The organism is Gordonia zhenghanii (assembly GCF_021738965.1).
Taxonomy (GTDB): domain Bacteria; phylum Actinomycetota; class Actinomycetes; order Mycobacteriales; family Mycobacteriaceae; genus Gordonia; species Gordonia zhenghanii.
The window spans coordinates 1-56,770 of record NZ_JAKKOQ010000014.1; the positions used below are offsets into that span (position 1 = coordinate 1).

Consider the following 56,770-nt stretch of genomic DNA (forward strand, 5'->3'; position numbering starts at 1 on the left):
GAGACCCACCCGCTGGTCGAGCGAAGTCGAGACCCACCCGCTGGTCGAGCGAAGTCGAGACCCACCCGCTGGTCGAGCGAAGTCGAGACCCAAGGTCTCGACTCCGCTCGACCACTTGACTCCACCCCAGCGATAACGGCGGTCCGCTCGCCTCGCCCCTTCGCCTCGCCCCTTCGACTCGCCCCGCTCGTTCGGGACAGCGTTCCGCTCGACCAGCAGGAAGGACCAGCAGACCGGTCAGAACCAGCGTTCGAGAACCCGCGCGACGCCGTCGTCGGCGTTGGTCCCGGCGACTTCGTCTGCCGCAGCGATGGCGACCGGGTCGCCGTTGCCCATCGCGACGCCGTGCGTGGCCCACCGGAGCATCTCGGCGTCGTTCGGCATGTCGCCGAACGCGACGACGGACGATCCCGCGACGTCGGTGTTGGCGATCAGCCATTGCAGGCCGGAGGCCTTGTGCACGCCGGGCACGGAGAGCTCGACGAGCCCGGTGTCGATGGAGAACGTGACTTCGGCGAGGTCGGCGATGGGCGGGGTGAGCAACGCCGACATCTCGTGCGAGCTCATTCCCGGTTTACGGGCGAGCAGTTTCACGGCGGGCAGCTCGGTGAGATGGCTGTCGGTGACTTCGACGTGGTCGGGGTTCAGCCAGGCGTGCTCGTATCCGGCCGTCGCGACGAACGACGGGGTCGCCGCGTCGTGCGCCACGCTGCCTGCACGCTCGGCCGCCAGACCGCACCCCGGCACGAGTTCGGTGCACACGGTGCGCAGCGTCTCCAATACGTCGGGTGCGAGTTCGGCAGCGAACAGCACGGCGTCGTCGCGCACGTCGTAGACGATCGCTCCGTTCGCGCAGACCGCGTAGCGCACGGCGGCCGGCGTGCCGACGAGTTGATCTGCGATCTCGGGCACCCACCGTGGCGGACGCCCCGTCGACAGGATCAGCTCGACGCCCGCCTCTGCCGCCCGCACGAGAACCTCGCGGGTGGCCGGTGTGATCTGGTTGTGGTCGTCGATGAGGGTGCCGTCGACGTCAGAAGCGATCAGCGTGGGCGGGCCGAACCGGTCGCCGCTCACTCCCCCTGCCGTTTCGCTGCGCGACGCGCAGCCTTCTCGCGAGCTTCTGCGTCTTCGATGACGAGCGCCTCCTCTGGTGTCGGTGCGCTGCCGCCGAGCCGGGCGGGCAGCCAGTCAGCGCCTGCAGGCGCATCCGGATATTCATCTTGTACACGGTGCAGTTGGGCGACCATCGCATCGTGCAGGCGGTGAGTCGCTTCGACGGCGTCGTCGGTGGGATCGAACATCAACGGCGCACCGATCCTCGTGTGGATCGGTATGCGCGCACGGCCGATGTTCCGCTCAGTTCCCTTGCTGAGCTGACGCTGCGATCCCCATACGATGACCGGGATCACCGGGGCTCCGGACTCGACGGCCATCCGGGCGGCCCCGGTCTTGAACTCTTTCAGTTCGAAGCTTCGGCTGATGGTCGCTTCGGGGTAGACGGCGACGAGTTCGCCGTTCCGCAATGCGTCGACTGCGGCCCGGTAGGCGTCGGCTCCGGCTGACCGGTCGACGGGGAGGCTGCCGGTATGGGCGACGAGGAATCTCGTGATCGGCACGTCGGTCAGTTCGGACTTGACCATGAAACGCGCCCGTCTGCCGCGCTGCCGCAGGGCGAGTCCGACGGGGAGGAAGTCCACGTATCCGGTGTGGTTGATCGCCAGCACGCCGCCGCCCTCCGGAATGTTGTCGAGCCCTCCGACGTCCAGGCGGGTCCCCTGCAGCAGCCGGATGCCTGCGGTGATCGCCTCAAGGGTTCGATACACGGGCTCCATCGCCGGTGGCCTCCCCTTCGTCAGTCTTCGCGCGCTTCGCGCTTACGCGCTTTCGCCTCCGCGTCGGCGGCGTCCATGGCGTTCGCTTCCTCGAGTGTCGGAGCCCCGCCGCCGCGCGCTGCGGGAACCCAGTACTCGCCGGGCGGGTACGGGCCGTATGCGTCCTGCATTTCGGTCAGTTTGGCGCGCATCGACTCGTGCAGGCGCGCGGTCAGCTCCGCCGGAGTGCCCTCGGGCTGGATCGGTTCGGCCACGCCGACCATGATCTTCGCGCCGGACCGGCCCATGTTCCGCGGATGGCCTTTAGTCCAGATCCGCTGGGCTCCCCACACGATCGTCGGGACCAGCGGAGCACCTGACTCGAGAGCCATTCGCGCGGCTCCGCTCTTGAACGACTTGAGTTCGAAGCTGCGACTGATGGTCGCCTCGGGGTAGACGCCGACGAGCTCGCCCTGATTGAGATAGTCGACGGCGTCCTGGTAGCTCTGCGCACCGTTCGCGCGGTCCACCGGAATGTGCTTGAGAGCACGCATCAGCGGACCCCCGACTGCGTTGTCGAAGACTTCTTTCTTCGCCATGAAGCGGACGTACCGTCTGCCCTGCAGGTATGCGGGGATACCGGCGAAGGTGAAGTCGAGGTAGCCGGTGTGGTTGAACGCGACGACGCCTGGGCCGTCGGCCGGCACGTTCTCGACCCCTGAGATGTCGAAGTCAAGCCCCTGCGCGAGCCACAGCATGCGGGCGGTGGACACGACTGACGCGTACACGGGTTCCATAGAGGTGATGGTAGCCGGGACGCGCAGGCGGCGACGGTCGGACGTGACCCAGCCGACGCGACCGGCAGCAGCGGGCCGCCGACAGGAACCCCGTCGCCTGGCGACGATAAGCTTGTCCGAAAGCAGTCCCCATCGAAAGGCTCCAGCCCCGTGCAGATCACGAGCATCGGCCACGCAGGCTTCCACATCCAGACCGCCGCAGGCTCCATCGTCTGCGATCCCTGGGTGAATCCTGCCTACTTCGCTTCGTGGATCCCGTTCCCGGACAACACCGAGCTCGACTGGAAGACCATCGGCGACTGCGACTACCTGTACGTCTCGCATCTGCACCGCGACCATTTCGACGAGCGGAATCTCGTCGAGAACTTCAATAAGGACGCCACCGTCCTGCTCCCCGACTATCCGGTACCGGATCTCAAGCGCGAACTGGAACGTCTCGGGTTCACCAAGTTCGTCGAGACCGATGACTCGCACAAGCACCGTGTGTCGGGGCCGAAGGGCGACCTGGACATCATGATCGTCGCGTTGCGGGCTCCGGCCGACGGACCGATCGGCGACTCGGGACTGATCGTCGACGACGGCGAGACCGTCTGCTTCAACATGAACGACGCCCGCCCGGTGGACCTCGACGTGGTTCGCAACGAGTTCGGTCGCGTCGACGTCCACCTGCTCCAGTACTCGGGCGCCATCTGGTACCCGATGGTCTACGACATCCCACGCAAGTCGAAGGCGAACTTCGCGATGCAGAAGCGTCAGCGCGGGATGGACCGTGCGCGCTCGTACATCGAGCAGGTCGGCGCCACCTGGGTGGTCCCGTCGGCGGGTCCGCCGATGTTCTTGGACGACGACCTGTACTCGTTGAACGACTTCAACACCGGCAGCGACGCCGACAAGGCGAGCATCTTCCCCGACCAGGCCGACTTCCTGGAGCAGATGCGGATCCACGGCACCGACGACGGCGTCCGTCATCGCGGCCTGATGATGGTGTCGGGATCGAGCGTCGAGTTCCGCGGCGACGAGCTGCTCGAACTGTCGCACCCGTACCCGCCCGAGCAGATCTTCGGCGAGGGCAAGAAGGCGTACCTGGACTCCATGAAGGCGAAGTTCGCGCCGATCATCGCAGCCGAGAAGGCGACGTGGGCCGCCCCCGACGGCGAACAGCTGCTCCCCCAGTTGAAGTCGCTGTTCGAGCCGATCATGGCGGCATCGGATCTGATCTCCGACGGGATCGGCTACCCGGTCGGGCTGGTCGTGGGCGACGAGACGTTCGTGCTCGACTTCCCGCAGCGGACCGTCCGGATGCGCGCGGACGGCGACGGCAAGTACCGCTACGGCTTCCGGATCGCGCCCGAGCTGATCCGCACCGTGTTGCGCGACGACGAACCGGACTGGGTCAACACGATCTTCCTGTCGACGCGCTTCACGACATGGCGCATCGGCGGCTACAACGAGTATCTGTACACGTTCTTCAAGTGCCTGTCCGCCGAGCGGATTGCGTACGCGGACGGCTGGTTCAACGAGGCGCACGACGACGACGCGTCGATCGAGCTGGACGGCTGGAAGATTCAACGTCGCTGCCCACATCTGAAGGCCGATCTGAGCGCGTTCGGCGTCGTCGAAGGCGAGAAGCTGACGTGCAACCTGCACGGATGGCAGTGGGATCTGGCGAGCGGACGATGCCTGACGTCCAAGGGGCACGAGCTGCGCTCGGAGCGCCTCGACTCCTGAGCCCGACTCGAGGCCAGAACTGATGAAGCACCCGACATCGACGGAGCCGTGGTGACCGGTGACGCGCCCGGAGGTGCCGACCGTCGGTCTTACGGCGGCCGGTCGCTCGCGGACCGCCGCGCCGACCGCCGCGACAGGTTCCGTGCGGCAGGCCTCGAATTGTTCGGCACCGTCGGCTTCGCGCGGACGACGATCTCGGCCCTGTGCGCCGAGGCCGGTCTCTCGCGCCGCCAGTTCTATGAGGAGTACTCGGGCAGCGAAGAGCTGATGGTCGAGATCTACGACGAGATCCAGTCGACCACGCGTGACCGGGTCGCAGAAGCCGTCCGCGCCGCAGACCACTCGGACGTCGACGCCGTCGCACACGCAGCGATGACCGCGTACATCGACACCGTCGCCACCGATCCGCGGTCGGTCCGATGCCTGTTCGTGGAGGCAGGCGGCATCTCCGAGACGATGGAGAAGCATCGGATATCCGGGCGCGACGAATGGTCGGCGTATCTGGCCGAGGTGATCGGGATCTTGCCGACCGCGAGCAGTCGGCGGATCGACTACGGCGCGACTGCGTTCATCGGTTCACTGACCGCGGTGATCCATCGGTGGGCGACCTCGGACGATCGACCCGACCACGACGAGATCGTCGCACTGCTCGCACGTCAGTTGGTGCAGCTGGCGACCGAGGGCGCCTCCGCCTGAGCGTCGCCTGCGCCGGTTCGCGACCACTCCGCCCGTCCTGGCGATAGGGGTTACCGCGTGATACATTTACGCGCGTGTGAGACGAGGGCGTCTCACACGCGCAGGTCGTCGTGCTTCTCACCGACGACCCGACAGACTCGATCCGGGTGGAATCGGGGCTCTTGGGAGGGAGCCACTCGGATCGTCGAAGCGCGGCACGGATGGGGGTACGTCCCGCTCCGTGTCGCGCTTCCCCCTTCTTCGAGCCTCCCCTCACAGGCCGAGCCAGCCCAGATGATCCCTGAGCAGGGCGTACCCCGCGAACGCGATGATGTCGATGACTGCGTGCGCGACGATCAACGGCCACAGTCGGTTCGTCTTCTGATACCAGCGACCGAACACGAGCCCCATCACGACGTTGCCGAGCCCGCCGCCGATCCCTTGGTACAAGTGATAACCGCCGCGCAGAAGCGACGATGCGATCAGGCTCGTGCCGTCGCGCACCCCCAACTGCTTGAGCCGAACCATCAGATAGCCGACGACGATCACCTCTTCGGCCACCGCGTTGCCGACCGCGACGAGACACAGCAACACCAGCCGCCACCAGGTCGTGTCCCCCGAAGTCGGCGACAGTTGCGCGTTGACACCGAAGGCGGACGCTGCGGCGACGAGCGCGAGACCCGGCAGTCCGATGAGGGCGGCCAGGCCGAGTCCGGGCGGCACATCACGCGCGGCGAATCTACCCATGCCGATCGCCGACGGGCGGAAACCGCTGCGCCACAAAAGATAGACGCCCAGCGCACCGATCGCGAACAGTCTCACGATCCGCAGCGACTCACGGAGCACGTCGATCACGGCATTCGACGACGTCTCCGGATTGAGCGCGACCGTCGTCTCCGCGACACCCGCTCCGAGTTGCATCTCGATCAGCGACAAGATCGCGTACAGCGCAGAGAACCCGAAGGTGAAGATCCCGACGAGGACCATCTCCACGATGATCGCCCGTCGCTCGGAGCGATCGTCCACTCGAGTCACCTGCACCGTGTCAGAGTACGGGTCGCGGGTGGGATCTCGACTCCGCTCGATCAGCGGGCGGAGCTCGATCAACAGGTATCTCGACTCCGCTCGATCAGCGGGTGGGGCTCGATCAACGGGTATCTCGACTCCGCTCGATCGGCGGGTGGGGGCCGGCTCGATCAGCGTGGAGCGGTTGGATCAGCAGAAGGACTGGTGATCGAGTTCGGGGTGTAGGGCGAGGGCCTGGAGAGCAGCCGAGAGATCGGCGACGCGGCTGACGGGGCGGCTGAACGGGAGGCGGACGTCCGAGTCCGAATCGGCGGACTCGACGCGGAAGGTCAGCCCGAAGCGATCGAGACGGAGCGGACGGATGCGCCCGCAGCGCAACGCGGGCGGGATCCGACGTGCCAGTTGGTGGATGAGGTCGGCGTGATCGCTCTCGAGGTGACTGAGCCAGTCGGCCTCGTACGCCCAGAAGATATCGGGTTCCGCGCAGGCGAGTTCGTCGACGGCCACCGCACCCGCACCGGTCGCGGTGGCGATGACCGCCGTCGCCAATGCCATGCGGACCATCGAGTACCCGTGTCCGATGTCGAGCAGCCGCTCGTCGGGATGATCGCCCGCGATCTCGACCGCCAACTCGCGCTGCAGCTCGGTCGGGACCTCGTGCAACGATCCGGTCAACCACACCAGCGACCGCACGCGCTCACGCAGTTGCAGTGGGGCACAGTCGATCACCTCGACGACCGCCGACGACTCGTCGCCCTCGACCGCGACGGTGAGCGCGGGCGCCTCATCGGCGACGAGCAGGAAGGCGTCGCCCTCGAAGAGGTGGATCATCGCCACTGCGTCACAAGCGTCCGAGACGTTCGAACCGTCCACCGAGAGCGTTCCGCCCTGCGCCCGACGGCAGGCCGTCTGGATCATCTCGGCGTCGCATGGGGCAACGATCGTGGCCATAGGATCCTCCAGCATCTTCTTCGGACATCGAATGCCGCCGACATCGGCCGCCTCGACGTAGCCGACCTTGTTATGTAGGCAACCCTAACTTATGTATACCTAACCTAGTTCGTGATGGCCGCCACGTCAACGCTTGAACTCACGGCGAGCACCCTGAATTCACTGCGAGCACATCGAATCCAGTGCTCGACTACTGTGGAGTCGTGCCAGTCTTCGCTTACTTCGGCCCCGCGGGCACCTTCACCGAAATGGCTCTCGACGCGATCCTCGCGACGCGTTCCGACGCCGACTCCGCCGACAAGCGCGCGCTCTCGAGCCCGCTCGCGGTGATCGCCGCCGTCCGTGCAGGCGAGGCCGACTTCGGTTGCGTGCCGATCGAGAGCTCGCTGGAGGGCGCCGTCCCGGCAACCATGGACGCGCTCGTCCCCCAAGGCGGGCAGCCTCGCGTCCAGGCATACGCCGAGGTCGCCCTCGACATCGCGTTCACTGTCGCCGCGCGCGAACCGACGTCCGCCGATACGGTGACGACGATCGCGGCCTATCCGGTGGCATCCGCACAGGTCCGCCGCAGCGTCGCCGAGCAGTTCCCGAACGCCGAATTCGTGATCGCGACGTCGAACGCCGCCGCGGCGGCCGACGTCGCCGCCGGTAGCGCCGACGCTGCAGTGACCACGGCGGCCGCCGCGCGCCTGCACGGCCTCGTGTCGCTGGCCGACGGGGTCGCCGACTCCGACGACGCCGTGACCCGCTTCCTGCTTCTCGGTCCGCCCGGGCCGCCGACCCCCGCGACGGACGCGGACCGCACCAGCGTCATCCTCGATCTCCCGAACACCCCGGGAAGTCTGGTAGCGGCGATGAACGAGTTCGCCATGCGCGACATCGACCTCACTCGCATCGAATCGCGCCCCCGCGGCTCCGGAGCACCGGGGCAGTACCGCTTCTATCTCGACGCGCGGGGGCACGTGAACGACGCGGCCGTCGGCGAGGCACTGCGCGCGCTGCACCGAACCGCCGAGAACGTCGTCTACCTCGGGTCGTGGCCCATCGCCCGAGGCACAGCGTCTCTGCCGCCCGACCACCGCGAATCCCACGAATGGTTCGCCCGCCTACTGGAAGGGGACGACTGACATGGCGCGCCTTCACCTGGTTCGACACGGTGAGACCACGTCGAACGTCATGCGAATCCTCGACACCGCGCTCCCCGGGGCGTCCCTCACCGACTTCGGCGCCCGGCAGGGCGTCCGCTTCGGTCTGGAACACCCCGACGGAAAGCCCGCCGTCCTGGCCCACTCGGTCGCCTCCCGCGCCCGCCAGACTGCCGACATGATCGCCTCCGTCTGGGAGGCCGACACCGTTGAGCTGGACGGAGTCCACGAAGTCCAGGTCGGGGATCTCGAGGGGCTCAGCGACAAAGAGTCGCACGAGAAGTTCCACGACGTGGTCACCCGCTGGCACCACGGGGAACTCGCCGCCCGGATCCCGGGCGGCGAATCACTGGAGATGCTGCACGAGCGCTACCTGCCCGTGATCGACGAACTCACCAGGAAGTATGTGACCGGCGAGGGACGCGACGTGTATCTCGTCTCGCACGGCGCGGCGATCCGACTGATCGCCGCGCACCTGTCCGGGATCGACTCGGAGTTCGCGCTCAAGAACTACCTGCCGAACACGGGTTCCGTCGTCCTGGAACCCGGCGACACCCGGTGGACCGTCTCACGCTGGGGCGTCGCCGATCTGGCGGACGGTGACGGGAGCCCAGCAGACCCGATGGGTTGAGCAGACCCCATGGGTTGAGTGGACTAGCCCCACCCGTTCTCGTGCAGCCAGCGGTCGTCGATGCCGAAATGATGCCCGACCTCGTGCAGCACGGTGACGGCGACTTCGTGACGGACCTGGTCCGGTGTCGAGCACATCGCCAGGAGTGGCTCGCGGAAGATCTCGATGGTGTCGGGAAGGAACCCCGAGTACTCGTTGGTGCGCTCGGTGAGCGAGACGCCCGTGTACAGCCCGAGGACCGTCGGGTCTTCCGGGTGGTGATCGTTCACGAGGATCACCACGTTCGACATCGCATCGGTCAGTTCGTTCGGCAACAGGTCGAGCGCATCACCGACGAGTTCTTCGAACTGTCTCTTCGACATCGATACGGGCATGCCCGACATTATCCCGCAGCGGGGGCGGGAATCTCCCGACTGTCGGGGTTGTACCCGGGCGGCAACGGCACCGGTGTACCGACCGAGCGGCCCGGCGGGCCCTTCTCAGGCGGGTCCGGGAGGCGACCGTTGATCAACACCTGTTCGCGCGCGTCGCCCACGAGCGTCGCGAAGCCGCCACGATCGGGCAGCGCTGCGTAGCAGACCACCCGGCGACTGCCGGTGAGCCAACTGACCTCGGAGATCACCGACCACTGCACGTTGAGGGTCGTCTCTTCGAACTTCGACGCTCCGCCGAAGAACTTGTTGGTCTCATTCGGACAGATCTTCGTCAGGTATTCGTTCTGGTCGCGCGCGCTCGGCCACGCTTTGCCGGAGTTCCGGCCACCGAAGCGTTGCGAGAGGTCGACGCCGCCCGTCGTCTGGAAGGCGTGCGGCTCCGAACAGTCGACGACGGTGCTCGTCGCCTTCCTCGTGTCCTTGTCGATGCCGACGCAGGTACCCGTCGGCCACGTGAACGACTGGTCGATGTCTGCGACGAGTCCGGTGAATTGCTCCTGGACGCCCTTCGCGCCCGGCTGCTCGATGCCGCAACGCAGGACACGCGCACCCTTCTCCCACTGGACCTTCGACGGGAACATCAGGCCGGACGCGAATCGACCCTGCGGGTCGAGGCCGCCGCCGAGGTAGCGGTCGACGATCGCCGGACAGTTCTCGTCGCGGATGGCGCCGAAGCGTTCAGGACCTGGCCATGGCGCCGCCGCCGCGAACTCCGACGTCGGGAACGTCTCCGTGTCGAGTGCGCCCGCGACCTCGAACCGGTGTGGCTTTGCGCAGTCCGTGAGGCTCGGCTCGCCCGGCTGCGCGGCGTCCCACTGGAGGCAGTCGCCGGGCTCGGAACGCGTGAAGTCGTTCTCGACCAGCGCGCTGCCTTCGCCGATCACCGTTGTTCCGACGCTTCCGTGATCGGAGAAACCGCCTCGAGCCAGGAGTACGCCGCCCGCTGCGACGCCGCCGACGAGAATCGCAGTCAAGAGAATCAGGAGCCGTCCGCGGGACCGATGCGTGCCGGTGGTCGCGACGCGCGCCCCGTCGTCCGACTCCTCGTCGTCATCCCAGTCGTCGTCCCAGTCCCCATCGGTCGCCTCGTCAGCGTCCAGATCGTCAACGTCGAGACCGTCTGGGTCCAGATCGTCAGCGCTTAGGTCGCTGTCCGCCCAGTCGTCAGTGTCCAGCCGGTCGGTTTCCCGGCCGTCGGCGGCCGGAAGGTACTCGGTGTCGGCGGGCGAATACGCACTGGTCGGCGGGTACGCGCCGCCGTCTGAGGCCACGGTGTCATCGACCGCGGCGTCAGCGGCGTCGGACACCATGTCGGCATCAGCGTCCTGCGGCGACAGGTCGTCGCCGCCTCCTGGTCGGTGGCTGTCAGAAGTCATCTCCTCCATCATGCCTGGTCGCCCTCGACGATGTCGTCCCCCGGGCCAGGAACACGCCCAGGTAGGCTTCCAAGCGTGATCGACCTGAAGATCCTGCGTGAAGATCCCGACCTCGTCCGCGCCTCGCAGCGCACCCGTGGCGAAGACCCCGAACTCGTCGACCGGCTGCTCCAAGCAGACGCTGATCGACGTGCGGCGATCGCCGAAGCCGATTCGCTGCGCACCGAGCAGAAATCGCTCGGCAAGCAGGTCGGCAAGGCGTCCGGTGATGAGAAGGCCGAGCTCCTGACCCGCGGCAAAGAACTCGCCGACCAGGTCAAGGCCGCCGTCGCCCGCCAGAAGGAGGCCGAGGAGACGGCCACCACGTGCCAACGCGCCATCTCTAACCTCGTGGCCGAGCAGACCCCTTCGGGCGGCGAGGACGACTACATCGTTCTGGAGCACGTCGGTGAGCCGCGGACCATCGAGAACCCGAAGGACCACCTCGAGATCGGCGAGCATCTCGGTCTCATCGACATGGAGCGCGGCGCCAAGGTGTCCGGTTCTCGCTTCTACTTCCTGACCGGTCTCGGCGCGCAGCTGCAGCTCGCCTTGTTGAACATGGCTGCAGCCAAAGCCACCGCCAACGGCTTCACTCTGATGGTCCCGCCGGTTCTGGTGCGCCCGGAGATCATGCAGGGCACCGGATTCCTCGGCTCGCACGCCGACGAGGTGTACCGCCTCGAGGCCGACGACCTCTATCTGGTCGGCACGTCGGAAGTGCCGCTGGCCGGCTACCACTCGGACGAGATCCTCGACCTGTCCGACGGCCCGAAGCGGTACGCAGGCTGGTCGACGTGCTTCCGCCGCGAAGCGGGCTCGTACGGCAAGGACACGCGCGGCATCATCCGCGTCCACCAGTTCGACAAGGTGGAGGGCTTCATCTACTGCAAGCCCGAGGACGCCGAGGCCGAGCACCAGAAGATCCTCGGCTGGGAGAAGGACATGCTCGCCGCGATCGACGTCCCGTACCGCGTCATCGACGTGGCTGGCGGCGACCTCGGCAGCTCCGCAGCCCGCAAGTTCGACTGCGAGGCGTGGGTTCCGACCCAGAACACCTACCGCGAGCTGACGTCGACGTCGAACTGCACCACCTTCCAGGCGCGTCGCCTGCAGGTGCGGTACCGAGACGACAACGGCAAGGCGCAGACCGCCGCGACACTCAACGGCACGCTCGCGACGACCCGCTGGCTGGTGGCCATTCTGGAAAACCATCAGCAGCCCGACGGCACGGTGCGACTTCCCGAGGAGCTCGCCCGGTTCGTCGGCGTGGACGTACTCACGCCGCGCTGACTGACATCTCGCCGATCGGGACCTGATCGGGTCGTTCGAGGAGTCGACCGACGCGACCGACGCCCAGGCGGCTTTCAGGTGCCATCGGTAACGTGACGACGATGAACGACCAGCCCGAGCCGCCGAGGATGCGACGGCCACCTCCCGGCGGCCAGCCGAACAGGCAGCCCGGCGGCGAGCCGTATCGGCCACCGCAGGCATGGTCGGCCGAACCTGGACAGCAACAACGGCGCTACATGCCGACGCCCGGCCAGGAGCCATTGCGGGGACGTCCCGGATACGCACCGCGCCAGGAGCCGCAGCCGGTCCCGCCGCAAGATCGGCATCGTCGGCCCGCAGGAGCGCCACCCGGCCCACCGCCGCAGCGACCCCGCCCCCGGTCCGACTCCGGCGGCCCGCCGCGCCGCCCCGCAGCCGCGGCCCAGCCGACTCCGCGCCGCAAGCGCAAGCCGCGGCGTGTACTGCGCATCGTCCTGGTGATCGTGCTGGTGCTGCTGATCATGCCGGTCGCGCTGATGTTCTACTACGACGCCAAACTGCATCGCGTCGACGCCCTGTCGGACTACCCGGGCCGCGTCGGCGACACGCCCGGCACGACGTGGCTCATCGTCGGCACCGACTCACGCGCCGATCTCAGCCAGGAGGACAAGGACAAGCTCGCCACCGGAGACAGCGACGGCTCCCGAACCGACACGATCATGATGGCGCACATCCCGACCACGGGTAAGCCGATGCTGATCAGCGTGCCGCGCGACCTGTACGTCCCGATTCCCGGCCAAGGCAGCCACAAGATCAATTCGGCGTTCAACACCGGCGGCCCCAGACTCCTCGTCCAGACCGTCGAGCAGTTCTCCGGCGTCCACATCGACCACTACATCGAGATCGGGTTCGGCGGATTCGACAAGGTCGTCGACGGAGTCGGCGGCGTCGAGATGTGCCTGGACCAAGCCTTGCGGGACCCGAAGGCCGGACTGCGTCTACCGAAGGGCTGCCAGACGTTGGACGGCGCGCAGGCGCTCGGCCTGGTGCGGACCCGGGCGTTCGCGAACGCCGACCTCGAACGTGTCGTCAATCAGCGCAAGTTCTTCTCCGCCCTCATGTCGAAGGTCACGAGTCCGTCGGTGCTGTTGAATCCGTTCAAACTGATCCCGTTCGCCAACGGCGCGGTGAACGCGGTGACCGTCGACGAAGGCGACCACCTGTGGAACCTGGCGTGGCTCGCTCTGCGTCTGCGCAACCCCGTCACGACGACGGTTCCCGCGGCAGGCGACGAGATCACCGACGACGGCGACTCGTTGATGCCCGGCGACGACACGTCGAAGTTCTTCGAATACGTCAGCCGTGGCGTCGAAGTCCCCGAGGAGCTGTTGAGTGATTCGGGCGGTTCGACGATCGGTGGCTAGCGCGGCCGTACTTTAGGCTGGTCGTATGAGTGAGACGCCGACGCAATTCCAAGAACTACTCCACGACCAGATCAGCAACGAGTTCTCGGCGTCGCAGCAGTACATCGCACTCGGGGTCTGGTACGACGCGCACGACATGCCCCAGATGGCGCGCCATTTCTACGCGCAGGCCGTCGAAGAGCGCAATCACGCCATGATGATCATCCAGTACTTCTTGGACCGGGACATCGACGTGCGCGTCCCCTCGGCGGCCGCGCCGACCACCGAGTTCGACGACTACGAGGACCCGATCGCGTTGGCCCTCGCACAGGAGAAGGTCGTGACCGAGCAGATCGTCGCGCTGGCGAGCTCTGCGCGCGAGAGCGGCGACTACCTGGGCGAACAGTTCATGCAGTGGTTCCTCAAGGAGCAGGTCGAGGAGGTCGCCCGGATGACGACGCTGCAGACCATCGCCCACCGCGCCGCAGGCAATCTGTTCGACCTCGAGAACTTCGTCGAGCGCGAACTGAACACCGCCGGGGCGACCCCTGACGCGGCCGCTCCCGTCGCCGCAGGCGGCAACCTGCAGTAGTAGACCCTCCCGGCCGGTCGAGCCATTCCCCGCCGGTCGAGCGAAGTCGAGACCCCACCTCGCCGGTCGAGCGAAGTCGAGACCCCGCCCCGCCGGTCGAGCGAAGTCGAGACCCCTACCGGATCGTCACCTGGCGCGCGATGATGCCTGCTTTGGACGCGCGCTGCGCGGCAGTCAGGTCGGAGGTGTCGGCGAGGGCTTCGGTGAGCGCCTTGTCGAAGGCGTCGAGACCGTCGTTCCATTCGGAGTGGTGGGCTTCCACGTCGAGGTCGAAGACCGGGACGAGCAGGCCGTGGGTGCGGAACGATCCGGCGAAACGGGAGCCGTCGCCGAGCGTGAGCCCGCCGGCATCGTGGACGCGCGCCAACGCGTTCATCAGCGAGTCCTCGTCCTCGGGCCGCACCCAGCGAAGGTGCGCCTTCTCGCCCGCGTCCACCCACCACGGGGCGCCGACGCCGCTGGCGGGTGTCAGTCGCGCGGTCGGCAGGATGGTGTCGTTGGCGCGCTCGAGCATCGCCTTGATCTGCGGATCGAGATCGGTCTCGTCGGCAAACCACCAGGCGAAGTCGTCGTGGACGGTCACGTCGATCGACGCGGCCGGGTCGACGATGTCGGCCAGGTCGAGGTCGGTGGCCGAGCCGTCGTACTCGCTTCCGGTCGTCGCGGTGGCGGCCCAGGCGAGCGCGTTCGTCACGGACGTCCGGAGGTCGTCGGGGTCCGGATCGGTCTGGAGCGCCGCATACCCGTGCGCTTGCGCGTCACCGCTGACGTCGGCGAACACCGCGCCGGGGAGCACTGTCGCGAACTCGACGGACTGCTTCGCGTCGAAGTCGGCGGCGAACGGGACCGTTGCAGTCGCTGACGCGATGAACGTCCGCATGGCGACGAGGTCGCACTCTGCCGCCAGGCCCTTGAACGGACGGACCGGTCCGGCCAGCGATGCGGCCTGCCGTGCCTTTCGTGCGGCTACTCGTTCGGCGCGATTGCTTCCCGGGCGCGGACCGCTGCCGCGCTTGCTCTTCTTACCCATGCGTCCAATATCTCACGGACCGCGTCGGGGTCCGGTCAGTAGGCGGTGACCAGCCAGTCCCGCACCCGGGCCGGATGATTGGTCGCCACCCAGCGGACACCGAGGTCGGCGCACAGTTGGACGTCGGGCTGTTCGTCGACGGTCCAGCAGTAGGTGACGCGCCCCGACGCTGCAGCACGGTCCACCAGCTCCGGGTGCGTGCGGAGGGTGTCGATGGACGGGCCGACTCCGGTCGCGCCGACTGCGGTGGCCGCAGTTCCCCCGATGATGCGGGCGCTGTCGCCGAGCAGGACGGTCGGGAGCATCGGCGCGCTGCGGCGGATACGCCAGACCCCGGCAGACGAGAACGAGATGACGACGGCGCGGCTGTGGTCGGCCGACGGCGGTGTGGCGATGCCGAACTCGTGGAGCATCGCGAGTAACTCGGTCTCGACGAGCGACCCGTAGCGGACCGGGTGCTTGGTCTCGATGAACAGCCGGACCGGACGATGCCAGTCGAGTGTCAGGGTGAGGAGTTCGCGCAGCGTCAACACCTGTGCGGGACTGCCGCTGTGCCACGTGCCGAAATCGTGTTCCCGGAGTTGGTCCAGTGTCATCTCGCTGACCGCGCCGACACCGTCGGAGACTCGCTCGATGGTCCGGTCGTGGATGCAGACGAGTTGGTGGTCGGCAGTCAACCGGATGTCGCATTCGAGTCCGTCGGCTCCCTGCTCGAGCGCCAGTTCGTAGGCGCCGAGGGTGTGTTCGGCGACTTCGCCGGACGCTCCGCGGTGCGCGACGACGGCAGGTTTGCCCGACCGCGACACTCCTCGCCCGGTCATGCCGCGACCAGACGTCGTACTGGTCGTTCGACGGTCTCGAGTGTCCCCGCGATGATCTCCAGCCGGCGGACCGCCCAGTGCGCGAACACCGCAGACACCCCGAACACCAGGGTGACGAGAGCCAACGCGTCGGCGTCGAGTTGGAGTGACGTGGTACTCCAGGCCGCGATCCGGTAACCGGCTGCCAGCAGCGCGAGGGCGTTGACCAGCCCCCATGCGATCGCGAGACGCACCCGGACTCGATCGGCGCGCGGATCCGGCGGTCCGATCCGCGCCGCCTCGTGAAGCAGCCAGAGCGCACCGACCACGTTGACCAGCGGGACCATCGACAGCAGGTACACCACCACGGTGGGTCGCGGGTCGACGAAGCCGGCCGAGGCGTACCGTCTGCGCCGTATCTGACGCACCCACCGTCCGAACGCGACGGTGGCCATGACGACGGCCACGAGCGCCATCACCCCGAAGACGAGCACGGCGATGCTGCTGAGCCAGTCGATCCACATCGGGATCGGGTGGGTCCGGTTGACGACGGCCACGACATAGCGGATCGCGTGGACGACGCCCGCGCCGGCCAGGATCAACGCGGCGAGCCGCAACGCTCGAGTCAGCGCATCGGTCGTCGGCGGGACCGGATCGGCGGCGGCGTCGACGGACTCCGTGCGTGGAACGTCGACGAGTCCCCAGCGCGGTGTGCTCGCATAGGACGGAGTCGGTCGCCGCCTCGCGCTGCGCGGCCCACGAGGTGCGGGCATCGCTTCGCGCGGCCGGTGCGCAGTCCATCGAAGAGGTCGTCGAGCCGGCTGGAGTCTGGGCTGCTGGGGTGCGGGCTGCTGGGGTGCGGGACCGCCTCGAGAGACGACGGCCGCTCCTTGTGCGTCGGTCTGGACGAGCGGCCCTCCGCAGCGCGGGCAGACGGTGCGGCCGTCACGGTGCGGCGCCTGGATACGGCACGCGGGGCAGACGTCGAGGTTCACGCGTCGGCCGATCCGGTCTCGACGGGCTTGCCTGCGTTCTGCCACGCCACCATGCCGCCGCTGACGACTGCTCCGTCGATTCCGCGCATCAACAGGTACTCCATGATTCGGTACGAGCGCCCACTGGTGCGGCAGACGACGAGGAGTTCGCGGTCGAGGTCGATCTCATCGACGCGGGCCGGAACGTCGGCGAGCGGGATGTGCAGAGCGCCTCGCACGCGCGCTTGCTCCCATTCGTCGTCCTCACGGACGTCGAGCAGGATCTGGTCGCCGTCGTCGGTGAAGTCGTCAGGGAGGTCGGTCACCGCCACTGTCTCGATGTCGCCCATATCCACGCCGTCCAGTTTTCCACACGTGGGCGACGCGGGTGGACCGTCGAACCGACGAGGGTGCGGCAGGCGTGCGGGAGCGCCTGGATTCGGCGTCCCGCAGAACCGCCTGGATGCAACTATGCAGACCTACATATTTCTATCCACAACACCTGTCTTCACTGTCGTAAACCGATCCCTACCGATCGGTTCACAGGCTCCGAGAAGCTGTGCATAACCCTGTGGAAATGTGGATAGACCTAGGTAAAGGGGGGTATAAATGTGTTGCGGGTCTCCTTTTCTTGTCCAATTGGCCCGATTACCGTCGCGCAGACACCTTTTGGACACCCGGCTCTCATCTGAGTTATCCACATCCACAGGTGTGGATAACTTGGGGATAACACGCCGGGCGAAACTCTCAACAAGAGGTTTGGAGTTACGTGGACGACGCCTCGTCACAGAAGACCAGCGCCTAGAATCGGCGACGTGCATGTGGAATGGCTGACCGCCTATCTCGACTTCCCGGCCACCGAATTCGGCGCCGAGGTCACCTTCTGGCGCGCGATCTCAGGCAGTACCGTGTCGCCGCCACGCGGCGCCCATCAAGAGTTCGCGACTCTCGAGCCGTTCAACGGCGACGCCCACCTGCGCGTCCAACGGGTGGCCGAGGGCTCCGGTGGAACCCACCTGGACATTCACGTCGTCGATCCCCTGTCGGCGTCGTTGGAAGCCGCCGCGCTCGGGGCATCGTTGATCGCCGATTACGGCACCCATCGCGTGATGTCATCTCCCGGCGGAGGCGTGTTCTGTCTCGTCCCGCATCAGGGCGAGAGCGAACGCGCGCGTCCGATCCGTTGGCCGGGCGGCACCATCAGCATCGTCGACCAAGTGTGCTTCGACGTTCCGACCGACCGGTTCGACGCCGAGGTCGCGTTCTGGGAGGCGCTGACCGGCCACCCGACTCCAGGCAGGCACGACCCGGACCGCGTCGGCCTCACCCGGAATCCGAGACTCGCCCTCCAAGTACTCCTCGTCCGGTCCGACGTCGCCGAACCCGCGACCTACATCGAGGTGGCCGCGACCGACATCGACGACGAGGTCGAACGCCACGAAGGCTGGGGCGCATCCGTCGTGAAGCAGTGCACCGACCGTGTGATGATGGCCGACCCCGCCGGTCGGCGCTACTACATCTCAGTTCGGAACCCCAGAACAGGTTCATAACCGACAGGTTCATAACCGACAGGTTCATAACCGACAGGTTCATAACCGACAGGTTCGTGACCGACCTGATACTCAGGCGCGCATCTCCTGCACCGCGTCCGCTTCCCGTTCGACGTCGGCGCGTTCTGCCGAAGTCAGATCACGCAGTTCAACCAGATCGATTCCGTCGCGTGTCGGCGTCCACGTCGCGGCGAGTCTGCCGTCGACCAAGACGAATCCAGGGGAACGCCCGTTCGGGGTGGTGAGCGCGGCATACAGGTCCGGATCGGCTACCCGGATGCGGTCGGCGTTGGCGAGGAGGAGGTTGTCGTAGGGTGCGACGAGGCGGACCGGGGCTGGCTCGTCGCCGGATGCGATCGGCAGGCCTTCCAGGTCGTAGAGTGGCTGCCCGTCCGGCCCCTCGTGTTCGCGGAGTTCCCAGTCGGCTTCCATCGCCTTCATCATCGGTCCGAGACCGGTCAGACCCGACCAGGTCTGGACTGCGGCGACGGTTGCGGGCCCGAACCCGCGCAGGTACAGGCGGATCAGATCTTTCCGGGCCTCGTCGCCGGTCACTGCGGGTTCGCCTGGTCCGATCCAGTCGTCGAGATGTCGATATGCGGGAGCACCGGACGCCTGCCACAGCCCGCGAGGAGGCGCCTGGACCAGCGGGAGGCTCCACCGCGCGACGGCGGCGAGATCGGCGGGCGGTTCGTCGGGCCACCGTCGTGCGAGTTCGTCGCGCAGTGCAGCGCCGGGGACGGGATCATCTGCGGCGGCGAGTATTTCGGCGGCATGCTCGGCGACGTCGTCCACGGTCACACCCAGTCGTCTGCCGTGGTTGCGGGTGCCCGCCGCGGTGATCGACGGCTGCACGAGTTCCCTGATCCAGCGGGCGTCGAGTCCGTCCATCAAGAACACGGTGCCTCGCTGCAAGGTCATGCGCACGACGTCCCGCTCGGTGAGGAGGGTGTCGACGTCGGCGGGATCGAAGTCGTGCACGCGGCACGCCAGCCCGTAGAAGGCGGCCTGCGGATCCTGCGACTGGATCCCGACGAGTCGGTCGATGACTTCGACGACGTCGTCGTCGATCCGTTCGAGTAGATGCTGCCGCTCGAGCAGGGTGCGATTCCATTGCTCGAGCGTCAGTGCGCGCCCCATCAGGCGGGGAACGTCAGCCCGGTGCTCACATGGCAGCGATACCCGTTCGGGTTCGTGAACAGGTACTGCTGATGGACGTCTTCGGCGTAGTAGAAGTGACCGTCGCCCGCCTCGGCGAGCGAGAGGACCTCGGTCGTGATCGGTCCGTACCCGGCGGCGCCGAGGGTCGGCCCGTAGCGTTCTGCGGTCTCGACTGCGAGGCGGGTCGCCTCGTCGTCGAATCCGTATACGGCGGAACGGTATTGAGTGCCGACGTCGTTGCCCTGACGCATCTCCTGGGTGGGATCGTGCGAGGTGAAGAACACCTCGATCAGATGTTTGAGGGACGTCTGATCCGGGTCGAAGACGACGAGCACCGATTCGGTGTGCCCGGTCTGCGCGGTGCACACCTCCTCGTACGTCGGGTTCGGTGTGTAACCGCCCGCGTAGCCGACGGCGGTCGTGTAGACGCCGGGCTGCTGCCAGAAGATCTCTTCGACGCCCCAGAAGCACCCGCCCGCGAGGACCACGGACTCCAGGTCCGGACCCCAGTCGCCGGTTCCGGTCGGCCCGAACCCGCCTGCGGCGTCGGGTTCGCCACGCATCGACTGACCGGTGACGAGGTTCTTCTCCCGCAAGGGCATCAGCGTGTCGCGACCGGGCAGCGCATTCTCGCGCTCGACCATCGCGGTCTTGACTGCGGATGCGGCGAAGATTCGGTCGAAGATGCTCATGGGTCCAGGCTACGACGTACCGGTGAACTCCGGCCGTCGGGAACACAACCGTGCGCCGATCTGTTGCAATAAGTATCCGTGTGGGGAAATGTTGTTGACTGGACCCAGTACGGATCTCATTCAATTTGTAGAGAGGATCATCGTGGCTGAATACACTCTGCCCGAACTCGATTACGACTACGGCGCTCTCGAGCCGCACATCTCCGGCAAGATCATGGAGCTGCACCACAGCAAGCACCACGCGACCTACGTCAAGGGCGCGAACACCGCTCTCGAGAACCTGGCGGCCGCACGTGAGGACGGCAGCATCGCAGGCAAGGTGTACGGACTGTCGGCGAACCTGTCGTTCCACCTCGGCGGGCACACCAACCACTCGATCTTCTGGAAGAACCTGTCGCCCAACGGCGGCGGCGAGCCGACCGGCGATCTCGCCGAGCAGATCGGCGTCGACTTCGGCGACTTCGAGAAGTTCAAGGCTCACTTCACCGCGGCAGCCACCACCCTGCAGGGCAGCGGCTGGGCCATCTTGGGCTACGACACGATCGGCCAGCGCCTGGTGATCGAGCAGCTGACCGACCAGAGCGGCAACACCTCCGCCGCCCTCATCCCGGTCGTCATGCTCGACATGTGGGAGCACGCCTTCTACCTCGACTACCAGAACGTCAAGCCGGACTACGTCAAGGCCTGGTGGAACGTCGTGAACTGGGAGGATGCTTCCGAGCGTCTCGCCCGCGCGAAGACCCAGGGTTCGGGTCTGATCGTTCCCGCCTGATCTCGTACTGACGCCGACGGCGGTCGCCCCTCACCGGGGCGGCCGCCGTTCGTGTTTTCTCTGCTTGACGCGTTATGCATCTGCTCCCGCTTATTGTCCGGACTATAAGCGGGAGCGTACGCATGCTGCGCGACCTCAGGTACGCGGTCCGACGACGCGGTATCGGCCGATGAGGAACGCCTTGTTGCGGGCCGTCTCCAGTAACTCGAAGTCGAAGGGACGCGGGAACAGCGGCCGTCCGGCGCCCACTGTCGCAGGCGCATAGGAGACGGTCATCTCGTCGAGCATCGACGCCTCGGCGAACTGCGCGGCGAGGTCGCCGCCGCCGACCACCCACACGCTCTTCTCCCCCGCTGCGGCCTCCAGCGTCGCGCGATGCTCGGCGGGCCGACCGGAGAGCACCGTGACCGACGGGTCGACGACGTCGATGTCCCGGTGCGTGAACACGAACGTCGGATAGTCGCCGTACGGCCACGAGTCGCCGCTCGCCGCGATGTGGTCGACGACCCACTGGTAGGTGGTGGCCCCCATGACGATCGCCCCGGTCGCGGACATCAGGTCGTCGATGTTGAAGGGGCCGTCGTCGTCGATCGGTTGAGTGAGAAGCCATGCGAGCGAATCGTTCTCGTCGGCGAGGAAGCCGTCGAGTGTGGACGCAGTGTAGTAGACGTACATGCATCGAGTATCCGTCACGGACCATCGCTCCATGGGGCGATTACCGTCCGGTCGCAGGCCTCGGTATCACGATCGGCGCGCGGCTCGCGCCGCCTTCTTCGCCTCGACTTTGAGGATGTTCTTGAGATTCTTGGCAGGCATGTAGCGGAACGTCAGCCACATGAATCCGATCGGAAGGGCGACGCCGACGAACAGGACCACTGCGACGGCACCGCCGTTCGAGATCACGTCACCCGCCTCGTCGGGGTACATCGCGGTCGCCCCGATCACGATCGCCACCTGCAGGACGAGAAAGAATCCGACACAGGCGCCGAACAGCGTCCGTCTCTCCGACGGAGTCGGTATCCGACGGAAATCGGTGACGAACCGGCCGATTGGCGCGAACGACGCGACGACCGGAACGATCGCACCTGTCGAAGTCGAGCCTCCGATCACCGCCCCAACGACACCGATCACAATCACCGCGCCGAGATAGCCGAGCGCGTACCAACCGACGTATTTCCAGACGTTCACGTATTGCTCCCCTGCTGAACCTCGCGCCGCCTCGAGCGGCCCCCCGGGGCGTAACGGTAGCACCCTCACCACGGTCGACGCGGTTAGCTCGTTCCGGCGACATCGGTCAGGACTCTCCCCGATACGGGTGACGCGGAGACTCTCTCGCCGTCCATCCGCTTGCTCCCCCGGCCAAGACTGCACCGGTCGCCGAGTGCGGACAGACGCAGGAGGCAGGCGCGCCCTCGGTTACAGGTAGAGGACGCCGACGGTCGCTGCGGCAGCGGATACGAGGAAGAACACGACCAGGACCACGGCGTCGAGCCGTCCGGGCCGCGACGGGTACGCGGTGAGGCGTCCGGTGCCGCCGCGGGCGGTGATCGCCTCGGACATCTCGGCACTGCGCCGCATCGCCGACGACATGGCGGCGACGATGATGTCGAGGATCCCCAACTCGGCGGACGGATGCCCCGACGACGCCTTCGACTTCGGACGCAGCTTGTGCGCGGCCCACAGCAGGCGCATCTCGTCGATCAGCAACGGCAGCCCGCGCAACGACAGCGCGATCGTGACGGCCCACTCGTCGACCGGCAGCCGCAGCCAGCGCAGCGGGCGCATCAGCACGGCGATCGCGGGCGCGAGCTCCGCCACCGGCGTCGTCCACACGACGAGCACGGACATCGCGACCACGATCAGCCCGAGGAGCACCGCACGCAACGCGGTGAGTCCGCCTTCCGATCCGCGCGCCACCGACGACCACGCGACACCGACCGCCATCAACGCCCAGAACCACCACGGCGGACGCGGAAGCGCGCCCACCGGGATACCGGCGATCAGCGCGAACACGATCAGGCAGACGGCGACGAAGCCGAGCGCAGGCCACGACGGGAGGATCCACGTCATCAGTCCGAGGACCAGGATGACGATCAGTTTGGTTCCGGCCCACAGACGGTGGACCGGCGAGTCGCCCGGGATCTGGCGCAACATCGGGATCTGCATGTCAGACACCGCCTTCCAGGACGCCCGCGACGAGCTCGACGCGGCGGTTGCACACCCGGTCCAACGATTCGAGGTCGTGCGAGATGATGACGATCGTCGCCCCGCGCTCACGCAGTGCGGCCAACACGGTCAGTACCTCTTCACGGGCCTGCGGATCGAGGCCGGCGAGCGGCTCGTCGAGCACGAGGACGTCCGGTTCGGATGCGATCAGCGACGCGAGGACCACCCGTCGCATCTGCCCGCCGGACAGCGAGTCGACGCGTTTGGCCGCGAACTCGCGCGGCAGCGACACGAGGTCGAGCACCCGCCCCACCTCGGTGGTGCCGACCTTCTCACCGCCGACCGCCATGATCTCGTCGCCGACGCTCACCTTCTGCAGTTGCAGGCGGGCGTGCTGGAAGCCGAGACCGACACGGCCGACGTTCTCGCCGACCGACTCGCCGCCGATCAGTACCTGCCCGGACGTCGGCTCGGTCAGCCCGGCGAGGATCCACGCCAACGTCGACTTTCCCGAGCCGTTTCCGCCGACGATCAGCATGCCGTCGCCGCGATCGACGCGCAGGTTCACGCTGTGCAGTGCGACCACCTCCCAGGGGGACCCTTGCAGATACGTGTGGGCGACACCGTCGACGACGAGCAACGGCCGGCCGCCGACCGGGGCGGACGCCAGCTTGGGCGCTGCACTCTCCGGTCGCATCCACTCGGGGTGGTGGGTGACGATTCGGCCGTCGGCCAGGTGGATGATCCGATCGGCGGCGCGCGCCTCGGAGTCGCGGTGGGTGATGAGGACGACGGTGATGCCGTGGCGCCGGGGCAGCTCGGCGAGGATCGAGATGAGGTCGTGGCGGCCCTGCGGATCGACCATCGAGGTGACCTCGTCGGCGATCACCAGCCGTGGGCCGCGCGCGAGAGCCGCGGCCACCGCAAGCCGCTGTTGCTGGCCGCCAGACAGATCGGAGGTGTCCCGGTCGCCGAGGCCGGCCAGGCCGACCTCCGCGAGCAGACCGTCGATGTCGACGGCCGCGTCGTCGGGCAGGCCCCACACGAGGTCGTCGGCCACCCGCGAGCCGAGCATCTGCGCCTCCGGGCGCTGCAAGACCAGCGCGGTTCCGCCCGCACGCCCCAACCCCGGCGATCCGGGGCGGTCGACGACGCCGATCGTCGGGTCGACGCCGGAGAGGATCTTCGCGAGCGTGGACTTGCCCGATCCGTTTGCACCGACGACGGCGACGAACTCGCCCGGATGCAACTCCAGGTCGATGCCGGCCAGCACGTCGCGCGACGTGCCCGGATAGCGGTAGCCGACACCGACGGCGCGCATCGGCAGCGGGCCGGGCTGCCGGTCGGCGACGGGAGTGTGGGCGGCTTCGAGGGTGTCGTCGAGTCGCACGTCGGCGAGCCGGTCGAGGACCTTGCCGAGCATCCAGCCTGCGACGAGGATCGTCAGGAACGTGCCAACGGTGCCGGGAATCCAGATCCACAGCCACCAGTGGTCGACGACGTTGCCGGAGAAGCTCTCGACGGCGTCGCCCGCCCCGTCGAGCCCGACCAGTCGCACGGTCTTGGCCAGACCGGTCAGCACGTTGTCGAAGACTTCCAGCCCCAGGCGGCGCAGCGGGACGAGGATCCACATCATCAGGACGGTGAGACCAGCGATGAGCGGTGAGGTGATCAACGCGGCGAGGGTCAGGACGGCCGGTCCGCCGCCGCGGCGTCGGACTTCGCCGACGATTCCGCCGACCACCGCAGTCGCGGCGACTGCGAACGCGGTGCCGAGCCCGGCCACCGCGAATGTGACGGCGACCGTCGTCACGAAGGCCGCGATCACCGCGCGCAACCGGGTGCGGGCGGCGAGCAGCGCGATCGGGACCGGGGCGAGGAAACCGAGGGCGGCCGCCATCGGGACCACCGCGACGACGACGGCGGGCACGACGGTGAGACCGCTGAAGATCGCGATGGACGCGATCTCGATCGGTCGGAGCGGTCCAGTCGGGGCGCTCCGGACGTCGACTGCAGGGGAGATCACCGCACCATTGTGCCTGCCATGAGGTGGCGCGATGCTCGGCGAGGGCTGCCTCACCCGAGGTTCAGGTGCGCCGAACAGCCATATACGGGCTCCCGACCTGCGATTTCACGGTGTCACCGAGTGTTGAATGAGGGATACAGGTCACCCTAACCTGGCACTATGCTCGCTGCCCTGGCGTTGAGTTTCGCCGTCATCTTCGTCGCCGAGCTGGGAGACAAGTCCCAGCTGATGGCGATGACGTTCGCGCTCCGCTACCGCTGGTGGGTGGTCCTCACGGCGATCCTGACCGCGACGACTCTGGTGCACGCGGCGTCGGTGTTCTTCGGACACTTCCTCGGCCTGTCGATCCCCACCGCGCTCCTCTCGATCGTCGGCGGCCTGTCGATGCTGGTGTTCGGGTTCTGGACACTGCGCGGCGATGAACTCGACGACGACGAGGCCTCCCGCGCCGGACGCGTCGGCCGATCCGTGTTCCTCGCCGTCATGTCGTCGTTCCTGCTCGCCGAGCTCGGCGACAAGACGATGCTCGCGACCATCACCCTCGCAGCGGACCACGACTGGCTCGGCGTATGGATCGGTTCGACGATCGGCATGGTCGCCGCCGATGCGCTGGCGATCGCCGTCGGACGACTCCTGGGCCGCCATCTGCCCGAACGCTCCATCGCTCTCGGCGCCGCCGTCCTGTTCTTCGTGTTCGCGACGTGGCTCGTGGTGGACGGCCTGATCGGGGCGTCCGCCGTCGTCCTGGCGTCGGCGATCGCAGCGACCGTCGTGATCGTGGTCGGCGGCGTCTGGTGGATCCTCGCCACGCGCCGCCGCCGCGCAGCCGAGGCCGCAGCCGCAGATCCCGGCCTACCGATCGATCGCTCGGCTTCCGTGCGTTAGAGTCTCCTCGACCGGGCCATTCGTGGCCGTGGACCGAAGAAAAGGACTCTCACATGGACGTCACCGGCTCCGCCGTCATCGTCACCGGCGCCGCCTCCGGGCTCGGCGCCGCCACCGCCAAGCGTTTCGCCGCCGACGGCGCGACCGTCTTCGGCATCGATCTGCAGCCCTCCATCGACAAGGCCGAGAAGGTCGACGGCGTCCAGCTCGTCGCCGCCGACGTGACCAGCGAGACCGAGGTGCAGGCCGTCATCGACACGATCGTCGAAGCGGGCATCCCGCTGCGCGTGACGGTCAACTGCGCGGGCGTCGGCTGGGCCTCCCGCATCCTCGGCAAGGAGGGGCCGCACGATCTGGACCTGTTCCGCAAGGTCATCGAGATCAATCTGGTCGGCACGTTCAATGTGATGCGTCTGGCCGCCAACCGCATGCAGGCCGAGAGCGTCGTCAACGACGACAATGCCCGCGGCGTCATCATCAACACAGCGTCGGTCGCCGCCTTCGAGGGCCAGATCGGCCAGATCGCGTACACGGCGTCTAAGGGCGGCGTGCACGCCATGACGATCTCCGCGGCACGCGACCTCGCTCGCGCAGGCGTCCGCGTCTGTACGATCGCACCGGGCACCATCAACACCCCGATGCTCGCCGGCGTCACCCCGGAGATCAAGAAGACGCTCGAGTCAGGCATCCCGTTCCCGGCCCGACTCGGCGAGCCGTCCGAGTACGCCGACCTGGCCGCACTCATCGTGGGGCACGACTACCTCAACGGCGAGACCATCCGCATGGACGGTGCTCTACGCATGGCGCCGCGGTAGCGATCGGCTAGAAACACGCGCGAGAGTCCGTCAGCCTGTGGCTTCGTCGACCAGATGCAACGCCTGGTCGCCCCGGGCGGCGGGCTCTCGCCGTTTGTGCAGGACGTCGACGAGTTCGTCGACGACGGCCACCGTCTCCTTCGGGAGCCCCGCGAGTCGCTGCGCCACACGATGCACTTCCGGGTCGGCCATCGCCCGGAACTGCTCGATCTCCATCCGGCTGCGACGCTCGGTGTCGTCGGACAGGAAGTGGCGGATGTCGACGTCGAACGCCGCCGCAAGCCCCTCGACGGTCCGGAACGACGGCGATTTGGCCTTGCCCGACCGCAATTGACTCAGATACGACTCGCCGATCCGATATCCGCGGTCCGCGGCCCGCTGCGCAATGGTCTTCGCGCTGTACGGTCGCCCGTCCTGCCCCGGAAGACTCCGGAACAACTCGTCCAGTCGCAGGGCGAACACGCCCGCCTCCCCGTCCGACATACTCTCCTCGCCCCTTCTCACGCCCCCCGGCCACCAGCCGTCTCCGACTCAGTCGCAGACATTCAATACCCATGGCAAGCGGTTTGGCAATTCGCGGGCGAACATTTCAGTCCGGCAGGAGGTCCACGCTTCGCGGGAGGTCGAGGACCGCATCGGACGATATCCATTCGCGGAGGACCTTGGTGGCGCGAACATCGTCCTCGTTGTAGACCAGGAGTCGGTCGCGCTGCGACAGGTCCTGTGGCGCGCCGTCGAGGGCCACCGCCGCCGCATACCATTCCATCGACGCCTCACCGCTCGCCTCGTCGTCGCGCCAGTTGAATCCGGCGACCGGGGCGATCCGTTTGAGTCCCTTGCCTCGTGGGCAGACGAAGTTCCGTCCGACCGCCTCGAAGACGTCGACCCACTCCGAGGAGGCGATGAAGGCGTCGATCTCGGCCCGCGGGGGCACTCCGGGGACCACCCCGTGGAAACGGTCGGCGCTGCCCCGCAGCCATCGGTTCTCGGCCTGCTGCGAATAGCAGTAGGCGGCGAAGGTCTTGCCCGCGGCGTGCGCAGCGTCGCGCTCGGCGCACAGCCACGTCCAGAACTCGGCGAACGATCGGCCCTCGTCGAGCGTCGGCAGCGGATCCCAGGTCACGAAGGCGCGATACCGCACCTCGCGGCCGGGGTCGGTGGTGTCGGTCAGGAGGGTGCCCCACATGTAGGCGCCGCGCTCGGAGTAGCTCTCCATGTCCACGTCCACTTCGACGGCGGCCCGCCGAACGGACGGGCGGTCGCCGCGCCGCGCCAACGGAATTCCGTCCACCCAGCACCGCGCCGACACGACGGCGTCGGCGAACGAGACCGCGCCCGGCCAATCGGCCGGCGGATCGCCGCGATGGGTCGCCAGGTCGTCGACGGTCTCGATGCGCGCTTCCTGCAGGACCAGCGACTGGCTGCCGCCGACGACGAGGCTCACGTCACGCCGCTCGGTCAGTTCGGCCTCGCACCGGGGCCACCAGTGGCAGCTGCGGCATTCGGCGACGCGCCGCGGGCCGGTCCGGACCGCTCCGTCGACCACCGCGCGCCGCCGCTCGAACACGTCGGCGTACCCGTCCAACGCGGTGGTCAGCGGCACCACGACGATGCAGTCGGCGTCCAGTCCGATCAGTCCGCCCCAGCGCTCCCGGCCCCCCGAACCCGTTACCGCCGCGCTCCAGCCCAGGTCGTCGAGCATCGCCGTGAGGTGCGTCAGCCGCAGCACGTCGCGTCGTTGGGAACGGAACGACCGAGTCGCATCGGCCTCGGGCAACCAACCCCACAACGGGCTGGTCAGCAGGGTCGGCGGGGGCGCGTCGGCCGGCCGGTCCGAGCTGGTGGGCGTGGTGACCCGGTGATTGACGATGACCACTGGCAGATATCCGCCGTCGTGCCGGACGAGCGCTTCGGCGTGTCCGCGCCGACCACGCTCGACATCGGTCGGCAACGTCGCACGGAAGATCCACGTCGCCCCCGATTCGACGGCGCGGCGGGTCTGCTCGACCCGCTCACGGTGCGGGCCGTCGTCGACGGTCACGACGGTGCCCGCCGGTTGCGCACTCTGCAGTCCGTGCAGAGTCGCGATCACCGAGGCCCGGTGCGACTGGGCCGCGTCGATACGACGACGGGCCTCCGGAGACACATCAGAGGCCGCCGGATCACCGCGCTCGGCGAAGTCGAGAGCCAGCCGATGTTCACATCCGCTGAGGTTCCGTGCCCCCAGGACCGCAGGACTCACGTGCGGCTCCCCCACTTCATTTCGTCGACTCGAACGTCGGCCCACACCGGACCGCGTGATTCACTACCCCACGAGACTATGCAAAGCTGGAGACAGCCATTCGCAGGTGTCGATATTCCGACGGAGAGGTTGGAGCATGGGACTGCTCTCTTCGGTGCGCTCGAAGCGTACTGATCGCAAGGCGGGCAAAGCGATCCGCAAGGCTGAGGAGAAGGCGATCAAGTACCGCGCCAAAGCCAAGGCCAAGGCCGAGACCGCTCTGGACCGCAAGAAGCATAAGCAGAAGCTGCAGACCGAGAACAAATTCCACAAGCGCGCGCAGAAGACCGAGCGCAAGACGGCGAAGACTTCGGCCAAGGCGCAGAGCAAAGTCGCGGCCTCCGAAGCCAAGGTCGTCGCCGAGAAGGCGAAGGCCGACGCGGAGAAGGCCCTGTTCACGCCGACCAAGGTGAAGCGGTACCTCACGGTCGGTCGGATGGCTGCACCCGTCCTCGTCCCGATCGCCTACCGCGGCGCGGTGGCTGCCAGAGCGCAGCTCACCGAGGTCCAGGCGCGACGCGCAGGAGTCCCGGCCAAGGTGCTGACCCAGTACGGCGGCCCCAGCGCCACGTTGCGCGCCCGTATCGCCACCACGCGGGAATCCGCGGCCAAGGTCGCGGCACACGAGCAGACCGCCGAGGGCAAGACCTTCGTCGACGCGATGACCGATCGGTTGACCAACCTCGAGGTCGCCGCCGATGCGGCCGACGCGATGCCTCCGTCGCAGCGCAAGTCGGCGCAGCACGCGATCGACAACGAGCTGGCCGCGATCGACAACGATCTGCTTGCTCGGTTGAACGTGCACGTCAGCTGACCGTCACCTCCCACCTACGACGTCGACAGCGACCTCAGACTCCCCGCTGACCGGGGACCCTGAGGTCGCTGCGTTCGTTTTCGTCGCGTCGAGTCGCGCGTCCGCAACGTCTGTGTGATTAGCTAGACCCCATGGTGAAGCGTCTCCTGGTTCTGGTGTCCGGTGTGGTCGTCGCTCTCAGCGGGGTACTGGCGTTACAAGCGCCGACCGCGTCCGCCGCCTCGAAGTGCGCGGACGTCCACGTACTGTTCGCACGCGGCACCGCCGAGACCGCTCCGCCGCTCGGCGTGACCGGGATCGCGTTCGAGAACTCTTTGCGCAACCGCATCAAGGGCGAGTCCATCCGCGTCGAGCCGGTGCATTATTCCGCGAGCAGCGACTTCAGCAACAAGTTGGAGTTCGCCGAGACCTTCGTCGACGGCGTGAAGACGACGCAGAGCCGCGTGCGGCAGATCGCGACGGCGTGCCCGAAGACCGACATCGTCATCGGCGGCTACTCACAGGGCGGTGCACTCGCCGCGTACACGGTCGCCGACTCGTACGACATCCCCGCCGATTACGCGCGGTACCGCCAGTACGCACCGAAGCCGATGTCCGCCGACCTCGCCGACCACGTCGCGGCCGTCGTCCTGATCGCCCCGCCGTCGGCACGCTTCCTGAAGGACGCCGGTGCACCGACGATGCGCGTCGGCAAGGCCTACCAGGGTAAGACGGTCCGCTACTGCGCCCAGGGCGACAACATCTGCAACGGTGCTCCCCTGGCCGGCCCGAACGCCGTGCACCTGTTGTACCCGGTGAACGGAACCACCGATCGCGCAGCCGCGTACGTCGCACGCCGCGTGTGACCCTCGTAGAGGTCGTAGTTCGAACGGGCTAACGAACAGTCGGCTAGTGGCGACAGTCACAGTAGACCGGATTCGTAGACCTCGGTGCGGGAGACCGTGCCACTCACGCTGATGACACACTTCACTCGCACACGCACCCTGATCGCAGCTGCAGGCGTCGCCGTCGCAGCCGCCGCTGGCACCATCACCGCGACGGCACCCGCCGCGGACGCCGCTCCCCCGCTGACCAACGCGTTGAGCTTCCACATCCCGGCGATCGGCGGACTGGAGCTGCCACCGCCCGCCGTGCCGGGCGGCTCGTTCCAGAGGACGACGGTCACCGCCCGACCGGGGATGCGACCGATGATCTTTCCGCCCGCGCCCGCGACCGTGCAGTTCACAGCCGAGCACATCGCGCCGTACCACTACGAGTACCCCAACCGGTTCGTCACGGTGGACTGGCGCAACCTGCGGAACGGCAAGACCGGGCACCTCGACCTCCGCTACTGGGAGAAGGGTCCGACCACGACCGGATACCCCGTGTCGTTGCCGACGTCCGGCATCGCTCCGACCGGTTCGGGCCCCGTCGTCGCGACCGTGACGGTGAAGCGGTTGCGCTACCAAGGACCGCCAGCCGTGATCAGTCTGATCCCCGGCGTGGCGGCCCTGAATGTGCCCAACTAGCTGGATGTGCCTAACTAGCTGGACGTGCCCAACTAGCTGGAGCCGCTACCGACCCGGCAAGTACTTGAGTGACTTGATGATGGTCGGCGTGAGCTTCAGGTAGAGGCTCTGCGGGATGCCCTTGATGCCGTCGAGGCCGACGACGCGCTGGGTGGCGATGGTCTGCGGTTCCGTGTACTTGAGGAGACCTTCGGCGCCGTGGCGTCGGCCGACGCCGGAGATGCCCATGCCGCCCATCGGCGCGGCCGTCGAACCCCACGCCGCGGCGTAGCCCTCGTTGATGTTGACGGTGCCAGCATGCAGGCGTTCGGCGATCTTCTGCGCCTGCCCGGTACTGCCCGCGAAGACGCTCGCGTTGAGGCCGTACTCGGTGTCGTTGGCGCGCTCGATCGCCTCGTCGACGGAGTCGACCGGGTAGATCGACACGAGCGGACCGAACGTCTCGTCGCCGAAGCACGTCATCTCGCCGGTCACGTCGGTGAGCACGGTCGGCTCGAAGAAGAACGGGCCGAGGTCGGCGCGTTTACGGCCGCCGGCGAGGACCTTCGCGCCCTTGCCGACCGCGTCGTCGACGTGCGCCTGCACGGTCTCGACCTGTTGCGCGGAGGCGAGCGAGCCCATATCCGCCGTGAAGTCGTACGACGACGACAGCGTCATGTCCGTGACGTGCTGGGCGAAGCGTCGGCTGAACTCGTCGGCGATAGAGCGCTCAACGTAGATCCGCTCGATCGAGATGCACAGCTGACCCGAGTTCGAGAAGCAGGCGCGGGCGGCGCCGGACACCGCGTCGTCGATGTTCACGCCGTCGGTGACGATCATCGGGTTCTTGCCGCCGAGCTCGGCGGAGAATCCGATCAGTCGTTTACCGGCCTGCGCCGCGAGCGTCGCGCCCGTCGTCGACGACCCGGTGAACATGACGTAATCGGTGGTGGCGACGATCGCCTGTCCGACGACCGAACCGGGGCCTGGAACGACGGCGAAGAGTTCGCGCGGCAGGCCGGCCTTGTAGAGGAGTTCGGCGAGCGCCAGCGCACAGTACGGGGTGTTGCTGTCGGGCTTGATGACGACGGCGTTGCCGGCGATGAGCGCGGCCACCGCGTCCGACACGGCGAGAGTCAGCGGGTAGTTCCACGGGCTGATGACGCCGACCACGCCTTTGGGCTGGTAGCGGACGCGTGCGTGCGTCGCGCCCGGCAGCATGCCCTGCACGGTGTGCTCGGCGAGCATGCCCGGCCCCTGCTGTGAGTAGTAGCGCGCGGTCATCGCGACGTCGATGACCTCTTCCTGCGCGTAGATGCGGGCCTTGCCCGTCTCGGCCTGCGCGATGTCCATCAGGTCGTCGGCCGCTCCGTGGACGACCTCGGCGAACGCGGCGATCACCTTGGCGCGCTGCGCCGGGGTGCGGGCCGCCCAATCGACCTGTGCGGTGCGGGCTCGGGCGACGGCGCGCTCGAGGTCGTCCGCAGTGGCGACGGGGACCGTCGCCATCTCGGCGCCGCTGAACGCTTCGAGGACGGGCTTGGTCGGTCGCTGCTCGTCGATCGCGGCGAGCGCGGCCAGGCGCGTGAAGTAGGCGGGCGAAGGCTTCGGCATGTGAACTCCTGGGACGGGTGTGGGCGATCGGTCGGGTGGGTCAGGCGGACGGGGCGACGAGAACGATGCCGTCGTCGTCGGAGTAGGCGATGTCGCCCGGCGTGAACGTGACGCCGCCGAGCTCGACGGGGACGTCGCGGTCACCCGCACCCGTCTTCGACGACTTACGCGGGTTGGTGCCCAGAGCCTTGACGCCGATCGTCATGTCGCCGATGGCCTTGGCGTCGCGGATCGCTCCGTTGGCGATGATCCCGACCCAGCCGTTGGAGCGGCCAAGTTCGGCGATGATGTCACCGACGAGCGCGGTGTGCACCGATGCGTCTCCGTCGATCACGAGGACGCCGCCCTCATTCGGCTCGGAGAGGATCGATTTGAGGAGGGCGTTGTCCTGGAAGCAGCGGACGGTCGTCACCGTGCCGACGAACTCTCGGTTGCCGCCGTACTGGGCGAACTGGGTATCGCAACTGCGGACGTCGGCGCCGATCTCGTCGACGAGGTCTGCAGTCGGAGTGAAGGTCAGCGAGGTCATGGGCCCAGTCTAAGCCGTCAACCTACCGCAGAGTAACCCCCGGTTACGGGTATCGAGTCGACCCTGTCCCGGCAGCCGCCAGCGTACCTATAGCGACGCCGTCCGCGACACGATGGGACAATGGCCGGTGTGGACGACATCGAGATCCGGGACGATTCCATCCGACTGGGCCAGTTCTTGAAACTGGCGAACCTGATCGAGACGGGCGCAGACGCGAAGATAGTCGTCGGCGACGGGCTCGTCGAGGTGAACGGCGAGACCGAGACTCGACGCGGGCGTCAGTTGACGGGCGGCGACGTCGTGGAGGTCGGTGGGATCAGCGTGCGAGTCGTAGTTCGCTGAGCTCGGCCGTGGTGGCCAGCCGCTCCCGCTGCTCGGCGAGCGCCACCGGCGTGCGGCGTCGTCCTGAGAACAGGCGGACGAGGCTCACGATCGACTTACGACGTCGCTGATTTCCTGGCTGCATGGTTGGTCCCCTCCCCGAGACTTACTTGATGTCTCACATGATCATCGTCGGATAGACGCCGAATCGTTACCCCACACGCCGAGAAAGAGGGTCATTTCACAGTCCGTACCGACTAGTGACGATTTCTGCGCGCCGGGTGACACGCGTTACCGTGAACGTGTCACATAGACCACAACGAGAGAGCCCTCGCACATGCCACCTGTCCCGTCAGCAGGCCTCGCCGTCTCCGGGCTCACCAAGACCTTCGGCACTGTCCGGGCACTCGACGACGTCACCTTCGAGGTCGGCGCAGGCGAGATCTTCGGCTTCGTCGGATCCAACGGCGCAGGCAAGTCGACGACGATGCGGATCATCCTCGGTGTCCTCGCCGCCGATTCCGGGACCGCGACGTTCGGCGACCGCCCGATCGACGCCGACGTCCGACGCCGCATCGGATACATGCCCGAGGAACGCGGCCTGTATCCGAAGATGAAAGTCGGCGACCAACTCGTCTACTTGGCCCGTCTGCACGGCCTGTCGGCGGCGGACGCCGCCGAACGCACCGAGTACTGGACCCGCAGACTCGGCATCGACGGCCGCGTCAGGGACGACGTCGCCGACCTGTCGCTCGGCAACCAGCAGCGCGTCCAACTCGCCGCAGCCCTCGTCTTCGATCCCGACGTCCTCGTCCTCGACGAGCCGTTCTCGGGTCTCGACCCGGTCGCCGTCGACGTGATGAGCGAAGTCCTCGCCGAGAAGGCCGCCGCAGGCGTGCCGGTGATCTTCTCCAGCCATCAACTCGACCTCGTCCAACGCCTGTGCGACCGAGTGGGAATCATCGGCAAGGGTCGGATGCGGGCGTCGGGCGCTGTCGACGAGTTGCGCGCACGCGGCGGCGTCCGACTCCGCGTCGACGCGCCTGCGGCGCCGCCCGGTTGGGCCGACGGGCTGCCCGGCGTCGTCCGCGCCGAGTACGACGGCGCGACGACCGTCTACGTCGACGGCTCGCACGACGACCAACAGGTCCTCGCTGCGGCTCTCGCCACCGGTCCGGTCCACACGTTCGCGTCCGCCACCCCCGATCTGACCGAGATGTTCCGAGAGGTCGTGACCGCCGAATGAGCACCCCAGAGCCCGCCTCCGGCTGGACGTCGGTCCGCCTGATCGCCGCACGCGAGATCACCACTCGCATCAAGACGCGGTCGTTCATCGTCACCAACGTCATCATGCTGCTTGTCGCGATCGTCGGCTGCATCGTCGCAGCTCAGTTCGTCGACGACGGACCGTCGACCGAGTCTGTCGCAACTCAGGGCGTCGACGCCGCGACGACTGCGGCGATCCAGACGACCGGCGACCGGCTCGGCGTCGCGCTGTCGTTCTCCGAGTCATCGGACGCGGAAGCCGCGGCCGCCGACGGCTCGGTGACCGCGGCGATCGTCGCGGCCCCGGGCGGCGGCTACACCGTCTACTCGGACGACGAGCTCGACGCCGACGTCGAAGCCGCGATCAAGAACGGCGTGTCCTCGGCGGTCGTCGACGGCGCTCTCATCGACGCCGGCGTCGACCCGGCCGCACTGCAGCGCGATGCGAACGTCACCGTGGAACGCACCGAGCAGATCGCCGACGCCGAAGGCGAGCGCCTCGCCTTGTCGTACGTCGGATCGGTCCTGATGTTCATGATGATCTTCGGCGGCGGCATGGCTGTCGCGGTCGGTGTCGTCGAGGAGAAGGTCTCGCGGATCGTCGAGATCCTCCTCGCCACCGTCAAACCGGGTCATCTGTTGTGGGGCAAGATCATCGGTATCGGCATCGTCCAGATGGCGTCCACGCTGCTGTTCGCGGCCGCCGCGCTGATCACCGCGGGGCTCACGGGACTCCTCACCGTCCCCGACGTCGCGGCGGCGATGCTCGGAGTGTCAGTGATCTGGCTGCTGCTCGGCTTCGTGTTCTTCGCCGCTCTGTACGCGGCGACCGGCGCGATGGTGTCCAGGCAGGAGGAGATCAACAGCGCGTCCTGGCCGTTGATGGTCCTGGCCATGGGCGCCCTGTACGCCGGGATCTTCGGTATCGGCTCCCCCGACTCGTCGGCGATTCAGATACTCGCCTGGATCCCGCCATTCTCGTCGACCGTCGTGCCGATGCGCGTCGCGACCGGATACGCGACGTGGATGGAAGTGGCCGGCTCGTGCGTCGTCATGGCTGCGGTCACCGGCGTCGCCGTCTGGGTGGCTGGTCGGATCTACCGGCGTTCGGTCCTGATGACGGGCTCGCGGGTGCCGTGGAAGACGGCACTGGGCGCGAAGTAGCGCCCGACCCGGGCGCTTTTCACACTGGGTACTGTTCACACCCGGGTACTAGTGCCCAATTCGCGTCCTGAAGACCCGAGTCCGGAGACACCGTGGCGTTCTCCGGGTAGGCATGAGCTATGACGTCGACTCAAGAACTGAACGCACGCGCAACCGCTCTCCTCGAACTCCACCGCCCCGGCGACCCCGTCGTGTTGCCGACCGTGTGGGACGCCTGGTCGGCGAGAACGGCGGTCGACGCCCGATTCGTCGCCCTCACCGTCGGCAGCCATCCCGTCGCCGACTCGATCGGTAAGTCCGACAACGAAGGAATGTCGTTCGACGACCTGCTGACCCGCGTCGCCCACATCACGGGAGCCGTCGACGTCCCGGTCTCAGTGGACATCGAGGCCGGCTACGGCGAGAGCGCACAACGCTTGATCTCCGGTCTCCTCGAGGTCGGAGCCGTCGGCCTCAACATCGAGGACACCGTCCACAGCGAAGGCCGCCGGCTCCGGTCGTCGACCGAACACGCCGAGTTCGTCGGAGCCCTCCGCGGAGCCGCGGACGATGCGGGCGTCCACGTCGTGGTGAACGCTCGCACCGACCTGTTCATCCGCAAGGACGGCGACGAGGCCGACCGCGTCGACCGTGCCATCGCCCGACTGTCGGAGTCCGCCGCCGCGGGCGCCGACTCGCTCTACCCTGTCGGCCGCCACGAGCCGGACGTCCTGCGCCGACTGGCCGCCGAACTCCCGCTGCCGGTCAACGCCCTCGCGGTGCCCGACGCCGACGACCCGGCCTCATTCGCTCCGCTCGGCGTCGGCCGGATCAGTTTCGGCCCGCTCCTGCAGGCCGCACTGGGCAAAGCGGCCGCCGACGTGCTGGGACGGTGGCGCTGACCGAGTCGGTCTCGACCAGCGTGAGAGGGTCTCGACTCCGCTCGACCAGCGGTGACGACCAGCGTGAGGGGTCTCGACTCCGCTCGAACGGCGGGAGGGGTCTCGACGCCGCCCGACCAGCGGTGGGACTACCGCTGGCCGACCTGGGTCGGGACGATCGGTGCGGGAAGCAGCGTGGAACCGGCCAGGTAGCGGTCGGCGCCCGCTGCCGCCGAACGGCCTTCGGCGATCGCCCACACGATGAGCGACTGACCGCGGCCTGCGTCACCGGCGACGAAGACGCCCGGCAGTCCGACGGCGCCGAAGTCGGCGTCGCGCGCGACGTTGCCGCGCGCGTCGTAGGTCGCACCCAGCTCGTCGAGCAGGTCACCGCGTTCCGGACCGACGAAGCCCATTGCCAAGAGGACGAGGTCGGCGGCCAGCTCGAAGTCGCTGCCCTCCACCTTCTCGAAGCGGCCGTTCACCATCGCCACTTCGTGTGCCCTCAGGCTCGTGACGCGACCGTTCTCGCCGGTGAACTCCTCGGTGTTCACGCTGTAGACGCGTTCGCCGCCCTCCTCGTGGGCGGACGACACGCGGTACATGAGCGGGTAGGTCGGCCACGGGGTCGACTCTGCGCGCTCGACCGGCGGCTTCGGCATGATCTCGAACTGGTGGACCACCGCGGCGCCCTGACGCAGCGACGTGCCGAGGCAGTCGGCTCCGGTGTCGCCGCCGCCGATGATCACGACGTTCTTGCCGGTCGCCGTGATCTGGTTCTCGACGGTGTCGCCGTGCTGGACCTTGTTGGCCTGCGGAAGGAACTCCATCGCCTGGTGGATGCCGTCCAGTTCGCGGCCCGGGATCGGCAGATCGCGGCCGATCGTCGAACCGTTCGCCAGAACGACGGCGTCGTAGTCGCCGCGCAGCTGCTCCACGGTGACGTCCACGCCCACATTGACTCCCGCGCGGAAGGCGGTGCCCTCGGCCTCCATCTGCTCCAGACGGCGGTCGATGAAGCGCTTCTCCATCTTGAACTCGGGGATGCCGTAACGCATCAGTCCACCGATGCGGTCGGCGCGCTCGAACACCGTGACGTCGTGCCCCGCACGCGTCAGCTGCTGGGCCGCGGCGAGACCCGCCGGACCCGAACCGACCACGGCGACCTTCTTGCCCGACTTGCGATCGGGTAGGACGGGATCGACCGAACCGGTGTCCCAGGCCTTCTCGATCAGCTCCACCTCGACCTGTTTGATCGTGACGGCTGGCTGATTGATGCCGAGCACGCACGACGCCTCACACGGGGCCGGGCACAGTCGGCCGGTGAACTCCGGGAAGTTGTTCGTGGCGTGCAGACGGTCGATACCCGCATCCCACTGTCCCCGGTAGACCAGGTCGTTCCATTCGGGGATCAGATTACCGAGCGGGCAACCGTTGTGGCAGAACGGAATACCGCAGTCCATACAACGACTCGACTGCGTCTGCAGAGTGGAGTCCTCGAAGTCGTTGTAGACCTCTCGCCAATCCATCAGCCGCAGGTCCACCGGACGCCGGGTCGGCGTCTCTCGTTCGGTATGCTTGAGAAAACCTCTGGTGTCAGCCACGAGCCGCCTCCATGATCGCGTCGTTCACATCTCGTCCGGTTCGCTCGGCGACGTCGATGGCGGCGAGAACCTTCTTGTAGTCACGGGGCATCACCTTGGCGAAGTGCCCCTGCTGGTTCGACCAGTCGTCGAGGACGGCCGCAGCCACCGTCGAACCGGTCTCGTCACGGTGTTCGATCAACGCGCCCTCGAGGAACAGGACGTCGTCGGAGTCGAGTTCCTCCAGATCGACGAGTTCGGTGTTCAGGTTCGTCTCGAACGTGCCGTTCGGGTCGTACGCGTACGCGACGCCGCCGGACATGCCTGCCGCGAAGTTGCGCCCCGTCTCACCGAGGACGACAACGCTGCCGCCCGTCATGTACTCGCAGCCGTGGTCGCCGACGCCTTCGACGACGGCCGCGACACCCGAGTTGCGGACGCAGAAGCGCTCGCCTGCCACACCCCGCAAGAAGATCTTGCCTCCGGTGCCGCCGAACCCGATCACGTTGCCCGCGATGATGTTGTTCTCGGCGACGAAGTCGGCGGGAGCCTTCCGGGACGGGCGGACGACGAGTTTGCCGCCCGACAGTCCCTTGCCGACGAAGTCGTTCGCGTCGCCCTCGAGCCGCATCGTGATGCCGCGCGGGACGAACGCACCGAAGCTGTTGCCCGCCGACCCGGTGAAGTCGATCGAGATGGTGCCGTCGGGCAGCCCCTGCGCGCCGTACACCTTGGTGACCTCGTGGCCGAGCATCGTGCCGACCGTCCGGTTCACGTTGGTGATGGCGCTGGTCAGGTTGACGCGCGTCCCCGAATCGATTGCGGCGCGGGCCTTCTCGATCAACTCGTTGTCCAGCGCCTTGTCGAGTCCGTGATCTTGGACGCCCGTGCAGTGCAGGTCCTGGTTCATGAACGGCGATTCCGGGCTCGTCAGGATCGGCGACAAGTCGAGCTTGCCGGCCTTGGAGCCCTTCCACCGGGCGGTCGCCGCCGTGGTGTCGAGCGCGTCGAACCGGCCGATGGCCTCGTTCAGCGTCCGGAAACCGAGGCGAGCCAACAGCTCTCGCACTTCTTCGGCGATGTACAGCATGAAGTTCTCGACGAACTCCGGCTTGCCGGTGAAGCGCTCGCGCAACAGCGGATTCTGCGTCGCGACACCCACCGGGCAGGTGTCGAGATGGCAGACGCGCATCATGACGCAACCGGAGACGACGAGCGGCGCAGTCGCGAAACCGAACTCCTCGCCGCCGAGCAGCGCCGCGATCATCACGTCGCGGCCGGTCTTCAACTGACCGTCGACCTGGACGACGATGCGATCGCGCAAACCGTTGAGCAGCAGCGTCTGCTGGGTCTCGGCGAGGCCGATCTCCCAGGGGGCTCCCGCGTGCTTGAGTGAGGTCAACGGGCTCGCGCCGGTGCCGCCGTCGTGTCCGGAGATCAGGACGACGTCGGCGTGCGCCTTCGACACACCGGCGGCGACGGTGCCGACACCGACCTCGGAGACGAGCTTGACGTGGATGCGCGCGGCCGGGTTGGCGTTCTTCAGGTCGTGGATCAGCTGTGCGAGATCCTCGATCGAGTAGATGTCGTGGTGCGGCGGCGGCGAGATCAGTCCGACGCCCGGCGTGCTCCCGCGGACCTCGGCGATCCACGGGTACACCTTGTGCGGCGGCAGCTGACCGCCCTCGCCCGGCTTCGCGCCCTGCGCCATCTTGATCTGGATGTCGGTGCAGTTGCTCAGGTAGTGGCTGGTCACGCCGAATCGGCCCGATGCCACCTGCTTGATCGCGCTGCGTCGCCAGTCGCCGTTCTCGTCGTGGCTGAACCGACGCGGATCCTCGCCGCCCTCACCGGAGTTGGAGCGTCCGCCCAACCGGTTCATGGCGACGGCGAGCGTCTCGTGTGCTTCGGCCGAGATGGAGCCGTAGCTCATCGCACCCGTGGAGAACCGTTTGACGATCTCGCGCGCCGACTCCACCTTGTCGATCGGGATCGGGTCCCGGTCGCCGAAGTTGAAGTCGAACAGGCCACGCAGGGTGCCCAGCCGCGTCGACTGATCGTCGACGAGCTTCGTGTACTCCTTGAACACGCTGTACTGACCGGTGCGGGTCGCGTGCTGGAGTTTGAACACCGTGTCCGGGTTGAACAGGTGGTACTCGCCTTCGCGACGCCACTGGTACTCGCCGCCGACCTCGAGCTCGCGGTAGGCGCGCTCGCTCGGGCGGTCGGTGAACGCGACGGCGTGGCGGCGGGCCACCTCGTCGGCGATCTCGTCGAGGCCGATGCCGTCGAGCTGGCTGTTCAGACCGGTGAAGAACTCGTCCACGACGTCCTGCGCGATGCCGATCACCTGGAACAGCTGGGCGCCGTTGTACGACGGGACCGTGGAGATGCCCATCTTGCTCATCACCTTGAGCACGCCTTTACTGGCGGCCTTGATGTAGTTGGCGCGCGCCTTCGCGAAGCGGGCGTCGTGATCGAGATCGTCGGTCCCCGGGACGACGAGCGATCCCGAGACCAGCATGTCCTCGATGGTCTCGAACGCCATGTACGGGTTGATGCCGCTGGCGCCGAACGCGATCAGCAACGCCATGTGGTGGACCTCGCGGGCGTCACCGGATTCGACCACGATGCTGGCGCGGGTACGGGTGCGCTCACGCACCAGATGGTGGTGGACGGCCGCGGTCAACAGCAGCGACGGGATCGGCGCCAGCCTCTCGTCCGATTCGCGGTCGGACAGCACGATGATGCGCGCGCCGTCTGCGATGGCGGCGGACGCCTTGGCCCGCACCTCGTCGAGCGCCTTGCGGAGACCTTCGCCGCCCTCGGCGACCCGGTACAGGCCGTGAAGGTGGACCGACGCGAAACCGGTCGCATCGCCGTCGATGTCGACGAGGCGCGCGAGGTCGCCGTTGTCGAGGATCGGCGAGCTCAATACGATCTGCTTGGCCGAGTCGGCTCCCGGGTTCAACAGGTCGCGCTCACCGCCGATGCGATGACGGACGCTGGTGACGATCTCTTCCCGGATCGCATCCAACGGCGGGTTCGTGACCTGCGCGAACATCTGCTGGAAATAGTCGAACAACATACGCGGACGCGCCGACAGAACAGCCACCGGCGTATCGGTGCCCATGGAGCCGATCGCTTCGGCTCCGGCCGCCGCCATCGGCGAGACCAACAGGTTCAGATCTTCGTTCGTGTACCCGAACACCTGTTGGCGGAGGGTCACCCGGTCGTGCGGCATGTGGACATGCGGCGGCGCGGGCAGGTCTTCGAGCGCGACCTGGTTGGCGTCGAGCCACTCCTGGTACGGATGCTCGGCCGCGAGCGAGTCCTTGACCTCTTCGTCGGCGACGATCCGGCCCTGTGCGGTGTCGACGAGGAACATGCGGCCCGGCTGCAGGCGAGTACGCGTGACGATGTCCGCGGGATCGATGTCGAGGACGCCGACCTCCGAGCCGAGGACGACGAGGCCGTCCTTGGTGACCCAGATGCGGGACGGGCGCAGACCGTTGCGGTCGAGAACCGCGCCGATCACGGTGCCGTCGGTGAAGCAGACCGACGCCGGTCCGTCCCACGCCTCCATGAGCGCCGAGTGGTACTCGTAGAACGCGCGGTGCTCGGGCTTCATGGCCTCGCTGCGCTCCCACGCCTCGGGGACCATCATCAGGATCGAGTGCGGCAGGCTTCGGCCGCCCAGATGCAGGAGTTCGAGGACCTCGTCGAACCGCGCGGTGTCGGACGCTCCCGGCGAGCACACCGGGAAGATCTTCTCCATCGCAGTGCTCCGGTTCGCCCCGCTCGCTTCGCTCCCGGTGGCGCTGCCGAAAGCAGCTGTGTCGATGAGCGCTTCGCGAGCACGCATCCAGTTCTCGTTGCCGGTGACGGTGTTGATCTCACCGTTGTGGGCGACGCGGCGGAACGGGTGCGCGAGCGGCCACGACGGGAACGTGTTCGTGGAGAAGCGCGAGTGAACCATGCCGAGTGCGCTCTCGACGCGCTCGTCCTGCAGATCCAGGTAGAAGTCGCGCAGCTGCGGCGTGGTCAGCATGCCCTTGTAGACGAACGTCTGTCCGGACAGGCTCGGGAAGTACACGGTCTCGCGACCGGGACCGTCCTGGCCCGCACCCTTCTCGCCGAGCTCGTACTGCACGCGCTTACGCACGACGTACGCCTTACGTTCGAGGTCCATGACCGACGCGTCATCCGGTGTGCTCGGACTCCCGGCGCACGCCAGGAAGATCTGCCGGAACGTGGGCATGGCGTCGCGGGCGAGGGCGCCGAGCGACGACTCGTCGACGGGCACGTCGCGCCAGCCGAGCAGGTCGAGTCCCTCTTCGCGGACGATCGCCTCGACACCTGCGACGGCGTCACGGACGTCCTGCGCCGACTGAGGAAGGAACGCGATACCGGTGACGTAGGCGCCTTCGGCGGGCAGCTCGAAGTCGACGACCTCCCGCAGGAAGCGGTCCGGGACCTGAATCATGATGCCCGCGCCGTCGCCGGTGTTGGGCTCGGCGCCCGCGGCGCCACGGTGTTCGAGGTTGACCAGCGCGGTGATCGCCTTCTCGACGATGTCGCGGCTGCGTCGTCCGTGCATGTCGACGACGAACGCGACACCACAGGCGTCGTGCTCGTTCCGCGGATCATAGAGGCCAGTGGGCCCCGGCAAGTGCTTCATGGAATCTGCCATTCCTGCACGCGACGCTGCGTACTGATTCGTACTTCGAACCCGGTCGGACCGACGCGAGCTGCGCGTCGCCGGGGATTCAGCGTCTTTGCTGGGAGTGCTCGGGCGCATGGCCCGAGTGCAGTACCCACGATTCTGCCACGTCAGCGCACTCCGCGGCAAAATCGGCAGGACATCGGATCGAAACGACGCCGTAATGGGGCAGATCCGTCGTATCGTCTCAACTGTGGACCCTATGACCGCGAGTAACACTGAAGTCGCATCCGGCGTTCAGACGACCGGGCCGAGGCGCGCCCGCGCGCTCAACGCGTACGTCTGGCGAGCGACCCGTCCGATCATGGGCGCGCTCGGGAGCGTGCCGGCGATCGGACCGGCGGCCATTCCGCTGATGCGTCCCGCGCTCAACGCCTCACTGTCCGCGGCCAGTCCTGTTCCACGTGGAACCAAGACAACCGTCGTGAAGCAGCGGGTCGACGACGCGCAGGTGCGCGGCGAGTGGACGCACGAGGCTCAGCAGTTCGGCGGCGCCATTCCATCGCCGTCCAGCGGCCGCAGCGTCCTCTACTACCTGCACGGCAGCGGCTACCTCGTCTGTTCGGCTCGCACCCACCGCGGACTCGTCGCCCGACTGGTGCGACGATCCGGCATCGGCGCGTTCAGTCTCGACTACCGCCTCGGTCCGGAGCATCAGTTCCCGTCCGGCGGCGACGACGCGATCCGCGGCTACCGTTGGCTCCTCGACCAAGGATTCTCGGCCGATCAGATCATCGTCGGCGGCGACTCCGCCGGCGGACATCTGGCCCAAGACCTGCTGGCCGCGAACCACCGCGACGGCGTGCCGCAGCCGCGAGCGATGGTGCTGTTCTCGCCGCTCTACGATCCGGTGTTCGACGTCGCCTGCGCCCTGGAACGCAGCGGTGTCCGCGATCCGTTCATCCACGCCGCGAGCGCGCAGCGACTGATGGGCAGCTACCGCGGCGACGCGTCCCCCGACAATCCGCGGATGCGAGTCGCGTTGACCCCCGACATGGACCTGCCCGACACGCTGATCCAGTACGGCTCCCGCGAAGTCATGGCCGACGACGCCCGCATAATCCACCAGAACCTGCTCGACGCTGGCGGAACGTCGACGTTGCAGGAATGGCCGGGCCAAGGCCACGTCTTCCAGATGTTCCCGTACTTCACCCCCGATTCCCGCACCGCGATGCGCGAGGCGAAGGACTTCATCGGCCGACATCTGCTCTGATGAGGGCGCCGCAGCCTCGACTCGCGCACCGTCAGATACGTCGTCACACGCTCATTGCGTCTCAGCAGCCTGGGCGGAGGCTGCTAAGACGCAATGACGGTGTGACGAGGTATGCGAGCGTGCGATCCGATAGGTGAGGATGCGGCCAGACTCACGGCAGCAACTCTCTCGCGCGCGCATCCACTTCGGCGCGCAGGGCGGCGTGGATCGCCTGCACCGTCGGACTCGTCAGCCGTTCCCGGCGCGCGGCGAACGAGAAGTCCATTCGGATCTCGACGTCGTCGCCGAGCACCCGCTTCAAGTCGGGATGGCGGGTCGCGACGAACGCCGGGAGCAGTCCGATCCCGCCGCCCGCGCGGGTGGCCTCCACCTGTGCGAACACGTTGGTCGACATCAACCGCGACGTCAACGCAGGGAGGTGGTGCGTGAGATCGAGGTCTCCCACCTGGAGCAGGGAGTCGACGTACCAGATCAACGAATGCTCGATCAGGTCTGCGGACGTCCGCGGCATCGGGTGCATCTGGAAGTACTCGTCGGTGGCGTACAGGCCGAGGGCGTACTCGGTGAGCGGCGCGGTCACGAGTTTGCCGCTCATCGGCACGCCGACCGCGATCGCGACGTCGAAACCCGACTGATGCAAATTGAGTTGTCGTGTGGCCGTGAGGACTTCCACGGTCAGGTCCGGATTGGCGTTGCGCAGCCGCGCCATCGCCGGGGCGACGAAGTAGGCGCCGAACGCGTCCGGCGCGGTGATCCGCACATTGCCGCGCAGCGAATTCGTCCGGGCGCCTGCCACCACGTCGATCGCACTCTCGACCGCGGACTCGATCGGCGCCGCCCGTTCGGCGACGTCGCGGCCGATCTCCGTCAGTTCCCAGCCGTCCACGCCCTGCTCCACCAGACGTACGCCGAGCACCTGCTCCAGGGCACGAATCCGGCGCGTCACCGTGCTCGAGTCGACGCCGAGATCGGTCGCCGCGACCGCCCGACTCCCCGCTCGCGCCACCGCCAACAGGTAGCGGAGATCGTCGGCCCGCACGCTCCGCGCATCGATACTGTCCGGCATTGCACGATTGTAATCCGCTAGGAAGTCGCACCCGGCAGTTCTGCACCCCTGCCATGCGCAAATGTGCGTTGACGCACACCCTGCCCCTGGCGAAGATGGGTGTCGGCGGACACATGTCCGACGCCGACCCGAGGAGAACACCCGCGATGCCCGCAGACACCGACTCGCCCGCCGTCGTCACGACGGTCACCGGACGCGCAGGTGTGATCACGTTGAACCGCCCGCGCTCGATCAACGCCCTCGATCACGAGATGGTGCAGTCGATGGACGCGACCCTCGTGGCCTGGGCCGATGACGACGCGATCGACGTCGTCGTGGTGCGCGGCGCGGGCGACCGCGGACTCTGCGCAGGCGGCGACATCGTCGCTATCCACCGGGACGCGAATGCGCTGGCGGGCGCGGGTGACGAAGCCGCAGCAGCGTCCGACTCGGCAGCGTTCTGGCGCGACGAGTACGTGATGAACGCACGGATCGGCGAGTACCCGAAGCCGTACGTCGCGTTGATGGACGGCATTGTGATGGGCGGCGGCGTCGGCGTCTGCGGGCACGCGAACACTCGGATCGTCACCGAACGCACTCGCCTCGCGATGCCCGAAGTGGGCATCGGACTGGTACCCGACGTCGGCGGTACGTGGCTCCTCTCGCACGTGGCCGACGAGCTCGGCACCTACGCCGCACTCACGACGACGCACCTGCGCGGCGGGGATGTGATGGCGCTCGGACTGGCCGACCACTTCGTTCCGTCCGAGGATCTCGACGCGCTCGTCGACGCTCTCGCCGACCGGCCGCTCGACGATGTCCTCACTGAATTCGCCCAGACCCCACCGGATTCCGAGGTCGCGGGCGGGCGCGACTGGATCAAGACCGTGTTCGCGGCCGACACCGTCGCACAGATCCTCGAGAACTGCATCGCCACCGCCACGCCGGAGGGATTCGCGACGGCCGAGGCGATCGAAGGGAAGTCGCCCGCGGCGCTCGCCGCGACCCTCTCGGCACTGCGCGCCGCTGCGAACGATGGTTCGCTGCGCGAGTCCCTGGTCCGCGAGTACCGGTCGTCGTTGCGCTGCCTGCAGCACCCCGACCTCGCCGAAGGCATCCGTGCCCAAGTGATCGACAAGGACCGCAAGCCCGCGTGGAAGACCGGCCCGGTCGACGCTGACGCATTCACAGCGCCGCTGCCGGATCATCTCGAACTGAAGCTGTAGAGAAGGAGACCCCATGGCGAATTCCCCCGAGTACGAGACGATCACGGTTCAGACGCAGGGCCGCGTGGGTGTGATCACCCTCGACCGCCCCAAAGCTCTCAACGCCCTGAACACCCAGTTGATGAACGAAGTCGTCGGCGCCGCAACCGCATTCGACGACGACCCCGCGATCGGTGCCATCGTGATCACCGGCTCGGATCGTGCGTTCGCGGCCGGAGCCGACATCAAGGAGATGTCGTCCAAGTCGTTCAGCGACGTGCAGTCCGAGCGCTTCTTCGGCGACTGGGACCGCCTCGCCGATCTGAGCACCCCGACGATCGCGGCGGTGAACGGCTTCGCCCTCGGCGGCGGCTGCGAACTCGCGATGCTGTGCGACATCCTGATCGCAGGCGACACCGCGAAGTTCGGGCAGCCCGAGATCAATCTCGGCGTCATCCCGGGCATCGGCGGATCACAGCGCCTGACCCGCGCAGTCGGCAAGGCCAAGGCGATGGACCTGATCCTCACCGGCCGTCAGATGAAGGTCGACGAAGCCGATCGTCTCGGCCTCGTCTCCCGCGTGGTCCCCGCCGAGGAGACTCTGCAGACCGCACTCGACGTCGCAGGCGAGATCGCGGACAAGTCGGCGATCGCGACCTCGCTCGCCAAGGAGGCGGTCAACCGCGCTTTCGAGTCGGGCCTCACCGAAGGCGTCCGCACCGAACGCTCCCTGTTCTACTCGACGTTCGCCACCGACGACCAGACCGAAGGAATGGCCGCCTTCGTCGAGAAACGCACCCCGAACTTCCAACACCGCTGACCCCACCCGCCCACTGATCGAGCCCACCACCGCTGATCGACCCTTAACCCGCTGGTCGAGCGAAGTCGAGACCCCACCACCCGCTGATCGAGCGAAGTCGACATAGCTCCGCTGGTCGAGCGGAGCCGACATAGCTCCGCTGATCGAGCGGAGTCGAGACAGCTCCGCTGGTCGAGCGGAGTCGAGACAGCTCCGCTGGTCGAGCGGAGTCGAGACCCACCCCAAAGGAGCACCACCATGACCGACGTCATCCCCCACTACATCGGCGGCAAGCGCACCACCACGATCGGCGACGCCGCACCCTCGGGTCGCACCGCCGACGTCTTGAACCCGAGCCTGGGCACTGTGCAGGCACAGGTCGCTCTCGCGTCGACCGACGAGGTCGCGGCCGCGGTCGCGATCGCCTCCGAGGCGCAGAAGGTGTGGGCGTCGTGGAACCCGCAGCGTCGCGCCCGCGTCCTGATGCGGTTCATCACGCTGGTGAACGAGAACATGGACGAGCTGGCGACGTCGCTGTCGATGGAGCACGGCAAGACGTTCGAAGACGCCAAGGGCGATGTGCAGCGCGGCATCGAGGTCATCGAGTTCGCGACCGGCATCCCGCACCTGATCAAGGGCGAATACACCGAGGGCGCGGGCCCCGGCATCGACGTCTACTCGATGCGCCAGCCGCTCGGCGTGGTCGCGGGCATCACCCCGTTCAACTTCCCCGCCATGATTCCGCTGTGGAAGGCCGGACCGGCCCTGGCGTGCGGCAACGCCTTCATTCTGAAGCCGTCCGAGCGCGACCCGTCGGTCACCGTGCGTCTGGCCGAACTGTTCACCGAGGCCGGCCTGCCCGACGGCGTGTTCCAGGTCGTCAACGGCGACAAGGAGTCGGTCGACGCCCTCCTGACCCACCCGGACGTGAAGGCTCTCGGGTTCGTCGGCAGCAGCGACATCGCGCAGTACATCTACGAGACCGCGGCAGCCAACGGCAAGCGGTCGCAGTGCTTCGGCGGCGCGAAGAACCACATGATCATCCTTCCGGACGCCGACCTCGACCAGGCCGTCGACGCTCTCGTCGGCGCAGGTTACGGTGCCGCCGGTGAGCGCTGCATGGCGATCTCGGTGGCTGTGCCGGTCGGCGAGGAGACGGCTGAAGCGTTGCGCGCCAAGCTCGTCGACAAGGTGAAGGCATTGCGCGTCGGCCACTCGCTGGACCCGAAGGCCGATTACGGTCCGCTCGTCACCGGCGCCGCGCGCGACAAGGTCGTCGACTACATCGGGCAGGGCGTCGAGTCCGGAGCCGAGCTCGTCATCGACGGGCGCGAGCGCACCAGCGACGACTCCACCTTCGACGGCGACGACCTGTCGAACGGCTACTTCGTGGGCCCGACCCTGTTCGACCACGTCACCAAGGACATGTCGATCTACACCGACGAGGTGTTCGGTCCGGTGCTGACGATCGTCCGCGCCAAGGACTACGACGAGGCACTCGCCCTCCCGACCGAGCACGAGTACGGCAACGGCGTCTCGATCTTCACCCGTGACGGCGACGCCGCGCGCGACTTCACCTCGCGCGTCGAGGTCGGCATGGTCGGCGTCAACGTGCCGATCCCGGTCCCGGTGGCCTACCACACGTTCGGCGGCTGGAAGCGGTCCGGATTCGGCGACCTGAACCAGCACGGTCCGGCGTCGATCATGTTCTACACGAAGACCAAGACGGTCACGCAGCGGTGGCCGTCGGGCATCAAGGACGGGGCCGAGTTCTCCATCCCGACGATGGAGTGACGCACCCTACTGCTGAGATCAGTACGCTCATCGACCCCTGGGGACTATTAGTCCCCGCACAGCGGTGAGCGTACTGATCTCAGCACCGACTCGACTGGCGATCCAATCCGACCCGAATCCGAAAGCTGCGCCGTACCGTGACAAACGTGGATGTCCGAGTGAATACGATCGATTCCCTTCTACGCAGGTCGGCGTCGCGCACGCCGAACGCCGTCGCTCTCCGGTTCGCCGACTGCGACTGGACGTACCGCGCGCTCGACGACGCCGTGACGCGCGCTGCTGCGCGGCTCCTCACGCTCGACGTCGAGCCCGGAGCGCGAATCGCAGCATTCGGGGTGAACTCCGACGCCTACCTGATCGGGTTCCTCGCCACGATCCGCGCGGGCCTGGTGCACGTGCCGATCAACTTCGCTCTCAAAGCAGGCGAGCTGCGGTACTTGCTTGAGGACTCCGGCGCCTCCATCGTGTTGGTCGATCCGCCGCTGCGACCGACGCTCGACGAGGTCACGACCGATCTCCCGGTGATCGCCCTGCGCGACGCCGACGACAGCCTCGTGGCCTCGTCGTCTGACGGTCCGGTGCCCGAGCTGGACGTCGTCGTCGCGCCGACGGACCTCGCGCAGCTCCTGTACACGTCGGGCACCACCTCCGCGCCGAAGGGCGCGATGATGACCCACCAGGCACTGGTCCACGAGTACGTGTCGAGTCTGATCGGCCTCGACTTAGCAGTCGACGACGCCCCGCTGATCGCCATGCCGCTCTACCACTCGGCAGGCATGCACGTGTTCGCGCTGCCGTACCTCTCGATCGGCGCAACGGTCTCGTTGATCGAGAAGCCCGACGTCGGCGAGATCCTCCGGCTCGTGGAGGAACGCCGCATCGGATCTCTGTTCCTGGCGCCGACGGTGTGGGTGCCCCTCGCGAACAGTCCCGAACTGGACTCCCGTGACCTGAGCTCGTTGAAGAAGGCGCAGTACGGCGCGTCGATCATGCCGGTGACCGTCTTGAATCGGCTGCGCGAACGCTACCCGGACATCGGCTTCTACAACTGCTTCGGTCAGTCCGAGATCGGCCCACTCGCCACCATTCTGCGACCCGAGGAACACGCCGACCGTCCCGCCTCGTGCGGACGCCCGGCGTTCTTCGTCGAGACCCGGATCGTCGACGGGAACGGCGACGACGTCCCGGTCGGCGAGCAGGGCGAGGTCTGCTACCGCTCGCCGCAGCTGTGCAGCGGCTACTGGAACAAGCCGGAGGCAACCGACGAGGCGTTCACGGGCGGCTGGTTCCATTCCGGCGACCTCGTGACCAGCGACGAGCAGGGGTACATCACGGTCGTCGACCGGATCAAGGACGTCATCAACACCGGCGGTGTCCTCGTCGCCTCTCGCGAGGTGGAGGACGCCGTCTACCTGCACCCGGCGGTTGCCGAGGTCGCGGTGATCGGGACGCCCGACGAGAAGTGGATCGAGGCGGTGACAGCAGTCGTCGTCACCAAGGACGACCAGTCGGTCACCGAAGGCGAGTTGATCGCGTTCGTGAAGGAGCGAATCGCGCCGTTCAAGGTCCCCAAATCGGTGACGTTCGTCGACGAACTCCCGCGCAATCAGAGCGGCAAGCTGTTGAAGCGGGAGCTGCGCGCGCAGGCGTGACCGTCCGCCCCTGGGCGAGGCGACCATTCGGGCGCAACCCCTGACGAGAGTCTGACGACGCGCTAGCCTCGGGTCAGGGCCCGTGCCCCGGTCGCGCGGGCCTCCTACAGCCCACCCTCTACCTCCCTAGGAGGACGAGCATGACGGACGACAAGAACTACACGACCACCGACTCGGGCGCGCCTGCCGGAAGCGACGAGCACTCTCTCACGGTTGGGGCCGCAGGCCCCATCGTCCTGCACGATCACTACCTGATCGAGCAGATGGCCCAGTTCAACCGCGAACGCATCCCCGAGCGCCAGCCGCACGCCAAGGGCAGCGGCGCGTTCGGCACGTTCGAGACCACCGGAGACGTGTCGGCGTACACGTGCGCCTCCCTGTTTCAGCCGGGCGCGAAGACCGAGATGGTGGCACGGTTCTCCACCGTCGCCGGTGAGCGCGGCAGCCCGGACACCTGGCGCGATCCGCGCGGATTCGCGTTGAAGTTCTACACCGATGAAGGCGTCTACGACATGGTCGGCAACAACACGCCGGTCTTCTTCATCAAGGATCCGATGAAGTTCCAGCACTTCATCCGTTCGCAGAAGCGCCGCGCCGACAACAACCTGCGCGACAACGACATGCAGTGGGACTTCTGGACGCTGTCGCCCGAGTCGGCGCACCAGGTCACCTGGCTGATGGGCGACCGCGGCATCCCGCGCACGTGGCGGCACATGAACGGCTACAGCTCGCACACCTACCTGTGGGTCAACGCCGAGGGCGTCAAGCACTGGGTCAAGTACCACTTCATCACCGACCAGGGCGTCGAGTTCCTGAAACAGGACGAGGCCGATCAGCTCGCGGGCGCCGACGGCGACTTCCACACGCGCGATCTGTTCGACTCGATCGCGAAGGGCGACAACCCGAGTTGGACGCTCAAGGTCCAGCTCATGCCGTTCGACGATGCGAAGAACTACCGGTACAACCCGTTCGATCTGACGAAGGTCTGGCCGCACGCCGACTACCCCCTCCACGAGGTGGGCACGATGACGCTGCACACCAACCCGACCGACAACCACGCGCAGATCGAGCAGGCGGCCTTCGAGCCGAGCAACGTGGTGCCGGGGATCGGTTTCAGCCCCGACCGGATGCTGCTCGGTCGTGTGTTCGCGTACTCGGACGCACACCGTGCACGGCTCGGAGCCAACTACAAGCAGATCCCGGTCAACCGGCCGCACAACGAGGTCCGCACCTACTCGAAGGACGGTGCGATGCGCATCGATCCGGTGAGCGACCCGGTGTACGCGCCGAACTCGAAGGGCGGTCCGGCCGCCACGTATTCGGGGCAGGCCGAGCCGCAGTGGGCCAGCGACGGCGAGATCGTCCGCAGCGCCTACGTCGACCACTCCGAGGACGACGACTGGTCGCAGCCCGGCTCGTTGGTCCGTGACGTCTTGGGCGACGACGAGCGGGATCGACTGGCGGGCAACGTCGCCGGACATCTCCTCGGCGGGGTCAGCGAGCCGGTGCTCGCGCGGGCGTTCGAGTACTGGCGCAACGTCGACGCCGATCTCGGAGCCGAGATCGAGCGGCGGGTACGCGCCGGATAGACGCGCTCACCGCGAGACGCGAACGACAGACGGCGCCGGAGCACTCGTGCTCCGGCGCCGTCTACTCTTCCCAGCGCGCGCTCGAACTCGGGTCCTGTGCGTCCGGCTCCGCGCCTCATGCATCACGGCAGGTGCCTGCGCGATCGGTAGGCGATGGCTCCGAGGGAGATCCCGAGCAGGACGATCAACGCGATCAGCAGTTCCAGCGTCGTGAAGGGCGGGGTAAGGGCCGCGAGAATCGTCGGCATCGCGAACCCGAGGTAGGCGACGGCGTAGAAGATCCCGGTCAGTCGCGCGAGATCTTCGGGCGGCGCGATCCGCTGCACCTCCATCAGTCCCGAGGTGAGCCCGATTCCGAAGCCGACGCCGAACACGACGCTCGCGACGACGCCGATCGACAGGCTGTCCGCGGTGACGGCGACGATCATGACGACGATGCCGAGCAGGAGGGTGGCCAGCGAGACGAGCAGGCCGCGTGCGCTCGACGCCGAGTCGATGCGTTTTGCGAGCGGCTGGACCGCCGCGCTGGTGCCGAGCGCGATGACGCTGAGCAGCGTCCCGTACGCGAGACCGAGACCGCCTGCCGCGTCGGCGAGCAGAACCGGTTGGTAGCCGTACGACAGCCCGCACGCGATGAACAGCCACGGGCAGCAGATCAGCACCACGCGCACGAACCGGCGGTGTCGCGCCGACGGCACGAGAAGCGGGCTCCGTTCGGTGGCCTGCCCGGACACGGCGGGCGCCGTCTCCGTCGGCCGCAGCAGCAGCCATGCGAACGGCGCCGCTACGGCGATGTGCAGGAGGAACGGCAGCGTGTGCGTCCACGGCCCCCATTGGGCGATGCAGCCCGCGACGAGCGCTCCGAGCGCCGAGCCGAGGGTGAACGCGAGCGACGCGCGTCGCGCGCCCGACGACACGTCCGCGTGCGGGTCGAACGACGGATGCGACAGCTCTTTGAGCCAGGTGGTGCCGACCGCGGTCGCGGTGCCGACGGCGACCCCGGAGAACATCCGCCCGACGAAGATCGTCCACAGGCCGAGTTCCTCGCTCGCGAGCAGCGCACTGCCGATGAGGCCTGCGGCCACCGCCACCAGCATCGGTGCACGCCGGCCGACACGGTCGGCGACGGAGCCCGAGACGATGAGGGCAGGCACCAGACCGACGACGTAGATCCCGAGGAACGCCGTGACCGTCGACGCCGAGAAGTGGTCTTGTTCGCGGTACATGACGAGGAGCGGACTGAACTGGTTGCCCGACCACGCGCACACGAAGAGCGCGCCGAACACGAGCACCCAGTCGCGCGGGAACGTCCTCGCCGACGCGACCGACGCGGCGCGGATCTGCGTCCCGGCGGTCACAGCGCGCCCTGGTACAGGTCGAAGTGGGTCTGCAGGAGCGCGGAGTAGCGGTCGGCCGCGCCGTCGCGCAGGCAGGTGGCCAGCTGCTCGTGGTGGTCCAACGATGATCGGAGGTTGGCCGGGTCGATGCGCAGCAAGAGGTTCCGCAGACGCTGCTGACGGGCCCGTAGTTGCTCGTAGAAGTGCACGGCGATCGGATTGCCGGAGGCGCGGACGACGAGGAGGTGGAACTCATCGTCGACGACGGTGAACCCGTCGACGTCCTGGGCGTCGGCGAGGACGCGTTGGCGTGCGAGGTTCGCGTCGAGGTCGGCGCGAGTCTGCTCGCCGAGTCCGCCCTTGCCGAACAGCTGGGCTGCGGCCGCCACCTCGATCGCGTGGCGCATCGAGAGGACGTCGCTCGTCTCGGACGGAGTCATCGGTCGGACGACGGCGCCGCGACGCGGCTGCAGATCGAGGAGCTGTTCTGCTTCTAAGCGGAGGAACGCTTCATGCACCGGGGTGCGGCTGAGTCCCAACTCCGCGCTGACGGCGACCTCGCTGAGCAGCGATCCGCCCGGCAGATCGCCGCTGATGATGCGGCTCTTCGTCGCCGTGTACGCACGCTCGGCCGCGACTTCGGCATTCGATCCCATACCGGAGAAATTACTTGCATGCATCCTTGCATGCAAGGAACGTGAGCGAGCAGACTCCCCGTCCTCCGACATAGTGGATGATGGCGTCATGCGCACTCTGCTGAACATCATCTGGCTCTTGCTCTGCGGCCTGTGGATGGCGATCGGTTACGTACTCGCAGGCATTCTCTGCTGCATCCTGATCATCACCATCCCGTTCGGGATCGCGTCGTTCCGCATCGCCGCGTACGCGCTCTGGCCGTTCGGGCGGACCACGGTCGCCAAACCCGGCGCCGGTGCGGGCTCGACCATCGGCAACATCATCTGGATCGTGTTCGCGGGCCTCTGGCTCGCCATCGGACACATCACGACCGGCCTCGCACTCTGCGTCACGATCATCGGCATCCCGCTCGGCATCGCGAGCTTCAAGATGGTGCCCATCTCCCTGATGCCCCTCGGCGTCGACATTGTCTCCGTCGACGAGGTCCGGCCCGGAGCTTACGAAGCCCGCTGACCCACGCCGATCGAGCTCACCTCACGCTGATCGAGCGGAGTCGAGATCCCCCGAACGACAGTGCGCCGCACGGGGTCTCGACTCCGGTTCTCCTGAGCGGAGCCGAAGGGCTCGACCAGCGACGGATGGGCTCGACCAGCAGTGGACGAGCTCCACCAGCGGCAGTCAGTTACCGCGCCGGATCCACTCGTCGAGGTCGCCTGCCTCGGCGCCGACGGTGGTCTCGTCGCCGTGGCCGGTGCAGACGCGGGTGTCGTCGTCGAGAACCAGGACGCGGTCCCGGATCGACGCGATGATGTCGTCGAAACTCGAGAACGACCGGCCAGTGGCGCCCGGGCCGCCCTGGAACAGGGTGTCGCCGGAGAACAGCACCTTGGCCGACGGCGACCAGAGCACGCACGATCCGGGCGAATGGCCGGGCGTGTTGATCACCTCGAGGCTCTCGCCGCCCACCTCGATGACCTGCCCGTCGGAGAGGTCGTCGTGCGGCACACCCGAATGGGTCTGCTCCCACAGCATCTCGTCGGCGGGGTGCAACAGGATCGGCGCACCGGTGGCTTCGGCGAGTTCCGGTGCGACGCCGATGTGGTCGTTGTGCGCGTGCGTCAGCACGATCGCGACCACCTTGCGGCCGTCGACTGCGGCGAGGATCGGCGCGGCGTCGTGTGCAGCGTCGATGATCACGGCTTCGGAGTCGTCGCCGACCACCCAGATGTTGTTGTCGACGTCCCAGGTGCCGCCGTCGAGGGAGAAGGTTCCGGAGGTGACGACTCGGTCGATGCGCAGTGTCACAGCTGGACCACCGATCGCAAGACTGTGCCTGCCTCCATCGACTCGAACGCCTCGTTGACGCCGTCGATGCCGATCCGCTCGGACACGAACTTCTCCAGCGGCAGACGACCCTGCAAGTGCAGGTCGACGAGCATCGGGAAGTCGCGTTCGGGCAGGCAGTCGCCGTACCACGACGACTTCAACGCGCCGCCCTGGCTGAAGAAGTCGACCAGCGGCATCTCCAGGCGCATCTCCGGCGTCGGGACGCCGACGAGGACCACGATGCCGGCGAGGTCACGTGCATAGAACGCGGTCTTGTACGTCTCCGGGCGGCCGACGGCGTCGATCACGACGTCTGCGCCGTTGCCGTCGGTGAGTTCCTTGACCGCTTCGGCGACGTCCTCGGTCTTCGACGCGTCGATCGTGTGCGTCGCGCCGAGTTCGGTTGCCCACGCGAACTTTCCGGGATCGCGGTCGACGGCGATGATCGTCGTCGCACCTGCGAGGCGAGCGCCCGCGATGGCGGCGTCGCCCACTCCGCCGCAGCCGATGACGGCGACCGAATCGCCGCGCGACACCTGGCCGGTGTTCATCGCTGCGCCGAGCCCCGCCATGACGCCGCAGCCCAACAGGCAGGCGACGGCCGGGTCGGCCGACGGATCGACCTTGGTGCACTGACCCTCGTGGACCAGAGTCTTCTCGGCGAACGCACCGATGCCGAGCGCCGGCGTCAGTTCGGTGCCGTCGGTGAGCGTCATCGGCACGCTCGCGTTGTGGGTGTCGAAGCAGTACCAGGGCTTGCCCTTACGGCAGGCGCGGC

General features: G+C 67.5%; 54 protein-coding genes (1 of these 54 cut by a window edge). 25 read left to right on the forward strand and 29 right to left on the reverse strand.

The genetic code is table 11. The features are described from left to right. Window positions 1–237 precede the first annotated feature (237 nt). From L5G32_RS14870 to L5G32_RS14880, 3 genes are read right to left on the reverse strand one after another with little or no spacing between them, the layout of a single operon-like run. A complete protein-coding gene (locus L5G32_RS14870) occupies window positions 238–1,077 on the reverse strand; it encodes an HAD family hydrolase (protein ID WP_237011855.1) in 840 nt (279 codons plus the stop codon). Then, the gene (locus L5G32_RS14875) at window positions 1,074–1,835 is read right to left on the reverse strand and encodes a lysophospholipid acyltransferase family protein (RefSeq protein WP_237011856.1); all 762 of its coding nucleotides are present in this window, start codon (window positions 1,833–1,835) and stop codon (window positions 1,074–1,076) included. Before L5G32_RS14875 ends, L5G32_RS14870 begins: the two co-directional genes overlap by 4 nt. Window positions 1,836–1,855: 20 nt before the next feature. Further along, window positions 1,856–2,611 (reverse strand): lysophospholipid acyltransferase family protein, encoded by a 756-nt coding sequence (locus tag L5G32_RS14880; RefSeq protein ID WP_237011857.1) that lies wholly within the window; start codon window positions 2,609–2,611, stop codon window positions 1,856–1,858. 150 nt (window positions 2,612–2,761) lie between these two features. Between L5G32_RS14880 and L5G32_RS14885 the strand changes: the two genes are divergently transcribed. Beyond that, the gene (locus tag L5G32_RS14885; RefSeq protein ID WP_237011858.1) at window positions 2,762–4,339 is read left to right on the forward strand and encodes an MBL fold metallo-hydrolase; all 1,578 of its coding nucleotides are present in this window, start codon (window positions 2,762–2,764) and stop codon (window positions 4,337–4,339) included. Window positions 4,340–4,390: 51 nt separating this feature from the next. Continuing rightward, on the forward strand, window positions 4,391–5,035 hold the full coding sequence (locus L5G32_RS14890; protein ID WP_237011859.1) for a TetR/AcrR family transcriptional regulator: 645 nt from the start codon (window positions 4,391–4,393) through the stop codon (window positions 5,033–5,035). Between the two features lie 252 nt (window positions 5,036–5,287). On the opposite strand, the gene L5G32_RS14895 is transcribed toward L5G32_RS14890, so the two are convergent. After that, a complete protein-coding gene (locus L5G32_RS14895; RefSeq protein ID WP_237012022.1) occupies window positions 5,288–6,001 on the reverse strand; it encodes a CPBP family intramembrane glutamic endopeptidase in 714 nt (237 codons plus the stop codon). Window positions 6,002–6,229: 228 nt separating this feature from the next. Beyond that, window positions 6,230–6,991, reverse strand: a complete 762-nt coding sequence (locus L5G32_RS14900) for a DUF2470 domain-containing protein (RefSeq protein WP_237011860.1) — start codon at window positions 6,989–6,991, stop codon at window positions 6,230–6,232. Window positions 6,992–7,194: 203 nt separating this feature from the next. Between L5G32_RS14900 and pheA the strand changes: the two genes are divergently transcribed. Continuing rightward, a complete protein-coding gene (gene pheA / locus L5G32_RS14905) occupies window positions 7,195–8,118 on the forward strand; it encodes a prephenate dehydratase (RefSeq protein WP_237011861.1) in 924 nt (307 codons plus the stop codon). A 1-nt stretch (window position 8,119) separates the two neighbouring features. Next, complete coding sequence (locus L5G32_RS14910; protein ID WP_237011862.1) at window positions 8,120–8,767, forward strand: histidine phosphatase family protein; 648 nt, start codon at window positions 8,120–8,122, stop codon at window positions 8,765–8,767. 23 nt (window positions 8,768–8,790) lie between these two features. Here L5G32_RS14910 and L5G32_RS14915 read toward each other — a convergent pair whose 3' ends face one another. Then, window positions 8,791–9,141, reverse strand: a complete 351-nt coding sequence (locus L5G32_RS14915) for a metallopeptidase family protein (protein ID WP_237011863.1) — start codon at window positions 9,139–9,141, stop codon at window positions 8,791–8,793. Window positions 9,142–9,149: 8 nt separating this feature from the next. After that, complete coding sequence (locus tag L5G32_RS14920; protein ID WP_237011864.1) at window positions 9,150–10,577, reverse strand: septum formation family protein; 1,428 nt, start codon at window positions 10,575–10,577, stop codon at window positions 9,150–9,152. A gap of 75 nt (window positions 10,578–10,652) precedes the next feature. Between L5G32_RS14920 and serS the strand changes: the two genes are divergently transcribed. The 3 genes from serS (at window position 10,653) to L5G32_RS14935 (ending at window position 13,883) form a co-directional block, all read left to right on the forward strand. Continuing rightward, window positions 10,653–11,909: a serine--tRNA ligase gene (gene serS / locus L5G32_RS14925; RefSeq protein WP_237011865.1), complete on the forward strand. Its 1,257-nt coding sequence runs from the start codon at window positions 10,653–10,655 to the stop codon at window positions 11,907–11,909. Window positions 11,910–12,010: 101 nt separating this feature from the next. After that, complete coding sequence (locus tag L5G32_RS14930; protein ID WP_237011866.1) at window positions 12,011–13,312, forward strand: LCP family protein; 1,302 nt, start codon at window positions 12,011–12,013, stop codon at window positions 13,310–13,312. A gap of 25 nt (window positions 13,313–13,337) precedes the next feature. Beyond that, a complete protein-coding gene (locus L5G32_RS14935) occupies window positions 13,338–13,883 on the forward strand; it encodes a ferritin (protein ID WP_237011867.1) in 546 nt (181 codons plus the stop codon). Window positions 13,884–13,998: 115 nt separating this feature from the next. On the opposite strand, the gene L5G32_RS14940 is transcribed toward L5G32_RS14935, so the two are convergent. From L5G32_RS14940 to L5G32_RS14955, 4 genes are all read right to left on the reverse strand, one after another. After that, window positions 13,999–14,913, reverse strand: a complete 915-nt coding sequence (locus L5G32_RS14940; RefSeq protein WP_237011868.1) for a DUF5926 family protein — start codon at window positions 14,911–14,913, stop codon at window positions 13,999–14,001. A 35-nt stretch (window positions 14,914–14,948) separates the two neighbouring features. Then, the gene (locus tag L5G32_RS14945) at window positions 14,949–15,734 is read right to left on the reverse strand and encodes a glycerophosphodiester phosphodiesterase family protein (protein WP_237011869.1); all 786 of its coding nucleotides are present in this window, start codon (window positions 15,732–15,734) and stop codon (window positions 14,949–14,951) included. Beyond that, window positions 15,731–16,486, reverse strand: a complete 756-nt coding sequence (locus L5G32_RS14950) for a DUF4328 domain-containing protein (protein WP_237011870.1) — start codon at window positions 16,484–16,486, stop codon at window positions 15,731–15,733. The genes L5G32_RS14945 and L5G32_RS14950 overlap by 4 nt, the downstream gene beginning before the upstream one ends. A 218-nt stretch (window positions 16,487–16,704) precedes the next feature. Further along, complete coding sequence (locus tag L5G32_RS14955) at window positions 16,705–17,037, reverse strand: rhodanese-like domain-containing protein (RefSeq protein ID WP_237011871.1); 333 nt, start codon at window positions 17,035–17,037, stop codon at window positions 16,705–16,707. Window positions 17,038–17,502: 465 nt separating this feature from the next. On the opposite strand from L5G32_RS14955, the gene L5G32_RS14960 reads away from it, so the two are divergent. Next, window positions 17,503–18,237: a VOC family protein gene (locus tag L5G32_RS14960; protein ID WP_237011872.1), complete on the forward strand. Its 735-nt coding sequence runs from the start codon at window positions 17,503–17,505 to the stop codon at window positions 18,235–18,237. 72 nt (window positions 18,238–18,309) lie between these two features. Here the strand turns inward: L5G32_RS14960 and L5G32_RS14965 are convergent, their stop codons facing one another. Further along, entirely contained in the window at window positions 18,310–19,377 is a 1,068-nt protein-coding gene (locus L5G32_RS14965; protein WP_237011873.1) for a winged helix DNA-binding domain-containing protein, read from the reverse strand. Continuing rightward, window positions 19,377–20,090: a peptide-methionine (S)-S-oxide reductase MsrA gene (msrA, locus tag L5G32_RS14970; protein ID WP_237011874.1), complete on the reverse strand. Its 714-nt coding sequence runs from the start codon at window positions 20,088–20,090 to the stop codon at window positions 19,377–19,379. The genes L5G32_RS14965 and msrA overlap by 1 nt, the downstream gene beginning before the upstream one ends. A 142-nt stretch (window positions 20,091–20,232) precedes the next feature. Here msrA and L5G32_RS14975 point away from each other — a divergent pair, with 142 nt between their 5' ends. After that, window positions 20,233–20,862 (forward strand): superoxide dismutase, encoded by a 630-nt coding sequence (locus tag L5G32_RS14975; RefSeq protein WP_237011875.1) that lies wholly within the window; start codon window positions 20,233–20,235, stop codon window positions 20,860–20,862. A gap of 135 nt (window positions 20,863–20,997) precedes the next feature. On the opposite strand, the gene L5G32_RS14980 is transcribed toward L5G32_RS14975, so the two are convergent. The 4 genes from L5G32_RS14980 to L5G32_RS14995 form a co-directional block, all read right to left on the reverse strand. Next, entirely contained in the window at window positions 20,998–21,537 is a 540-nt protein-coding gene (locus L5G32_RS14980; RefSeq protein ID WP_237011876.1) for a dihydrofolate reductase family protein, read from the reverse strand. 66 nt (window positions 21,538–21,603) lie between these two features. After that, window positions 21,604–22,050 (reverse strand): ABZJ_00895 family protein, encoded by a 447-nt coding sequence (locus tag L5G32_RS14985; protein ID WP_237011877.1) that lies wholly within the window; start codon window positions 22,048–22,050, stop codon window positions 21,604–21,606. A 228-nt stretch (window positions 22,051–22,278) separates the two neighbouring features. Then, window positions 22,279–23,028, reverse strand: a complete 750-nt coding sequence (locus L5G32_RS14990) for an energy-coupling factor transporter transmembrane component T family protein (RefSeq protein WP_237011878.1) — start codon at window positions 23,026–23,028, stop codon at window positions 22,279–22,281. A 1-nt stretch (window position 23,029) separates the two neighbouring features. Further along, a complete protein-coding gene (locus tag L5G32_RS14995; RefSeq protein WP_237011879.1) occupies window positions 23,030–25,054 on the reverse strand; it encodes an ABC transporter ATP-binding protein in 2,025 nt (674 codons plus the stop codon). 159 nt (window positions 25,055–25,213) lie between these two features. Here L5G32_RS14995 and L5G32_RS15000 point away from each other — a divergent pair, with 159 nt between their 5' ends. Both L5G32_RS15000 and L5G32_RS15005 read left to right on the forward strand, forming a co-directional pair. Continuing rightward, entirely contained in the window at window positions 25,214–25,939 is a 726-nt protein-coding gene (locus L5G32_RS15000; protein WP_237011880.1) for a TMEM165/GDT1 family protein, read from the forward strand. Between the two features lie 53 nt (window positions 25,940–25,992). Beyond that, entirely contained in the window at window positions 25,993–26,754 is a 762-nt protein-coding gene (locus tag L5G32_RS15005; RefSeq protein ID WP_237011881.1) for an SDR family NAD(P)-dependent oxidoreductase, read from the forward strand. 30 nt (window positions 26,755–26,784) lie between these two features. Here the strand turns inward: L5G32_RS15005 and L5G32_RS15010 are convergent, their stop codons facing one another. Both L5G32_RS15010 and L5G32_RS15015 read right to left on the reverse strand, forming a co-directional pair. Next, window positions 26,785–27,237, reverse strand: a complete 453-nt coding sequence (locus L5G32_RS15010; RefSeq protein ID WP_237011882.1) for an XRE family transcriptional regulator — start codon at window positions 27,235–27,237, stop codon at window positions 26,785–26,787. A gap of 106 nt (window positions 27,238–27,343) precedes the next feature. Continuing rightward, window positions 27,344–28,996, reverse strand: coding sequence for a TM0106 family RecB-like putative nuclease (locus L5G32_RS15015; RefSeq protein WP_237011883.1), 1,653 nt, complete (start codon window positions 28,994–28,996; stop codon window positions 27,344–27,346). A gap of 136 nt (window positions 28,997–29,132) precedes the next feature. On the opposite strand from L5G32_RS15015, the gene L5G32_RS15020 reads away from it, so the two are divergent. The 3 genes from L5G32_RS15020 (at window position 29,133) to L5G32_RS15030 (ending at window position 31,357) form a co-directional block, all read left to right on the forward strand. Continuing rightward, window positions 29,133–29,849, forward strand: coding sequence for a DUF6474 family protein (locus L5G32_RS15020; protein ID WP_237011884.1), 717 nt, complete (start codon window positions 29,133–29,135; stop codon window positions 29,847–29,849). Between the two features lie 131 nt (window positions 29,850–29,980). Beyond that, window positions 29,981–30,694 carry a cutinase family protein gene (locus L5G32_RS15025; RefSeq protein WP_237011885.1) on the forward strand — a complete coding sequence of 238 codons (714 nt, stop codon included), beginning with the start codon at window positions 29,981–29,983 and terminating at the stop codon, window positions 30,692–30,694. A 111-nt stretch (window positions 30,695–30,805) separates the two neighbouring features. Then, the gene (locus L5G32_RS15030; RefSeq protein WP_237011886.1) at window positions 30,806–31,357 is read left to right on the forward strand and encodes a hypothetical protein; all 552 of its coding nucleotides are present in this window, start codon (window positions 30,806–30,808) and stop codon (window positions 31,355–31,357) included. A gap of 45 nt (window positions 31,358–31,402) precedes the next feature. Here the strand turns inward: L5G32_RS15030 and L5G32_RS15035 are convergent, their stop codons facing one another. Together L5G32_RS15035 and rraA are read right to left on the reverse strand one after the other, a co-directional pair. Next, on the reverse strand, window positions 31,403–32,950 hold the full coding sequence (locus L5G32_RS15035) for a succinic semialdehyde dehydrogenase (RefSeq protein WP_237011887.1): 1,548 nt from the start codon (window positions 32,948–32,950) through the stop codon (window positions 31,403–31,405). Window positions 32,951–32,990: 40 nt separating this feature from the next. Then, complete coding sequence (gene rraA, locus L5G32_RS15040; protein ID WP_237011888.1) at window positions 32,991–33,479, reverse strand: ribonuclease E activity regulator RraA; 489 nt, start codon at window positions 33,477–33,479, stop codon at window positions 32,991–32,993. 120 nt (window positions 33,480–33,599) lie between these two features. Here rraA and L5G32_RS15045 point away from each other — a divergent pair, with 120 nt between their 5' ends. Continuing rightward, on the forward strand, window positions 33,600–33,821 hold the full coding sequence (locus L5G32_RS15045) for an RNA-binding S4 domain-containing protein (RefSeq protein ID WP_237011889.1): 222 nt from the start codon (window positions 33,600–33,602) through the stop codon (window positions 33,819–33,821). Here the strand turns inward: L5G32_RS15045 and L5G32_RS15050 are convergent. Continuing rightward, on the reverse strand, window positions 33,796–33,945 hold the full coding sequence (locus L5G32_RS15050; protein ID WP_237011890.1) for a hypothetical protein: 150 nt from the start codon (window positions 33,943–33,945) through the stop codon (window positions 33,796–33,798). The two genes, L5G32_RS15045 and L5G32_RS15050, sit on opposite strands and share 26 nt — an antisense overlap. Before the next feature lie 192 nt (window positions 33,946–34,137). On the opposite strand from L5G32_RS15050, the gene L5G32_RS15055 reads away from it, so the two are divergent. From L5G32_RS15055 to L5G32_RS15065, 3 genes are all read left to right on the forward strand, one after another. Next, window positions 34,138–35,046, forward strand: a complete 909-nt coding sequence (locus tag L5G32_RS15055; RefSeq protein ID WP_237011891.1) for an ABC transporter ATP-binding protein — start codon at window positions 34,138–34,140, stop codon at window positions 35,044–35,046. Next, entirely contained in the window at window positions 35,043–36,230 is a 1,188-nt protein-coding gene (locus L5G32_RS15060) for an ABC transporter permease (protein WP_237011892.1), read from the forward strand. Before L5G32_RS15055 ends, L5G32_RS15060 begins: the two co-directional genes overlap by 4 nt. 119 nt (window positions 36,231–36,349) lie before the next feature. Then, window positions 36,350–37,111 carry an isocitrate lyase/PEP mutase family protein gene (locus L5G32_RS15065; protein WP_237011893.1) on the forward strand — a complete coding sequence of 254 codons (762 nt, stop codon included), beginning with the start codon at window positions 36,350–36,352 and terminating at the stop codon, window positions 37,109–37,111. A 128-nt stretch (window positions 37,112–37,239) separates the two neighbouring features. Here the strand turns inward: L5G32_RS15065 and L5G32_RS15070 are convergent, their stop codons facing one another. Both L5G32_RS15070 and gltB read right to left on the reverse strand, forming a co-directional pair. Further along, window positions 37,240–38,694 (reverse strand): glutamate synthase subunit beta, encoded by a 1,455-nt coding sequence (locus L5G32_RS15070; RefSeq protein ID WP_237011894.1) that lies wholly within the window; start codon window positions 38,692–38,694, stop codon window positions 37,240–37,242. Further along, window positions 38,687–43,354 (reverse strand): glutamate synthase large subunit, encoded by a 4,668-nt coding sequence (gltB, locus tag L5G32_RS15075; RefSeq protein ID WP_237011895.1) that lies wholly within the window; start codon window positions 43,352–43,354, stop codon window positions 38,687–38,689. The genes L5G32_RS15070 and gltB overlap by 8 nt, the downstream gene beginning before the upstream one ends. Before the next feature lie 244 nt (window positions 43,355–43,598). Here gltB and L5G32_RS15080 point away from each other — a divergent pair, with 244 nt between their 5' ends. After that, window positions 43,599–44,609: an alpha/beta hydrolase gene (locus tag L5G32_RS15080; RefSeq protein ID WP_237011896.1), complete on the forward strand. Its 1,011-nt coding sequence runs from the start codon at window positions 43,599–43,601 to the stop codon at window positions 44,607–44,609. Window positions 44,610–44,760: 151 nt separating this feature from the next. Here L5G32_RS15080 and L5G32_RS15085 read toward each other — a convergent pair whose 3' ends face one another. Then, a complete protein-coding gene (locus L5G32_RS15085) occupies window positions 44,761–45,675 on the reverse strand; it encodes a LysR family transcriptional regulator (RefSeq protein ID WP_237011897.1) in 915 nt (304 codons plus the stop codon). A 146-nt stretch (window positions 45,676–45,821) separates the two neighbouring features. Between L5G32_RS15085 and L5G32_RS15090 the strand changes: the two genes are divergently transcribed. From L5G32_RS15090 to L5G32_RS15110, 5 genes are all read left to right on the forward strand, one after another. After that, the gene (locus L5G32_RS15090) at window positions 45,822–46,880 is read left to right on the forward strand and encodes a 3-hydroxyisobutyryl-CoA hydrolase (protein ID WP_237011898.1); all 1,059 of its coding nucleotides are present in this window, start codon (window positions 45,822–45,824) and stop codon (window positions 46,878–46,880) included. Between the two features lie 13 nt (window positions 46,881–46,893). After that, window positions 46,894–47,679, forward strand: coding sequence for an enoyl-CoA hydratase (locus L5G32_RS15095; protein WP_237011899.1), 786 nt, complete (start codon window positions 46,894–46,896; stop codon window positions 47,677–47,679). A 237-nt stretch (window positions 47,680–47,916) separates the two neighbouring features. Beyond that, entirely contained in the window at window positions 47,917–49,452 is a 1,536-nt protein-coding gene (locus L5G32_RS15100) for a CoA-acylating methylmalonate-semialdehyde dehydrogenase (protein ID WP_237011900.1), read from the forward strand. A 158-nt stretch (window positions 49,453–49,610) separates the two neighbouring features. Next, window positions 49,611–51,104 (forward strand): fatty acyl-CoA synthetase, encoded by a 1,494-nt coding sequence (locus tag L5G32_RS15105; RefSeq protein WP_237011901.1) that lies wholly within the window; start codon window positions 49,611–49,613, stop codon window positions 51,102–51,104. 140 nt (window positions 51,105–51,244) lie between these two features. After that, window positions 51,245–52,693, forward strand: a complete 1,449-nt coding sequence (locus L5G32_RS15110) for a catalase (RefSeq protein WP_237011902.1) — start codon at window positions 51,245–51,247, stop codon at window positions 52,691–52,693. A gap of 122 nt (window positions 52,694–52,815) precedes the next feature. Here the strand turns inward: L5G32_RS15110 and L5G32_RS15115 are convergent, their stop codons facing one another. Continuing rightward, the gene (locus L5G32_RS15115; protein WP_237011903.1) at window positions 52,816–54,051 is read right to left on the reverse strand and encodes an MFS transporter; all 1,236 of its coding nucleotides are present in this window, start codon (window positions 54,049–54,051) and stop codon (window positions 52,816–52,818) included. Then, entirely contained in the window at window positions 54,048–54,710 is a 663-nt protein-coding gene (locus tag L5G32_RS15120) for a GntR family transcriptional regulator (protein WP_237011904.1), read from the reverse strand. Before L5G32_RS15120 ends, L5G32_RS15115 begins: the two co-directional genes overlap by 4 nt. A 64-nt stretch (window positions 54,711–54,774) precedes the next feature. On the opposite strand from L5G32_RS15120, the gene L5G32_RS15125 reads away from it, so the two are divergent. Further along, entirely contained in the window at window positions 54,775–55,179 is a 405-nt protein-coding gene (locus tag L5G32_RS15125; RefSeq protein ID WP_237011905.1) for a YccF domain-containing protein, read from the forward strand. 165 nt (window positions 55,180–55,344) lie between these two features. On the opposite strand, the gene L5G32_RS15130 is transcribed toward L5G32_RS15125, so the two are convergent. Then, window positions 55,345–55,971, reverse strand: a complete 627-nt coding sequence (locus tag L5G32_RS15130; RefSeq protein WP_237011906.1) for an MBL fold metallo-hydrolase — start codon at window positions 55,969–55,971, stop codon at window positions 55,345–55,347. Further along, window positions 55,968–56,770, reverse strand: partial view of an S-(hydroxymethyl)mycothiol dehydrogenase gene (locus L5G32_RS15135; protein ID WP_237011907.1) — the 3' portion only. It continues 286 nt past the right edge of the window; only the last 803 of its 1,089 coding nucleotides appear in the window; its start codon lies beyond the right edge, outside the window; its stop codon occupies window positions 55,968–55,970. The genes L5G32_RS15130 and L5G32_RS15135 overlap by 4 nt, the downstream gene beginning before the upstream one ends.

Coding starts and splice junctions, on each gene's coding strand:
- L5G32_RS14875 (WP_237011856.1), bottom strand. CDS start 1,835: ATGGAGCCCGTGTATCGAACCCTTGAGGCGATCACCGCAGGCATCCGG.
- L5G32_RS14880 (WP_237011857.1), bottom strand. CDS start 2,611: ATGGAACCCGTGTACGCGTCAGTCGTGTCCACCGCCCGCATGCTGTGG.
- L5G32_RS14895 (WP_237012022.1), bottom strand. CDS start 6,001: ATGGTCCTCGTCGGGATCTTCACCTTCGGGTTCTCTGCGCTGTACGCG.
- L5G32_RS14900 (WP_237011860.1), bottom strand. CDS start 6,991: ATGGCCACGATCGTTGCCCCATGCGACGCCGAGATGATCCAGACGGCC.
- L5G32_RS14910 (WP_237011862.1), top strand. CDS start 8,120: ATGGCGCGCCTTCACCTGGTTCGACACGGTGAGACCACGTCGAACGTC.
- L5G32_RS14915 (WP_237011863.1), bottom strand. CDS start 9,141: ATGCCCGTATCGATGTCGAAGAGACAGTTCGAAGAACTCGTCGGTGAT.
- L5G32_RS14920 (WP_237011864.1), bottom strand. CDS start 10,577: ATGACTTCTGACAGCCACCGACCAGGAGGCGGCGACGACCTGTCGCCG.
- L5G32_RS14930 (WP_237011866.1), top strand. CDS start 12,011: ATGAACGACCAGCCCGAGCCGCCGAGGATGCGACGGCCACCTCCCGGC.
- L5G32_RS14935 (WP_237011867.1), top strand. CDS start 13,338: ATGAGTGAGACGCCGACGCAATTCCAAGAACTACTCCACGACCAGATC.
- L5G32_RS14940 (WP_237011868.1), bottom strand. CDS start 14,913: ATGGGTAAGAAGAGCAAGCGCGGCAGCGGTCCGCGCCCGGGAAGCAAT.
- L5G32_RS14945 (WP_237011869.1), bottom strand. CDS start 15,734: ATGACCGGGCGAGGAGTGTCGCGGTCGGGCAAACCTGCCGTCGTCGCG.
- L5G32_RS14950 (WP_237011870.1), bottom strand. CDS start 16,486: ATGCCCGCACCTCGTGGGCCGCGCAGCGCGAGGCGGCGACCGACTCCG.
- L5G32_RS14955 (WP_237011871.1), bottom strand. CDS start 17,037: ATGGGCGACATCGAGACAGTGGCGGTGACCGACCTCCCTGACGACTTC.
- L5G32_RS14965 (WP_237011873.1), bottom strand. CDS start 19,377: ATGGGGCGCGCACTGACGCTCGAGCAATGGAATCGCACCCTGCTCGAG.
- msrA (WP_237011874.1), bottom strand. CDS start 20,090: ATGAGCATCTTCGACCGAATCTTCGCCGCATCCGCAGTCAAGACCGCG.
- L5G32_RS14980 (WP_237011876.1), bottom strand. CDS start 21,537: ATGTACGTCTACTACACTGCGTCCACACTCGACGGCTTCCTCGCCGAC.
- L5G32_RS14990 (WP_237011878.1), bottom strand. CDS start 23,028: ATGCAGATCCCGATGTTGCGCCAGATCCCGGGCGACTCGCCGGTCCAC.
- L5G32_RS15000 (WP_237011880.1), top strand. CDS start 25,214: ATGCTCGCTGCCCTGGCGTTGAGTTTCGCCGTCATCTTCGTCGCCGAG.
- L5G32_RS15005 (WP_237011881.1), top strand. CDS start 25,993: ATGGACGTCACCGGCTCCGCCGTCATCGTCACCGGCGCCGCCTCCGGG.
- L5G32_RS15010 (WP_237011882.1), bottom strand. CDS start 27,237: ATGTCGGACGGGGAGGCGGGCGTGTTCGCCCTGCGACTGGACGAGTTG.
- L5G32_RS15020 (WP_237011884.1), top strand. CDS start 29,133: ATGGGACTGCTCTCTTCGGTGCGCTCGAAGCGTACTGATCGCAAGGCG.
- L5G32_RS15025 (WP_237011885.1), top strand. CDS start 29,981: ATGGTGAAGCGTCTCCTGGTTCTGGTGTCCGGTGTGGTCGTCGCTCTC.
- L5G32_RS15030 (WP_237011886.1), top strand. CDS start 30,806: ATGACACACTTCACTCGCACACGCACCCTGATCGCAGCTGCAGGCGTC.
- L5G32_RS15035 (WP_237011887.1), bottom strand. CDS start 32,950: ATGCCGAAGCCTTCGCCCGCCTACTTCACGCGCCTGGCCGCGCTCGCC.
- rraA (WP_237011888.1), bottom strand. CDS start 33,479: ATGACCTCGCTGACCTTCACTCCGACTGCAGACCTCGTCGACGAGATC.
- L5G32_RS15045 (WP_237011889.1), top strand. CDS start 33,600: ATGGCCGGTGTGGACGACATCGAGATCCGGGACGATTCCATCCGACTG.
- L5G32_RS15050 (WP_237011890.1), bottom strand. CDS start 33,945: ATGCAGCCAGGAAATCAGCGACGTCGTAAGTCGATCGTGAGCCTCGTC.
- L5G32_RS15055 (WP_237011891.1), top strand. CDS start 34,138: ATGCCACCTGTCCCGTCAGCAGGCCTCGCCGTCTCCGGGCTCACCAAG.
- L5G32_RS15060 (WP_237011892.1), top strand. CDS start 35,043: ATGAGCACCCCAGAGCCCGCCTCCGGCTGGACGTCGGTCCGCCTGATC.
- L5G32_RS15065 (WP_237011893.1), top strand. CDS start 36,350: ATGACGTCGACTCAAGAACTGAACGCACGCGCAACCGCTCTCCTCGAA.
- gltB (WP_237011895.1), bottom strand. CDS start 43,354: ATGAAGCACTTGCCGGGGCCCACTGGCCTCTATGATCCGCGGAACGAG.
- L5G32_RS15080 (WP_237011896.1), top strand. CDS start 43,599: ATGACCGCGAGTAACACTGAAGTCGCATCCGGCGTTCAGACGACCGGG.
- L5G32_RS15085 (WP_237011897.1), bottom strand. CDS start 45,675: ATGCCGGACAGTATCGATGCGCGGAGCGTGCGGGCCGACGATCTCCGC.
- L5G32_RS15090 (WP_237011898.1), top strand. CDS start 45,822: ATGCCCGCAGACACCGACTCGCCCGCCGTCGTCACGACGGTCACCGGA.
- L5G32_RS15095 (WP_237011899.1), top strand. CDS start 46,894: ATGGCGAATTCCCCCGAGTACGAGACGATCACGGTTCAGACGCAGGGC.
- L5G32_RS15100 (WP_237011900.1), top strand. CDS start 47,917: ATGACCGACGTCATCCCCCACTACATCGGCGGCAAGCGCACCACCACG.
- L5G32_RS15110 (WP_237011902.1), top strand. CDS start 51,245: ATGACGGACGACAAGAACTACACGACCACCGACTCGGGCGCGCCTGCC.
- L5G32_RS15120 (WP_237011904.1), bottom strand. CDS start 54,710: ATGCATGCAAGTAATTTCTCCGGTATGGGATCGAATGCCGAAGTCGCG.
- L5G32_RS15125 (WP_237011905.1), top strand. CDS start 54,775: ATGCGCACTCTGCTGAACATCATCTGGCTCTTGCTCTGCGGCCTGTGG.